This is a genomic window from Geomonas oryzisoli (assembly GCF_018986915.1).
Taxonomy (GTDB): Bacteria; Desulfobacterota; Desulfuromonadia; order Geobacterales; family Geobacteraceae; genus Geomonas; species Geomonas oryzisoli.
Map to the genome: position 1 here is coordinate 4,744,413 of NZ_CP076723.1, position 57,025 is coordinate 4,801,437.

At 63.4% G+C, this 57,025-nt stretch carries 50 protein-coding genes (1 of these 50 running past the window's edge); 31 read left to right on the plus strand and 19 right to left on the minus strand.

The genetic code is table 11. The features are described from left to right. On the minus strand, window positions 1-759 hold the 5' portion of the coding sequence (locus KP004_RS20650) for a GGDEF domain-containing protein (RefSeq protein ID WP_239026882.1). Its footprint begins 528 nt before the window's first position; 759 of the gene's 1,287 nt are visible here — the first part of the coding sequence; the start codon lies at window positions 757-759; the stop codon falls past the left edge of the window. A 112-nt stretch (window positions 760-871) separates the two neighbouring features. Further along, window positions 872-1,375, minus strand: coding sequence for a shikimate kinase (locus tag KP004_RS20655; RefSeq protein WP_216800263.1), 504 nt, complete (start codon window positions 1,373-1,375; stop codon window positions 872-874). A gap of 414 nt (window positions 1,376-1,789) precedes the next feature. Between KP004_RS20655 and KP004_RS20660 the strand changes: the two genes are divergently transcribed. The 4 genes from KP004_RS20660 (at window position 1,790) to KP004_RS20675 (ending at window position 6,422) form a co-directional block, all read left to right on the plus strand. Then, window positions 1,790-2,305 (plus strand): DUF4402 domain-containing protein, encoded by a 516-nt coding sequence (locus KP004_RS20660; protein ID WP_216800264.1) that lies wholly within the window; start codon window positions 1,790-1,792, stop codon window positions 2,303-2,305. 82 nt (window positions 2,306-2,387) lie between these two features. Further along, on the plus strand, window positions 2,388-2,858 hold the full coding sequence (locus tag KP004_RS20665) for a DUF4402 domain-containing protein (protein ID WP_216800266.1): 471 nt from the start codon (window positions 2,388-2,390) through the stop codon (window positions 2,856-2,858). A 9-nt stretch (window positions 2,859-2,867) separates the two neighbouring features. Beyond that, a complete protein-coding gene (locus KP004_RS20670) occupies window positions 2,868-3,698 on the plus strand; it encodes a fimbrial biogenesis chaperone (protein WP_216800267.1) in 831 nt (276 codons plus the stop codon). A gap of 3 nt (window positions 3,699-3,701) precedes the next feature. Next, on the plus strand, window positions 3,702-6,422 hold the full coding sequence (locus KP004_RS20675) for a carboxypeptidase-like regulatory domain-containing protein (RefSeq protein WP_216800268.1): 2,721 nt from the start codon (window positions 3,702-3,704) through the stop codon (window positions 6,420-6,422). A gap of 18 nt (window positions 6,423-6,440) precedes the next feature. Here KP004_RS20675 and KP004_RS20680 read toward each other — a convergent pair whose 3' ends face one another. From KP004_RS20680 to KP004_RS20690, 3 genes are read right to left on the minus strand one after another with little or no spacing between them, the layout of a single operon-like run. Continuing rightward, window positions 6,441-6,749 carry a hypothetical protein gene (locus KP004_RS20680; RefSeq protein WP_216800269.1) on the minus strand — a complete coding sequence of 103 codons (309 nt, stop codon included), beginning with the start codon at window positions 6,747-6,749 and terminating at the stop codon, window positions 6,441-6,443. Window positions 6,750-6,795: 46 nt separating this feature from the next. Further along, the gene (locus KP004_RS20685; protein ID WP_216800271.1) at window positions 6,796-7,581 is read right to left on the minus strand and encodes a rhomboid family intramembrane serine protease; all 786 of its coding nucleotides are present in this window, start codon (window positions 7,579-7,581) and stop codon (window positions 6,796-6,798) included. Further along, window positions 7,568-8,293, minus strand: a complete 726-nt coding sequence (locus tag KP004_RS20690) for a SprT family zinc-dependent metalloprotease (RefSeq protein WP_216800272.1) — start codon at window positions 8,291-8,293, stop codon at window positions 7,568-7,570. The genes KP004_RS20685 and KP004_RS20690 overlap by 14 nt, the downstream gene beginning before the upstream one ends. Before the next feature lie 178 nt (window positions 8,294-8,471). On the opposite strand from KP004_RS20690, the gene KP004_RS20695 reads away from it, so the two are divergent. Next, window positions 8,472-10,031 carry a hypothetical protein gene (locus KP004_RS20695; protein ID WP_216800274.1) on the plus strand — a complete coding sequence of 520 codons (1,560 nt, stop codon included), beginning with the start codon at window positions 8,472-8,474 and terminating at the stop codon, window positions 10,029-10,031. 12 nt (window positions 10,032-10,043) lie between these two features. After that, a complete protein-coding gene (locus KP004_RS20700) occupies window positions 10,044-11,306 on the plus strand; it encodes a LysM peptidoglycan-binding domain-containing protein (RefSeq protein ID WP_216800275.1) in 1,263 nt (420 codons plus the stop codon). A gap of 9 nt (window positions 11,307-11,315) precedes the next feature. On the opposite strand, the gene KP004_RS20705 is transcribed toward KP004_RS20700, so the two are convergent. After that, window positions 11,316-12,035: a lytic transglycosylase domain-containing protein gene (locus tag KP004_RS20705; RefSeq protein ID WP_216800276.1), complete on the minus strand. Its 720-nt coding sequence runs from the start codon at window positions 12,033-12,035 to the stop codon at window positions 11,316-11,318. Window positions 12,036-12,251: 216 nt separating this feature from the next. Between KP004_RS20705 and KP004_RS20710 the strand changes: the two genes are divergently transcribed. Continuing rightward, window positions 12,252-12,911, plus strand: a complete 660-nt coding sequence (locus tag KP004_RS20710) for a YceH family protein (protein WP_216800278.1) — start codon at window positions 12,252-12,254, stop codon at window positions 12,909-12,911. Between the two features lie 224 nt (window positions 12,912-13,135). Here the strand turns inward: KP004_RS20710 and gdhA are convergent, their stop codons facing one another. The 4 genes from gdhA to KP004_RS20730 all read right to left on the minus strand — a co-directional run bounded on the left by gdhA (window position 13,136) and on the right by KP004_RS20730 (window position 18,650). Beyond that, on the minus strand, window positions 13,136-14,485 hold the full coding sequence (gene gdhA, locus KP004_RS20715) for an NADP-specific glutamate dehydrogenase (RefSeq protein ID WP_216800279.1): 1,350 nt from the start codon (window positions 14,483-14,485) through the stop codon (window positions 13,136-13,138). 354 nt (window positions 14,486-14,839) lie between these two features. Beyond that, a complete protein-coding gene (locus KP004_RS20720; protein WP_216800280.1) occupies window positions 14,840-15,910 on the minus strand; it encodes a type IV pilus twitching motility protein PilT in 1,071 nt (356 codons plus the stop codon). Between the two features lie 93 nt (window positions 15,911-16,003). Beyond that, window positions 16,004-17,683, minus strand: a complete 1,680-nt coding sequence (locus KP004_RS20725) for a DUF4388 domain-containing protein (protein ID WP_239026883.1) — start codon at window positions 17,681-17,683, stop codon at window positions 16,004-16,006. Window positions 17,684-17,843: 160 nt separating this feature from the next. Next, window positions 17,844-18,650, minus strand: a complete 807-nt coding sequence (locus tag KP004_RS20730) for a triphosphoribosyl-dephospho-CoA synthase (RefSeq protein ID WP_216800283.1) — start codon at window positions 18,648-18,650, stop codon at window positions 17,844-17,846. Window positions 18,651-19,062: 412 nt separating this feature from the next. Between KP004_RS20730 and KP004_RS20735 the strand changes: the two genes are divergently transcribed. Then, on the plus strand, window positions 19,063-21,558 hold the full coding sequence (locus tag KP004_RS20735) for a penicillin-binding protein 1A (protein ID WP_216800285.1): 2,496 nt from the start codon (window positions 19,063-19,065) through the stop codon (window positions 21,556-21,558). A 218-nt stretch (window positions 21,559-21,776) separates the two neighbouring features. Beyond that, window positions 21,777-22,061 carry an HU family DNA-binding protein gene (locus tag KP004_RS20740; RefSeq protein WP_015718556.1) on the plus strand — a complete coding sequence of 95 codons (285 nt, stop codon included), beginning with the start codon at window positions 21,777-21,779 and terminating at the stop codon, window positions 22,059-22,061. Between the two features lie 39 nt (window positions 22,062-22,100). Here KP004_RS20740 and KP004_RS20745 read toward each other — a convergent pair whose 3' ends face one another. After that, window positions 22,101-22,343, minus strand: coding sequence for a hypothetical protein (locus KP004_RS20745; protein ID WP_216800287.1), 243 nt, complete (start codon window positions 22,341-22,343; stop codon window positions 22,101-22,103). A 171-nt stretch (window positions 22,344-22,514) separates the two neighbouring features. Here KP004_RS20745 and KP004_RS20750 point away from each other — a divergent pair, with 171 nt between their 5' ends. The 3 genes from KP004_RS20750 to priA all read left to right on the plus strand — a co-directional run bounded on the left by KP004_RS20750 (window position 22,515) and on the right by priA (window position 27,603). Next, on the plus strand, window positions 22,515-23,855 hold the full coding sequence (locus tag KP004_RS20750; protein WP_216800288.1) for a DEAD/DEAH box helicase: 1,341 nt from the start codon (window positions 22,515-22,517) through the stop codon (window positions 23,853-23,855). Window positions 23,856-23,999: 144 nt separating this feature from the next. Beyond that, a complete protein-coding gene (locus KP004_RS20755) occupies window positions 24,000-25,187 on the plus strand; it encodes an FprA family A-type flavoprotein (protein WP_216800289.1) in 1,188 nt (395 codons plus the stop codon). Window positions 25,188-25,344: 157 nt separating this feature from the next. Continuing rightward, a complete protein-coding gene (priA, locus tag KP004_RS20760) occupies window positions 25,345-27,603 on the plus strand; it encodes a replication restart helicase PriA (RefSeq protein ID WP_216800291.1) in 2,259 nt (752 codons plus the stop codon). A gap of 201 nt (window positions 27,604-27,804) precedes the next feature. Here priA and KP004_RS20765 read toward each other — a convergent pair whose 3' ends face one another. The 3 genes from KP004_RS20765 to KP004_RS20775 all read right to left on the minus strand — a co-directional run bounded on the left by KP004_RS20765 (window position 27,805) and on the right by KP004_RS20775 (window position 32,460). Beyond that, the gene (locus KP004_RS20765; protein ID WP_216800292.1) at window positions 27,805-29,655 is read right to left on the minus strand and encodes a cytochrome c3 family protein; all 1,851 of its coding nucleotides are present in this window, start codon (window positions 29,653-29,655) and stop codon (window positions 27,805-27,807) included. Window positions 29,656-30,049: 394 nt separating this feature from the next. Further along, window positions 30,050-31,909 carry a B12-binding domain-containing radical SAM protein gene (locus KP004_RS20770; RefSeq protein WP_216800294.1) on the minus strand — a complete coding sequence of 620 codons (1,860 nt, stop codon included), beginning with the start codon at window positions 31,907-31,909 and terminating at the stop codon, window positions 30,050-30,052. Further along, window positions 31,906-32,460: an MXAN_5187 C-terminal domain-containing protein gene (locus KP004_RS20775; protein ID WP_216800295.1), complete on the minus strand. Its 555-nt coding sequence runs from the start codon at window positions 32,458-32,460 to the stop codon at window positions 31,906-31,908. The genes KP004_RS20770 and KP004_RS20775 overlap by 4 nt, the downstream gene beginning before the upstream one ends. Before the next feature lie 152 nt (window positions 32,461-32,612). On the opposite strand from KP004_RS20775, the gene glmU reads away from it, so the two are divergent. The 3 genes from glmU (at window position 32,613) to dcd (ending at window position 36,608) form a co-directional block, all read left to right on the plus strand. Continuing rightward, window positions 32,613-33,986: a bifunctional UDP-N-acetylglucosamine diphosphorylase/glucosamine-1-phosphate N-acetyltransferase GlmU gene (gene glmU / locus KP004_RS20780; RefSeq protein WP_216800296.1), complete on the plus strand. Its 1,374-nt coding sequence runs from the start codon at window positions 32,613-32,615 to the stop codon at window positions 33,984-33,986. A gap of 86 nt (window positions 33,987-34,072) precedes the next feature. Beyond that, window positions 34,073-35,902 (plus strand): glutamine--fructose-6-phosphate transaminase (isomerizing), encoded by a 1,830-nt coding sequence (gene glmS, locus KP004_RS20785; RefSeq protein WP_216800298.1) that lies wholly within the window; start codon window positions 34,073-34,075, stop codon window positions 35,900-35,902. Window positions 35,903-36,089: 187 nt separating this feature from the next. Next, window positions 36,090-36,608 carry a dCTP deaminase gene (gene dcd, locus KP004_RS20790; RefSeq protein WP_216800300.1) on the plus strand — a complete coding sequence of 173 codons (519 nt, stop codon included), beginning with the start codon at window positions 36,090-36,092 and terminating at the stop codon, window positions 36,606-36,608. A gap of 17 nt (window positions 36,609-36,625) precedes the next feature. Here the strand turns inward: dcd and KP004_RS20795 are convergent, their stop codons facing one another. Beyond that, window positions 36,626-37,720 (minus strand): DUF6944 family repetitive protein, encoded by a 1,095-nt coding sequence (locus tag KP004_RS20795; RefSeq protein WP_216800302.1) that lies wholly within the window; start codon window positions 37,718-37,720, stop codon window positions 36,626-36,628. Window positions 37,721-38,157: 437 nt separating this feature from the next. Between KP004_RS20795 and KP004_RS20800 the strand changes: the two genes are divergently transcribed. From KP004_RS20800 to KP004_RS20810, 3 genes are all read left to right on the plus strand, one after another. Continuing rightward, a complete protein-coding gene (locus tag KP004_RS20800) occupies window positions 38,158-38,547 on the plus strand; it encodes a hypothetical protein (RefSeq protein WP_216800303.1) in 390 nt (129 codons plus the stop codon). 75 nt (window positions 38,548-38,622) lie between these two features. Next, window positions 38,623-39,195, plus strand: a complete 573-nt coding sequence (locus tag KP004_RS20805; protein ID WP_216800304.1) for a DUF4926 domain-containing protein — start codon at window positions 38,623-38,625, stop codon at window positions 39,193-39,195. Window positions 39,196-39,287: 92 nt separating this feature from the next. After that, on the plus strand, window positions 39,288-39,920 hold the full coding sequence (locus KP004_RS20810; RefSeq protein WP_216800306.1) for a hypothetical protein: 633 nt from the start codon (window positions 39,288-39,290) through the stop codon (window positions 39,918-39,920). A 148-nt stretch (window positions 39,921-40,068) separates the two neighbouring features. On the opposite strand, the gene KP004_RS20815 is transcribed toward KP004_RS20810, so the two are convergent. The 4 genes from KP004_RS20815 to KP004_RS20830 all read right to left on the minus strand — a co-directional run bounded on the left by KP004_RS20815 (window position 40,069) and on the right by KP004_RS20830 (window position 42,881). Then, entirely contained in the window at window positions 40,069-40,512 is a 444-nt protein-coding gene (locus tag KP004_RS20815) for a DUF2442 domain-containing protein (RefSeq protein WP_216800307.1), read from the minus strand. Further along, entirely contained in the window at window positions 40,509-40,742 is a 234-nt protein-coding gene (locus tag KP004_RS21525; protein ID WP_216800308.1) for a DUF4160 domain-containing protein, read from the minus strand. Before KP004_RS21525 ends, KP004_RS20815 begins: the two co-directional genes overlap by 4 nt. Window positions 40,743-40,925: 183 nt before the next feature. Continuing rightward, window positions 40,926-41,027 (minus strand): toxin-antitoxin system HicB family antitoxin, encoded by a 102-nt coding sequence (locus KP004_RS21530; RefSeq protein ID WP_367620744.1) that lies wholly within the window; start codon window positions 41,025-41,027, stop codon window positions 40,926-40,928. 120 nt (window positions 41,028-41,147) lie between these two features. Next, a complete protein-coding gene (locus tag KP004_RS20830; RefSeq protein WP_216800309.1) occupies window positions 41,148-42,881 on the minus strand; it encodes a response regulator in 1,734 nt (577 codons plus the stop codon). A gap of 388 nt (window positions 42,882-43,269) precedes the next feature. Between KP004_RS20830 and KP004_RS20835 the strand changes: the two genes are divergently transcribed. The 13 genes from KP004_RS20835 (at window position 43,270) to KP004_RS20895 (ending at window position 56,882) form a co-directional block, all read left to right on the plus strand. Then, window positions 43,270-43,425 carry a hypothetical protein gene (locus tag KP004_RS20835; RefSeq protein ID WP_216800310.1) on the plus strand — a complete coding sequence of 52 codons (156 nt, stop codon included), beginning with the start codon at window positions 43,270-43,272 and terminating at the stop codon, window positions 43,423-43,425. Window positions 43,426-43,769: 344 nt separating this feature from the next. After that, window positions 43,770-44,429, plus strand: coding sequence for a Crp/Fnr family transcriptional regulator (locus KP004_RS20840; RefSeq protein WP_216800312.1), 660 nt, complete (start codon window positions 43,770-43,772; stop codon window positions 44,427-44,429). 433 nt (window positions 44,430-44,862) lie between these two features. Continuing rightward, window positions 44,863-45,765 carry an NADH-quinone oxidoreductase subunit B family protein gene (locus KP004_RS21625; protein WP_216800313.1) on the plus strand — a complete coding sequence of 301 codons (903 nt, stop codon included), beginning with the start codon at window positions 44,863-44,865 and terminating at the stop codon, window positions 45,763-45,765. After that, a complete protein-coding gene (locus KP004_RS20850; RefSeq protein WP_216800314.1) occupies window positions 45,762-46,289 on the plus strand; it encodes an NADH-quinone oxidoreductase subunit C in 528 nt (175 codons plus the stop codon). The genes KP004_RS21625 and KP004_RS20850 overlap by 4 nt, the downstream gene beginning before the upstream one ends. Further along, window positions 46,286-47,368: a hydrogenase large subunit gene (locus KP004_RS20855; RefSeq protein WP_216800316.1), complete on the plus strand. Its 1,083-nt coding sequence runs from the start codon at window positions 46,286-46,288 to the stop codon at window positions 47,366-47,368. Before KP004_RS20850 ends, KP004_RS20855 begins: the two co-directional genes overlap by 4 nt. Before the next feature lie 8 nt (window positions 47,369-47,376). Continuing rightward, the gene (gene hypA, locus KP004_RS20860) at window positions 47,377-47,730 is read left to right on the plus strand and encodes a hydrogenase maturation nickel metallochaperone HypA (protein WP_216800318.1); all 354 of its coding nucleotides are present in this window, start codon (window positions 47,377-47,379) and stop codon (window positions 47,728-47,730) included. A gap of 229 nt (window positions 47,731-47,959) precedes the next feature. Further along, window positions 47,960-48,526 carry a 4Fe-4S dicluster domain-containing protein gene (locus KP004_RS20865; protein WP_216800319.1) on the plus strand — a complete coding sequence of 189 codons (567 nt, stop codon included), beginning with the start codon at window positions 47,960-47,962 and terminating at the stop codon, window positions 48,524-48,526. Further along, entirely contained in the window at window positions 48,523-50,430 is a 1,908-nt protein-coding gene (gene cooS, locus KP004_RS20870) for an anaerobic carbon-monoxide dehydrogenase catalytic subunit (RefSeq protein WP_216800321.1), read from the plus strand. Before KP004_RS20865 ends, cooS begins: the two co-directional genes overlap by 4 nt. Window positions 50,431-50,599: 169 nt before the next feature. Next, complete coding sequence (locus tag KP004_RS20875; protein WP_239026884.1) at window positions 50,600-51,514, plus strand: ATP-binding protein; 915 nt, start codon at window positions 50,600-50,602, stop codon at window positions 51,512-51,514. Between the two features lie 173 nt (window positions 51,515-51,687). Then, window positions 51,688-52,365 carry a response regulator gene (locus KP004_RS20880; RefSeq protein WP_216800323.1) on the plus strand — a complete coding sequence of 226 codons (678 nt, stop codon included), beginning with the start codon at window positions 51,688-51,690 and terminating at the stop codon, window positions 52,363-52,365. A gap of 253 nt (window positions 52,366-52,618) precedes the next feature. After that, on the plus strand, window positions 52,619-54,826 hold the full coding sequence (locus KP004_RS20885; protein ID WP_216800324.1) for an ATP-dependent helicase: 2,208 nt from the start codon (window positions 52,619-52,621) through the stop codon (window positions 54,824-54,826). 67 nt (window positions 54,827-54,893) lie between these two features. Then, on the plus strand, window positions 54,894-55,874 hold the full coding sequence (gene pdxA / locus KP004_RS20890; RefSeq protein ID WP_216802744.1) for a 4-hydroxythreonine-4-phosphate dehydrogenase PdxA: 981 nt from the start codon (window positions 54,894-54,896) through the stop codon (window positions 55,872-55,874). A 36-nt stretch (window positions 55,875-55,910) separates the two neighbouring features. Beyond that, window positions 55,911-56,882, plus strand: a complete 972-nt coding sequence (locus tag KP004_RS20895) for a transglycosylase domain-containing protein (protein WP_216800325.1) — start codon at window positions 55,911-55,913, stop codon at window positions 56,880-56,882. Window positions 56,883-57,025 lie beyond the last annotated feature (143 nt).

Genomic DNA, 57,025 nt, shown 5'->3' on the forward strand with positions numbered 1-57,025 from the left:
GCCGGGAAGGCGGGTGAGCGGGCTCGCGTCCAGGCTCATCTGCTCGAGGACTTTCAGCCGTGCCGCCATTTTGGTGAAGTCGCGGGCCAGCTCGCTGATCTCGTCGCCGGAGGGGACATCCGGGTTGTAGTCGAAGTCGCCCGCCGCGATGCGGTGGGTCGCGCTTTGCAGCTCCCGGATCGCCCCGAAGGTGCGGTAGGTGACGAAGGGGGCGACGCCGATGGCGAGGAGGAATCCGGTGCAGGAGATGGCGACGGTCCACCAGATGGTCTGTTTCTGCTGCTCGTCGGCGCGGGAGAGCACCAGCTTCAGCATGTCCTTGCGTTTCAGGTAGGAGGCGTCCACCGCGTTGAGCAGCTTGAGCGCGGATGACCGCATCGGACCGGTGCTGCCGGTCCTGCCGGCGAAGAGGTCTTCCGCGGCCTTTTGGTAGGCGAGGTACAGCCCGTTCAACTGTTTCAGGTCGGCGGTGGGGTTGCCCTTGCCGAGCAGGTCGAGGCTCGCCAACGCCTCCGCCTGCCGCTGGTGGAAGAGATCGATGAAGGCCGGGTCCTTAAGTATGGCGTACTTGCCGGCGAAGCTCTCCTGGCTCAAAAGCGAGGTGCGCAGTTCGATGAGGGCGCTGATGACGGGGAGTTCGTTGTTGGCTATGTTGCGGGTGATGTTGGTGCTGCGGTAGATGTTGTACGAGGAGAAGACCAGCGCGGCCGCGGTGAAAAGGGCCATGGCCGCGTAACCCGCGCTTATCTTCTGTATCAAGGAGAGACCCGACAGGCTTACTCTCGAAGACTTATTTGTCTCGATGGCTTCAGGCATGAGGTAGATATTAGGGGACAGTGTAAACAAAGTCAACGCGATTGGCGTCGCTTCATCAAGACACGCCGCATTGAGTGATGACCCTGGTGGCTGCTTCCTGCAGGTTTTCGCCGTGGAGCAGCACGATGCTGTGGGCGTACTTGTGATACAGCTCGAACCGGTTCTGGTACAGCTCCTCCAGCCCCCCTGCGCCCATCCCGACGATGCCGCGCGGTGCCGCCCGTGCGATGCGGCCGTGCAGCCTCTGTATCGGTACGTCGAGAAATACGACGGTGGAGATGGCGGCGAGGTGACTCATGGCGGCATCGGAGTAGACCACGCTGCCGCCGGTGGAGATGACCATGGGACCTTCGGCCGGCAGGGCCAGCACGGTTTCCTCCTCGATGCGGGCAAATTCCTCCGCCCCTACCTGGTCCACCACCGCCTGAAGTTTCTTGCCGAACCTCTTCTCGATGCAGTGGTCGGTGTCGATGAAATCCCACCCGAGGCGGGTGGCGATGACCCTTCCTATGGCACTCTTGCCCGATCCGGGCATTCCTATCAGCGTCAACCTGTTCATTTCCCTTCCTTTCGCGGGCCCCGTCTCGAGTGCGACTACAACATCTTACCAGCTCGGGCGCGTCGTGAAACATGACACCATTAAATTAGTAGAAAAGTTTTTGAGGTTAGATATATTTAATCGTCGTGAAAAATGCCGAGTGTTTGCGGCGCTTAGGCGACATGCTGACGCCCCGCAACACGCACCTGTACCTGCCAGAAAGGCACCTCGTTTGGCGAGCGGGACCCCGGCACAGAACAGCCGGCCGATCCGTTCGGAGGACCAAATGGAAAGGCAACCATGGGACCGTAACAGTGGCAGCGGCCTCCAACTCCACCATGGCCGGGGGAGGCCGCCGCCGGGAAGTCGCCCTCAGTGTTGGGATTGAGCTACTTACCCAAGACCGTGCGGACATGTACTAAAGGAGATACCCCTATGAAAACGTTAGCGAAGGTTGTAGTCATGGCAGGTTGCACCGCCCTGGCGTGGGCTGCCGGCGCAGGCGTCAGCCAGGCGGCGACGGCAACGGCCGCCACCAGCGCCACTGTCGTCCTGCCCGTCACCATTACCAAGACCATCGACCTGAACTTCGGCAGGTTCATGTCGGGTGGCACCGGCGGCACCGTCGTCGTCAGCACAGCCGGCGCCCAGAGCGTTACCGGTGGGGTTACCACCACCGCGGCCCTTGGCGGCACCGCGACCGCTGCCGCCTTCACCATCTCCGGTGAGCCGGCCAGCACCTACGCGATCACCTTCCCGAACACGACCAACCTGATCAACGGCGCCAACAACATGACCATCGGCACCTTCACCACCGCCAGCACCGGCACCTTGAACACCTTCGGTGCCGCCGCCGAGACCCTTACAGTCGGTGCAACCCTCGCCGTCGGCGCCAACCAGGCCTCGGGCACCTACATCGGCACCATCGACGTAGCCGTCAACTACAACTAGCTTCCCGAGTCAGTCTGCTGCAAGGGGGGCGCATCTGCGCTCCCCTTGCTTATTGAGCACTCGGAAGGCAGCGGGGTAGAGCATGATGCGCGCTAAGGGGATGCCTGCCAAGCTCGGGGTGACCATTCTGGTGCTGCGGCTGTTAACGGCAGGCAGCGCTTTTGCCGCGCCGACCTCAGTGAACAAGACCCAGGACTTAAACTTCGGCAGGGTTGTCGGCGGCGCGGGGTACTCGGGCACAGTCACCATCACTTCCGCAGGAAGCAGGACCTCCACGGGGAGCGTGATCCCTCTGGGAACCACCTTCTCGCCCGCACGCTTCACCATCACCGGGACCGCAGGGAAAAGCTATACCATCACCTTGCCTCCGAGCATGGCCATCAATGCAGGTGCGGACCAGATGACGGTAACGGCAATAACTTCTTCCATAGCACTGACCGGGGTGATTCCAGCCGGGGGGACTGTGGCTTTTTGGGTGGGGGGGACCTTGAACGTGGGCGCGACCCAGCGCAACGCCCTCTACAGCAGCAACATGAACGTTTCAGTGAAATGAGGAGGGGCCGTGAAGCTACTGCTGATCAAATCGATGATTTCGATGGTGACTGCCGCGCAGGTCATCCTGGGAATACCCACCATGACGGTAGTGGCGGCCGATCTCATGGTGTACCCGACGCGGGTGGTCTTGACCGACCGGCAACGGACTGCACAGGTGGATATCATAAACTCCGGAGCCGCTCAGGCCACCTACAAGATCGCTATGGTGCGGAAGCGGATGACCGAGGCCGGGGACTTTCAGGAAGTCACCACTCCTGAAAAGGGAGAGAAGTTCGCCAACGAGGTGGTGAAGTTTTCCCCGCGCCAGGTGACGCTGCTGCCCGGTGGTGGCCAGACCATACGCATCATGTTCAAGATTCCCCCCGAACTGGAGCCCGGTGAATACCGGTCCCACCTGCTGTTCACCCGTGCCGCCCCAGCCGTCGTCAACCTCCCCGAGAAAGAGGACGAGGAGCCCGGTGTCATCAGGATGAACATCGTGGCCAACGTCGGCATCTCCATTCCCATCATCGCCCGCCACGGCCAGCTGCAGGCGGGTGCGACCATAGACCCCGCATCGGTCACGCTCAGGCAGCCCGGGGAAAAACAGCAGGTGCTCTCGTTCACCATGCTCCGGACCGGTACCAGGTCGGTCTACGGCGACGTGGCGGCCTACCGCGGTCAGGACAAAGTCGCGGAGGGAAGGGGCTTTGCCATCTACACCCCGAACACGGTGCGCAAGGTGGCCATAGTGGTGCCGGAGCACTCGCGTCTCAGAAGCGGCGACAACGTACGCCTGGTTTTCACAGAGCGTGACGAAAAAAAGCCACTGGCTGAGACCAGCGTCGTCCTTCCCTAGCCTATGGTGCCCCGCGCAGGCGCCCATACCCGCCGGGTGTGTGCCTGTGCAGCCCTCGTGCTGCTCGCCCATCTCCGCTTTTCAGCCGCGCTGTCCTTTGCCGCTCCCGCTGCACCGGGGGAGCCGGTGCCCGACCAGGAGCTGGTGGTCGCACTGGAACTGGACAAGCAAACCCTCACCGATAGCTTCCTGCTCACCGAACGCAACGGAGAGATCTACATCCCGGTCTGCTCCCTCGCCGAAACCCTCGCGCTGGCGATTGTCTGCGACAAGGACAGGGCATTCGGCTTCGCACTGGACCAGGCGCGCCCCTTCGTCATAGACCTCGATGAAGGCTACACCGTCCACGGCAGGGAATCCTTCTCCATCAACGGCGCGGCATTCGTGCAAAAAGGGGAGATCCTGGTGCATTCGGGCGCGCTGTCGCGGTGGCTACCGGTCGATTTCAACCTGCGCCGGGAAAGCTCGACGCTGGAGCTCAGGGCGCGGGAGCCGCTGCCGCTGCAGGAGGCCAGAAAGCGCCGTGCCTTCGTGACGCCGAAAGCTGCGGACCAGACCCGGCAGTATCCCGATACCACGGCGCCCAGGCGTGCGGCCGCCGTCCCGACGGCGGACCTTGCCGCGGAGTTCCTGCAATCATCTGACGGCAACAAGGGCAACCGCAGCAGGATGCTGACCTCGATGAACCTCTCCGGCGACCTCCTCTACATGACTGGGGAGGCGCACATCCTAACCGAAAACGAAGACCTCAAGCGGCTGGACCTGACCCTGTCCCGGCGCAGTGCTGCCGGTCATCGCATGGGGCCTTTGCGGTTCAACCAGGTAGCCCTGGGCTCGAACCAGGCGCCCTACGTGGACGGCATCGGTGTATCGACCAGGCCGATGTACGGCCTCTACCTCTCCAACCGCCCCCTGCTGGGTGGCGGGAATTTCCTTACCCACGACATACACGGCCAGCTCCCGTCCGGCTGGGACGCCGAGCTCTTTCACAACGGCACGCAGATCCGCTACCAGCCCCCCACCGCAGAAGGGATGTACCATTTCGTGAACCTGCGCGTCTATTACGGCGTCAACAGCTTCAAGGTGGTGCTGCACGGTCCGTTCGGGGAGCGGCAGGAGTCGGAGGAGGTATTCGTGTCCGATGCCACCACTCCGAAGGGAGAGTGGCTGTACACCCTTTCGGCGGGGTGGCAGACGGGGCTGACGCAGCACGATGTCCAGGATGCAGCCGCTGGAGACTCCAACCTTACCTTCACCTCGGATTTCGGCCTGAGCAGCAACCTGACCGGCTCCCTGTTGGCGGTACGGCATGCGGACCGCCACGGATCGTCGCTGGAATACCTTGGCGCAGGGGTGCGCACGGCCTGGCGCGCCACCCTGCTGTCGCTGGAGGTGATCCAGATGCTGGCGTCGGGGCGGGGACTGGAGGGGCAGCTGGTCAGCGTGAAGTCCAGCAGCCGTGACTTCTTCGGCTTGAACCTGGAACTGGTGCAGCGCCTTTTCCACAACTACTACTCGCCACAGTTCTACTACCGTGATGACCCCCTGCGCACCCTGACCACCGTCAAGGGAAACGCCTCATTCACTCTGCTGGACGACATCCGTGTACCGTACTCGGTAGAGGTGGGCTTTGGCACCAGGAAATCGGGGGCGCAGGAGACGACGTCGCAGTGGCGCGTGTCCGGTGGTTGGAACGGTTGGAACACCACGCTGCAGGCTGATCTGTCCCGGCTGCAGGGTAACACCTACGCCACAGGGAAGGCCCAGGTCAGCACCAGGCTGAGCGACTTCAGCGTGAGGGGGGAGGCCGGCTACTTTTTCCTCCCGGTCGCCAAGGCATCCGGTATCGACGTCAGCGCCGACCTGGAGATTGCCCCGGGGCTGCAGCTGAACTCGGCCTTGTCCCATGCGCCGGCGGACCGGTTGACCGGGGTGCGGCTCGGGGTGTCCAAGCGTTTGGGGCGGGTGGGATACTCGGTCGCCGGCCATGTAAGCACCGACGGTGCCTACGGCTTCGACGTCGGCGTGCGCTCTTCGGTGGCGGAGGTTCCCGCCGGTCGGCTCTTGGCCTCGGCCGAGCCGCTGACCCCCTACGGCATGATCGCTGTTTCCGCAACGGTGGCCGAATCTGACGGCAAAAGGACGCCGCTGTCGCGGGCGGATTTCCTCTTGAACGGCAGCCGGGTCCGGGCCATCCCGGACGGCACCGGCGGCCAGGTCATCGCTTTCCTGCAGCCGGACATTCCCGTCGATGTGACGGTGGACCTGGCATCGATCGAAGACCCCTTCATGGTCCCTGCCGAAGAAGGGTGTCGCATCGTGCCCAGGGCCGGCGTGGTGGCCCGGTGCGATTTCACGATGACCACCGGCGGCGAAGTCGACGGGACCGTGACGGTACGCCTGCAGCGAGGAGGAGAGGCCCCTATCAAGGGGGTGAGGGTGGAACTGGTCGGGGAAGGGGAGCAGCGGGATAGGGCGCAGGCGACGACGCTGTCGGAGGAAAGCGGGTACTACCTTTTCAAGACGGTGAGGCCCGGCAGGTACCTGGTGCGTATAGCCGCCGACGAGTTGCAGCGGTTGAAGGCGGCCGCCTCGCCCTCACGCGGCGTGACGGTGCCGCCGGGAGGGGACATGGTCTCAGGCGTCGACTTCATGCTCACACCGGTCGAAGCGGCGCCGGGGAAGATCATCAACGGATCGGGGCCGGTACTGGATAAGGAGTAGTCCCGGGAGTCGGGCGACTCAGTTCCTGGCTGGCAGAAGGGTCGCTTCCAGCAGTTCGCGCAGCGCCTTGTCCGACCCGGCTTCCCGGTTCACGATGGTCTTTCTCTCGCGGCGGGAGATCAGGATGGCGAGGTGCTCGGCGGCTTCGGCGGTGCCCCCGGCGATGGAGGCGGAGAGCTGGCAGAGGATCTGGACCGGCAGGCCGTTTCTGAAGCCCTGCACCAGCTTGGCGATCTCGTCGTGGCGCTGCTCGTAGCTCCAGGTCTGATAGACTTCGTCGCCGATGTTGTTCAACTTCCCCTGTATGCCGGCCAGCTTGTTCAGCATCTGCTTCTCCTGTAACGCAGCGGTGCGTGTCCCGCGTGCGGCGTGATCATTTCTTGTGTTCGTGGCTGAAGATGTGGTCCCTGCAGTAGCCGTACTGGCCGTTGCATTTCGGGCAGTAGCGGAAGTCCATGTCGGGATGGGTCTTCTCGGTGATGCCGCAGGTGGTGCACTTGTGTACCAGTTCCTTCTCGCGGAACTGGAGTCCGCCGACCTTCTTGGTGATCTGCCTCTTGCCGTGGCGCAGGTTGAGGTAGATGTCGTTGGCGAAGAAGATCAGGTAGTTGGCGATTGCCGCCAGCACCATGATCCGGGAGGGCCAGCCGCCGACGATGATCTGGTAGGCGTAGCCGAGCCAGGTCAGAAGGGCCAGCCACTTGATGCGCACCGGGATCACGAAGAAGAGCAGGATCTGGAATTCCGGGAACAGGGTGGCGAAGGCGAGGAAGACCGAGCCGGCGAGAAACGCGTTGCTGACCGGGTACGCCGGCACCAGGAAGGAAGCGGCGAAGGTGATCAGGCAGCCGAGCACCAGGTAGGCGTTATAGCGGAAGGCGCCCCAGTGCTCCTCGAGCGTCGAGCCGAGCATGTAGAAGAAATACCAGGCGATCAGGGTGAAGAGAAGGCTGGACTGGGGCGGGTCGAAGGGGATGGTGAAGATGCGCCACCACTCCCCGGACAGGAACAGACCGGCGGAGAAGTAGGTCGCCATCCGGTCGAGCTTCCCCGTCATGTACATCAGGTAGAAGAACGACTGTCCCGCGATGAGGTAGATGGTGAGGTTCGGGATGGCGTAACGGCCGATCTTTCTTTCCAAACGGTCAATAAATTTCATGCTGCGGGGCCTGGTCCTTTTGGTCCGTGGTGCTCTTCGGTGGGGTAACCTGGGGTGCATCCACATCGTCGTAGGCGGGATGAGGACCTTCGGCGGTACGGACCAGCGGTTTCCCTGTGGAGGGAGCAGCGTTCTCAGGGAACTTCGCCTTCATGATCCGGTCGCGCTCCTCGACGGTGATGATCTTGAGCTGGACCAACTCCTCGATGTCGCGCGGACGGGCGAACTCCACCGCATAGGCGAAGTCTTCGCTGTCGAAATCGGATCCCGGCTTGTAGGTGCTGCGGACCATCGACTGCATCGGGGTCGGGTTGGCGGTCAGGTACTGGCGCCACTCCTCATGCTGCTGCGGGGTCATGCCGTTATGCCACACATGGTGCGCCAACTCGTGCAGTATCACCGAGCGCAGTTGTTCATCGCTGTATTGCTGGAACAGGTTACGATAGATGAGCTTGGTGTCCGGGCGGTAGGCGCCAAGGTGGAACTTGACTTCGGCCGGCATCATGACCTCCTCGAAGGAGGCCCCGGAAACGCGCAGGGTGCTGCGATCAGGGTCGTAGCGGTTGAAAAGAGCTGACAGGAAAAGGTCCTCTTTGGACAGTTTCTTGACGGTGTCGCCCTTACCCCAGCTGATGGGGACGTAGGTAGTGGCACAGCCGCCCAGTATCAGCGCCATGATCACGAAAGACAGGTGTTTCAAAAAGCGGTGCATTACAATCCCTCCGGGTACGACTGTCAAAGCCGGCCCGGCAGCAATCTAACATAATTAGAGGCTGCGACGCAACCCAATAGCACGATTTCGGCTGCTCTAATTTTCTCACATGAGCTGAATAATATTGATTATTCGTCTCCTCTAACCTAGAATGTGCCACTAAAAACCAAGGGAACCCATGACGCGCGTCCTCCTCATCGCAGACACCCAACGGGTGCAACGAATCTTCCACCGCATGGCCGAACAGGGACTGCTGCAACTGCAGACGGCGTCGACCCTCGCCCTCGGTGAATTCGAACTCTCCGATTTTTCCCCTGATATCACCTTCGTGCAAAGCCGCATCTCCGGATTTTCCGGGGATATCCTGCTGCGCCACCTGGACAAGATGCTCCCTTCCGGGGGGCGCCTGGTGCTGCTCGCCGGCGACAGCGAAGACGCCGCCCAGGCGGAAAGGCATGGCAGAACCTCACTCGACCTCACCATGGACGATGCGCTGCTGGAACGTTGCGCGGCGGCGCTGCTGACGGGGGAGCCCCTGCCTGACGTACCGCTCCGGGAGGAGCCGCAGCCGGTCAAAGTGGCTCCGGCCAAAGTGAGAAAAGCCGCTCCCGCCGTCGCGGCACAGGAAGAGCCCCCGCAAAGCGTGGTGCGGCCCGAACCGGAACCGGCAGAACTCGAGCAGGCGGCCGCAGCAGAGACCACCCCGGCTGCGGTCGTTGCGTCTCAGCCGCTGCCTGAGGAACCGGCAGGAGCGGGCGAGTATCCCCCCCTGCGCGTCAGTGGCAAGAGCGCCGCCTCCGCCTTCGAGGAGGTCATGCAGCAGGCAGAGGCCAAGAGCGCCCCCATGGACGCGGCACTTGCGGAAGTAGAAGACCGCATCGAGGTCAGAGCGGGAGCGCCGAGGCAGGAGTTTTTCGAAGAGACCTTGCCGGCCCCCCCCGCGCTGGACGGGGCTGCCAAGGGAGCCGGAGGCTACTACGCCGGCGAGACGGTCGCGGAAGCGCTGCGCCGGGCCGAGCAGAAGAAGCGGCGCAGCCCCTGGCTGTTCATCGTGCCGGTCCTGGTGGTGGTCGCCATTCCGGTGGCATCGTACCTCGCCGGCCGGCGCTCCGCCCCCGAACAGGCAACCATGCCGGCCGCAAAGCCGGCCGTGAAACCGGCGCCTGCCCCGGCCGCTCCGAGTGCACCTGCTCCCGCCGCCCCTCAGCATGCTCCCGGTACTTCTCCCGGCGCTGCTCCGGCACCCTCACAGGCGCTGCCGTCCGCGGCAACGCCCGCCGCGAAGGCCCCCGCTGCCCCTCAGGTTCCGGCTGCGACGCCGCTGACGCCTCCGGCCGGCAGAGCACAAGGCGCGGCCCCGGCCAAGAGCGCGCCCCGGCGCGGTATGGAGAACCTCCCCGCCATGCTGGAAGGTACCAAGCTCGATGCCGAGTACGGCAAGAAGCATCCCGGCTGGGTGAGATACCTCGGCATCCGGGCAGAGTACAAGCTGTTCAAGGAGAACAACCTGTACCGCGCGATTCAGGTCATTCCCGTCCCCGGCGGCACCGTTTCAGACGACCTGTTCAAGAGGGTGCTGCGCCAGTTCGGCGGTGCGGACAGCTATCGCGTCGAGTCGAGCGCCGCCAAAGGCGATTACCTCGTGGAGCAATGCGCGACGCACGGCCCGGCTGCGCTCACCATCTACCGCAACAAGACCAACAACAAGGTGAAGGCCCTGGTGGTCTACTACCCCTAAAAGAGGCGACCGATGATCCCTGCCAACAAGGCGACGCTGCTGCTCGCGCTTTTGTTGATCCCCGCCCGGCTCCACGCCGCGCCCCCGGAATTCCAGATCGACATCAAGGAGTTGGATCGGCAAAAGCCGGCCGTGGCGCCGAAGCCCGTCCAGAAACCCGCCTCCAAGGAGCACAAGCCGGTGCCCAAAAAGAAAGAGCCGGCGGCGAAGGCCAAGCCTGAGACCAAAAAGGAGCAGGTCTCTTCCGGCGGGGAGTACGTGCGCTACACCATCAAGCCGGGAGACCACATCTTCAAAATCCTGGTCGGGCATTTCGGCATGTCCAACGAGGCTGCCGAGCGGCTCGTTCCCGAGATCATCGAACTCAACGACATCAAGAACATCAAGACGCTCGAGGTGGGGCGGACCCTGCTGATCCCGGCTGCGGCCCTGCATGGGGCTGAGGCGAAGGCGGCCAGGAAGGAAAAAAAACCTGCTCCGGCACCGGCAGAGAAGCCTGCACCTGTGCCGCAACCGGCTCCGACGACGAAGGCCGAACCGGCGCCGAAACTGGCACCGGCACCAGCTCCAGCTCCGCAACCGGCACCGAACCCGGCACCTGTTCCTGCTCCGGCTCCTGCTCCGCAACCGGCACCGAAGGCTGAACCGGCACCTGTTCCTGCTCCTGCTCCTGCTCCACAACCGGCACCGGCACCGGCACCGAAAGCTGAACCGGCACCGGCACCCGCGCATGAATCCCCTCACGCTCCGGCGGCGACGCCGTCAAAGGCGGCACCGTCCGTTCCGGCCATCCCCGAGGCGACCACGTGGGTCTGCCATGTGAGCCGGCATGATGCCGGCAGCGTCGTCGACTCGGTGCTCAACGCTGTCTCCGCCGCCTGGAGCCGCAACAAGATCATCCAGTCTCCCGCCGGGGCCGCCATACCCTTTAGCATCAGGGTGGACCGCTACTTCGAGTACAAGGGGAACCGCTACATCGTGAGCATCGGGGAGAACGACCCTTATAACTACACGCTGATCAGGATCCTGGAGACCGCCGGGTATCGGGTGCTCATGTTGACCGGGAAGGAAGATTTTCAGACGGTGACGGAGAGGTTGTTCAAGCTGGTGGGAATCGCGCCCGATTTCGGGACGCATCCTCTGCAGGAGGGGAAGCAGGCGAAGGGGTTCCTGGTCCGGCAGGACGACGCTGCCGGGAAGCGTGTCCTGATCACCGATACGGCACCGCCTCCGGGGCACAAGTGGGTGATGCCGGCCGGATGCGGCGCCAAGTAAGCACGGAGACTAGGGGATGGGGATTGCCGAGTGCTCCCCGTCCTCGGTGTAGTAACCGATGTTTTCCGGGGACATGGCGTTGCTCTGCGGGGTGGTGGTCGGGGGGAGTGCGCTCTTCGCGGTGGTTTCGACGGGGGCCGCTTTTTGCTGCAGCACTTCCTTGGGAGTCGGCACCGCTCCCTTCACCTTCTCTTTGAACTCGTCGGTCTTGCCTTTCGACGCTTCATCCACCCAGCCTTCCACTTTCTGACGCACCAAGGCCTCGAGGTTGTCCTTGAGGGGCCTGTAGTCAGCCTCCTGCCGCAACGGCTTCACCCGCTGCAACTGATCAAAGACCTTTTTCGAGTAACGGTCACGCTTGTCCGGGGTCTGGCTGTTGTAGCAGCCGATCGCCTTCCAGGTGTAGCCGTACTTTTCCATACACATGGACAGGATCCAGGCACCGGTCTTCACGCTGTTGCACGGGTCGCCGAGGGAGTTCCAGCGCTGTTTGCCGATGGTGGGAGCCCAGCTCGAGTTGATCTGCATCAGCCCGAAATCGTAGGTGCCGTTGCTGTTGTGATTGACGGCGGCGGGGTTGAAGTTGGATTCGACTTTGGCGATCGCCCGCAGGATCTGCGGGTTGATGCCGTATTCTTCACCGGCTTCTTCGAAGCAGAAGGCGGACGCATTAGTTGCCGCTGCGAGCATCAGGGCCGCGGCCGCGTAAAGCAGTCTGGCTTTACCCATTACGGGTTCCTCATCAGGGGGTGTGGGGTCATCCGCCGAAGGAGAGGGTGGCGCGGGCGGATGCCGGCGGGCGGGTACGGCTGCCGGCCGGAGCGCAATTCCGGTCCATAATACATTTTCCGAAAGGGCATGTCATCTGATAAAGTACCGTTGCCGTCCGAGACGCCCGCAACGGCGGTCGTGCCTGCCGCGATTTATCATGCAAAGGAGCAGCCGATGAGAATGAATCTGACCGAGCTGGAGATCAGGATCCTGGGGTGCCTGATGGAGAAAGAACTCACCACGCCGGAATACTATCCGCTCACCCTGAACGCGCTCGCCGCGGCCTGCAACCAGAAGTCGAACCGGGACCCGGTCATGAGCCTCGCCGAAGCCGACCTGCAGCGCGGCCTCGAGGCGCTGGGAGCGCGCGGGCTGGCGCGACTGACCACCACCGGGGGGCGGGTCGACAAGTACGTTCACTCCATGGGGGACAAGCTGGGGCTTGCTGTTCCGGCGCGCGCGGTGCTCGCCGAGCTGATGCTGCGCGGCCCGCAGACGGCGGCGGAGCTGCGCAGCCGCGGCGAACGTATGGCCGAGGCGGGTGACCTGGCGGCGGTGGAGGACATACTGCTCGCGCTGCAGCAGCACGGCCCGCCGCTGGTGGTGAGATTGCCGCGCCAGCCGGGCCGCAAGGAGGCGCGCTACGCCCAGGTCTTTGCGGGGATGCCGGAACTGCCGGAGGAGGAGCCGGAGCAGCCGACAACAACTCCGGTGCCGAGGACCCGGCCGGGGAACGAGCGGCTGGAGCAGCTGGAACAGGAGGTGGGGGGCTTGCGTCAGGAGATCGGGGAGCTGCGCCGGGAGGTGGAGGAGTTGCTGGCGGCGTTCTCGTAAGGGGGCAGAGGGTGGGCCAAGGCAAATCCCCCCTGTCCGAAGGAGGGGACTGGCTCCGTCAGGTGCCTGTCCCCTTAGTGCTTGGGGAAGCTGGCTGAGCGGAAAGCGGCGTTCCGCTAGAGGGACAGGCACCTGACGGAGCCAGTCCCTTTTGCCAAAAACGAAGAAGGCTCGACCATGCGGTCGAGCCTTCTTCGTTTTTGCAGATGCTGCGGTGAGTCCGATTAGATCAGGCCGTGGGCCACCATGGCCTTGGCGACTTTGATGAAGCCGGCGATGTTGGCGCCGTTCACGTAGTTGCCCGGGGTGCCGTACTCGGCGGCGGTCTCGTAGCAGGTGTCATGGATGTTCTTCATGATCTGGGCCAGACGCTGTTCGGTGTACTCGAAGGTCCAGGCGTCGCGGCACGCGTTCTGCTGCATCTCCAGCGCGGAGGTGGCAACCCCGCCGGCGTTGGCCGCCTTACCCGGGCCGTAGGCGATTCCCGCCTCCAGGAAAACCTTGACCCCCTCCGGCGTGGTCGGCATGTTGGCCCCTTCGCCCACTGCGATGCAGCCGTTTTTGACCAGGGTGGCGGCGTCCTTGCCGTTGATCTCGTTCTGGGTCGCGGAAGGCATGGCCACCTGGCAGGGGACGTTCCAGATGTTGCCGTTGGCGATGTACTTCGCGTCCTTGTGGTAGGTGGCGTAGTCCTCGATGCGGCGACGCTCCACTTCCTTCAACTGCTTGACCAGCTCGAGGTCGATCCCCTTTTCGTGGAAGATGACGCCGTTGGAGTCGGAGCAGGTGACGCACTTGCCGCCGAGCTGGTGGATCTTCTCGATGGTGTAGATGGCCACGTTGCCCGAGCCGGAGACGGAGCAGGTCTTTCCTTCGAAAGATTCCTTGCGCACCTTCAGCATTGCGTCGACGAAGAAGGTGGCGCCGTAGCCGGTCGCCTCGGTGCGCACCAGGGAGCCGCCCCAGTCGAGCCCCTTGCCGGTCAGGACGCCCGGCTCGAACCGGTTGGTGATCCGCTTGTACTGGCCGAACATGTAGCCGATCTCGCGTCCGCCCACCCCGATGTCGCCGGCGGGCACGTCGGTGTGCTCGCCCAGGTGGCGGTACAGTTCGGTGATGAAGCTCTGGCAGAAACGCATGATCTCGTTATCGGATTTTCCCTTGGGGTCGAAGTCGGAACCACCCTTGCCGCCGCCGATGGGGAGGCCGGTGAGGGAGTTCTTGAAGATCTGCTCGAAGCCGAGGAACTTGATGATGCCGAGGTAGACGGAGGGGTGGAAACGCAGGCCGCCCTTGTAGGGGCCGAGGGCACTGTTGAATTCGACGCGGAAGCCGCGGTTGATGTGAACGTTGCCGGCGTCATCCTGCCAGGGTACCCGGAAGATGATCTGGCGCTCCGGCTCGCAGATCCTCTCGATGATCTTACGCTCCGCGAACTCTGGGTGCTTCACCAGCACCGGCCCCAGCGATTCCAGAACCTCGCGGACCGCCTGGTGGAACTCGACCTCGCCCGGGTTTCTCTTCAGCACTTCCTGGAAAATGGGTTCTACTTTCTCGTCAATCTGTGGCGACATACATCCTCCTTGAGCATTGTAGGAGCGGTTTTTGCCCGCTCTTTCATCAGCCGCGTCGGGGTTGGGAGCCCGGCATGCTGAAATATGACGCAGGAGTATGCACACGGTGAACCATTTTTGGGCATTGCTGCGTAATAAATATGCAGGCAATGGGGATTGTGCCGTTTTTGTTGGCAAAACTGCGCTGCGGGAGAGGTGGTGTGGTGCTGAGAAATTAATCAGCGGCGGGTGGGTGAACTACTTTTTGTACTCTCTTTAATCTTGGTGAGTACACAGATGGGCTGGAGAGAGGCGGACGCAAAAAAAGGGACCACGGTTCGAACCGTGATCCCTCGCGCTGGCGGAGCCGTGCCTCTAGTTGGTGAACATGAGCTTGCGCTCCAGGTCCATGGAGTGGGACAGGCGCTTGGCCTCCTCCATGGTGATCTGCTCCTGCTCGTGCAGCTGGATCAGGTGCTGGTCGAGGGTCTGCATCTGGTACTGGCTGCGGCCGTTCTCCATGTGCGCCTCGATCTCGTCCAGGCGTCCCTCCCGGATGCAGCTCTGGATGGTCGTGGTGGCGCGCATGATCTCCAGCACCGGGATGATGTTCTCGCCGGTCTTGTTCATGACCAGGCGGATCGAGACGGTGGCCACCAGTATGTCGGCGAGCCTTTGTCTCACGATCTCCTGCGCGTCGGGGGGGAAGTGGCCGACGATCCTGTTGATGGTGGAGACGGCCCCCTGGGTGTGCAGGGTGGACATGACCAGGTGCCCGGTCTCGGCGGCCATGAGGCAGGACTCGATGGTATCGGTGTCGCGCATCTCTCCCACCATGATCAGGTCCGGGTCCATGCGCAGCGCGGCCTTCAGTGCGGAGCTGAAGCTGTCGGTGTCGATGCCGACTTCGCGCTGGATGATGCAGCTCTTCTCGGAGTGGAACAGGAATTCGATGGGGTCTTCGATGGTGATGCAGTTGTAGCTGAAGTGCTCGTTGATGTAGCGCAGCATCGAGGCGAGCGTGGTCGACTTGCCGTTGCCGGTCGGGCCGGTCACCAGGATCAACCCGTTGGGGGCCTTGACGATCTCACCAAGGACCGGCGGCAGGCGCAGTTCGTCGAAGGTGCCGATGTGGGCGGGGATCACCCTCATGATGATGCCGAAGTGCCCGCGCTGCTTGAAGATGCTGACCCGGAAGCGCGCGCCGCTGGGGAGGGAGAAGGAGGTGTCGAACTCCTTCTGGTCGGGCTCCCAGCGCCGGCCGTGGTGGGTCAGGATCTGGGCCGCGATGAATTCCGTGTCTTCCGCGGTGAGGTCGGGGAGCTTCGATCGGATGATCTGCCCCTTGCCGCGGAAAAAGGGAGGGTTGTCCACCTCGAAATGCACGTCGGAAACCTTCTTGCTGAAGGCTATTTCCAGAATCTGGACGAAAATCTTGGCATCCATGGCGGTCCCTCTCTTGCTGCGGCAGATTGAAATGAATGGCAGACGGGTCTTCTTTTCGGCGCACCCGGTGACCGGCTTGAGCGGCCGGCGCCGTTATTTCTGGGCGCAGCGCTTGCGGTACAGGATGTTGTCGATCACGAGGCCGGCGTGCTGGGACAAAAGCTCCAGCAGCGGCACCTGCGGGTCGGTTCCGGTCCCCGGGCCGAAATCCGCGTAGATGATGGCGATGACGCGGCCGAAGCTCTTCACCGGGAGGAGCAGCGCCTTGCCGGTCAACGGGGAGCCGATGGCCCCGTACATGGTGTCGCGCAGCGCCTGGTCGGCATCGCCATAGCAGATCTCGCCGCTGAGGGCGCGCTGGTACAGCGACCCCTCGGATGGGGAAAGGCGCAGCTTTACCGAAGTGACGGCTCCGGCCGCATCCACCCCGATCGCCCGCTCGGCGATCAGTTCCGAGCGTACCACCACCAGGGTGACGCCGCGGCGGAAAACGCTGCAGGCCGCCTGCAGCAGTGCGAAGGTGACCTCGGGTGGGTCGTGCTGTTCGGCGAGGGCGAGAAACCGGTTGCGGAACTTGCCGGATAGGTCCTGCTCGGGCTTGCCGTGGTCCCGGTCCAGGTAGGCTGCCAGAGCCCGGCAGCTGTCGATGGTGTCGGTTATGAAGGTGTCGGGGCGCTGCTCGCGGCAGGGGCGCGGCAGCAGCGCCGACACGCCGTTTTCCTGTGCGGCAGCGCAGAGCGCGTAGTCGCCCGGGGCGGCCAGGAGCACGATGGCGAGGTCGGCGAAGCGCTCCCGGGTTTTCTTGAGCAAGCCGGCCAGGTCGCGTCCGTTTCTGCCGGAAGGCTCCCCCGCGTCCAGCAGCAATAGCGGGGTCTTCTCCCGGGACAGGGCCTGGTCGATGACGGGGTCGAGCTGCTCGGCGTCGTCGGTGGCGCAGATGAAGCGCGGGCCGCAGACCGTGGCGCAGCACTCGCGCATGAGTTTCGCGGAGGTCAGCAGGATGACGCCGAGGCTGCTGCCGGATTCCGGGGCGCGCGCCGAGAGCTGCTCCAGGTAACGGAATAGTTGCTGTTGATCGCTTGCCGGGATTCCCGCCAGTTCACCCTGCAGCCGCGTGGCCGGGGTGTCGGGGACCTCCTCCTGGAGCGCCGAAAAAAAGGTCGGGATGTGCCGCTCCAGCCCTTCCAACTCCTCCAGCCCCAGGTCGGCGGCGGAGAGCTCGGCGGCGGAGGGTTCGGCTGAGCTGCGCTGCGCTTCGGGGGCGGCGATATTGCCGAAGATGGATTCGGGGGTGAGGGTGCCGTCGCGCTTGCGTTCGTCGTAGATGCGCAGGGCGTCCATGAGGATGCTCTGCGTGTTCATGTTGATCTGCTCGGGGAAGTAGCGGTACTCGTCGGAGACCACGATCTTGTCCACCTCGAGGCAGAAGGTCCCACGCGACCAGGTGAGCACGTCGACGATGGTCATCTCGATGAGGGCTTCCAACCCCTGGTAGGCGGCTTGGGTCGGGACGACGTTGCCCTCGATCAGCATCTGGATGATCGGCTTGCGGTTTTCCCCCGCGTCCCGCTGCTCACGCAGGGCCGTTTCCAGCGCCTCGCGGCTCAGTAGACCCATGTCCAGCATGACCTGGCCGATGCGGATGGAGTTGTTGACGTGGTTTGCGCTGACGATGAAACCGTCCCGGAAGACGAGCTGGCTATCCCCCTTGACGCCTTTCAGCGTGAGGGTGCCGGTCTTGCCGGTCTGGTGCAGCAACTGGATGACATCCACTAAGGGAAGGTGTTCTAAATCGCCTTCAAAGGACATGCCGATACCCTTGTCTGCCTGTGGTGGGTGAGGTGGAGCGGGTCAAGCGGAGGAGATTCTAACATGCGACCGGGGGTAAGTAAACCGGAATTGCTGGGGAATTGGAGGAAAGGATGGCGGGGGGCTAGGCGGCCTCGAGTTCTCCGGTGTGGCTGAGCCACGCGAGGGCGAGGGCGAGCAGGCCGGCGACGCCGCCCATGGTGAGGCTGCGGCTTACGTAGTGGGCGTTACGCTGTGCGAGGAAGGTAAGGAAATCGTCTCGTTGTACCACCATCCGCTCCAGCAGCCGGCCGTCTTCGCGCACCGTTTTCAGGCCGCTGCGGCCGCCGCTGCGCAGGGTGGTGCTGTCCTCAACGGTCTGCATCAGCCGCCCCATCATGGCGAAGACGGCGCTGCCGCGGTTGCCGCCGTCGGCGAGCTCGCGCCGGAACACCGGCAGGGCTTCGTCGAAGAGGCTGGGGAGTCCGGCCAGCGCCTCCTCGCGGATACCCCCTCCCTGGAAGCGGTTGCGCACCCGGTGCGCCGAACCCGGTTCCCCGTGTTCGAAGAAAAGCTCGGCAAGGCCGGCGATCGACGAGCGCAGGCTCTCCTCGTCCCGGCCGGGAGCGCAGGCGCCGGCACACAGGACCAGCCCCCCCAGGAAGATGTATCCCTTGTGGCAGCTGGTCCCAACGGCACGCTGCACCGCGCGTTCGGCAGCGACCCCCAGGCGCACCCGGGCCGCCAGGTCCTCGCCGGACAGGACCGCATCGCAAAGATCCATGAGGTACAGGGAGACGATCTTCAACGACGCCTCCATGCGGGGCACGGAAAGGTCCGGGTGGGCGCCGCAGTCGCAGAGGTCGACGAGACCCGGCTTGGGGGTCAGGTAGAGCTCCATGAAGGCTCCGCGCACCAGGTTCTTGGCGAGTTTGGGGAGATAGCTGGTCATCTCTGGGATCAGGCTCCGGGTCCGGCTTGGATAATTGAGATCCGTATAGTAGCATTTTTTCGCCGCAGAAGAGAATGTGTATACATTATAAAGGGATAAGCCGCCCGGACCCCGTGCTTCGAGGGGCGCGGAGTTCCCCGCTGCGGACCGGCGATCGCGCTCTTCCGGACGGAGCGCGCCGGGAGAGGGAAGCATAATAACCTTGAATTACTACGGCAATCTGGGATACTCTTCAGTCTTGGTGCCCGGCTCCCGGGCCCGGCATAACCTGGATGCACCCGCAGATTCCCGACCAGCTCTACCCTTGCCGCAGGGGGCCAAGGAGCTTCCCGCCTCCCCGACCATCGGCCTTCCGGGTACGCCAGGCCCATGATCCAGCGCACGCATCGACCCGATTGGAGACCCTCTCGACATGGAAATCTACAAGGCGCAGCCGCGACAGCCGCAGCGCAGGTTGAAAAAAGCACCAGCACCCACCCTGAAGTACCTGCTCTGGGGCGCCGCCGGCGGCTCCACCATCATGCTGCTCGCCTTTCTCGGTTACTTCTTCTACCTCCTGGGGGCGCTCCCCAAGGTGGACCGTCTCGCCGACTACCGCCCCCCGATCCTCTCGCAGGTCTACGGCCAGGACGGCACCCTGGTCGGCGAGTTCTATCTGGAGCGGCGCACCGTGGTGCCGGTGGACAAGATGCCCAAACGGCTGATCCAGGCCTTCGTCGCCGCCGAGGATTCCAACTTCTACCAGCACAAGGGGATCGACTACCTCGGTGTCGCCCGCGCGGCGGTGAAAAACCTGATCTCCATGCGCAAGAAGGAAGGGGCCTCCACCATCACGCAGCAGGTGGCCAAGTCCATGCTGCTCACGCCGGAAAAGAAATTCTCCAGGAAACTGAAGGAAGCCATCCTCGCCAAGAGGATGGAGGAGCGGCTCACCAAGGACGAGATCCTCTACATCTACCTGAACCAGATCTATCTCGGCGCCGGCGCCTACGGTGTGCAGCTTGCGGCTGAGACCTACTTCGGCAAGGAAGTGGACAAGCTGAACCTGGCCGAGATGGCGATGCTGGCGGGGCTCCCCAAGGCGCCCAACAGCTACTCCCCGATCAAGCACCTGGAGCGGGCCAAGGAGCGCCAGGGGTACGTCCTGGAGCGGATGGTGAAGGAAGGGTACATCACCCAGGTCGAGGCGGACTATGCCAAGGCCACCCCCATCGTGATCCAGCCCCTCAAGAAGGTGAACGCGGAGCAGTCCGCCTACTTCCTGGAGCAGGTAAGGCAGCAGCTCGTCGAGAAGTACGGCGAGGAGCGGCTCTACAAGGACGGCCTGAAGATCTACACCACCATGAACGCCGAGATGCAGAAGGCGGCCTACGACTCCGTGGTCAACGGCCTGAAGGCGGTGGACAAGCGCCAGGGCTTCCGCGGCGCCGCGAAGTACCTCGCCGAGGCCGAGGTGGAGCCCTTCTGCAAGAAGGTCGAGGACGACATCGACGATCTCTCCCTGAAGCAGGGGGTGGTGTACCAGGGCGTGGTGACCGGGGTCGACGCGGCCAAACGCGAGCTGGCGGTCCGGGTCGGCGACCGCACCGGCACGCTCCCCAGAAAGAACATGGATTGGGCCGGCAAGGTGGAACTGGTCAACAGCTACGGCAAGCCCCAGGCCAAGCGGGCCATCGGGCTGGGAGCCGTGCTCGAACTGCAGGTCAAGGAGCCGGACAAGAACAAGGCGGGGGCGGTGTTCGCCCTGGACCAGACCCCCGAGGCGCAGGCTGCGCTGGTCGCCATCGACCCGATGACCGGGGGCGTGCGCGCCATGGTGGGGGGCTACGATTACAAGAAGAGCCAGTTCAACCGGGCCATGCAGGCCAAGAGAAACCCCGGTTCAGCCTTCAAGCCGGTCATCTACGCGGCGGCCCTTGAGCACGGCATGACCACCGCCAGCATCATCGACGACTCCCAGGTGGAGTACGACAGCGGCGGCGACAAGGCGTGGAAGCCGAAGAACTACGACAACGTCTACCGCGGCCCGGTCACCATGCGCGAGGCCCTCACCAACTCCATCAACGTGGTCAGCGTGAAGATCCTGGAGCAGATCGGGGTCGGCACCGCCATCGACTACGCCAAGAAGCTGGGGATCACCTCGCCCCTGGCCAGTAACCTCACCCTGGCCCTGGGTTCGTCCAGCGTCACCCCGATGGAGCTCACCAGCGCCTACTCCGTATTCGCCTCCGGCGGCTACCGCACCACGCCCTACTTCGTCACCAAGGTGCTCGACCGCGACGGCAACGTGCTGGAAGAGATCCAGGAGCCGAAAGTGCCGGTGTTCGGCAAGATGTCCAGCGCCCAGGCCGACGCGTCCGCCGAAGACGAGGGGGAGGAAGGGAAGGTCCCGCCGGCCGTGCCGCAGCCGGGACAGCCGGTGCTCACCGAGGCGACCGGCGGCGTGATACCGGTCATCCCCCCCGAGACCGCCTTCATCATGACCAACCTGATGGAAAGCGTCGTCACCAGCGGCACCGGGGGACGGGCGCGCGCCCTCGGGCGTCCCGTGGCAGGCAAAACCGGCACCACCAACGACATGAAGGACGCCTGGTTCGTGGGGTACGTGCCGCAGCTGGTGGCCGGGGTCTGGGTCGGCTACGACCAGGAGCGCAGCCTCGGCGCCGGCGGTTCCGGCGGGCAGGCGGCGGCGCCGATCTGGACCGAGTTCATGCAGCGGGCCATGGCCGGTGTCCCGGTGAAGTCGTTCCCCACCCCGGGCAACGTCACCTTCGCGCTCATCGACCCGCGCAACGGGCGCCTGGCCAAGGACGGGACGCCGGGAGCGGTGCAGGAGTGCTTCGTATCGGGGACCGAGCCGACGAGCTACAGTGCGGAACCCCCGGCCGACGCCGTCTCTGCGCAGTAAGTTGCCGGAATAGCGATGGTTGTGCGCGGCGGGGGCGGTTGTTTAACGGCGCCGAACGGATCCCCGTAAAGCCTTGCCAGGAGCGGATCGAGGCCTCAAAAACGGGCTAGATCCGCTCCTGTCGCGGAGAAAATGGAAGCAGGCACAAGAAAACCCTTGCAAATTACGAATATATGATTATAGTGGCGTTAATTTAATCCAGCCAAGGAGGGTTTCACATGACTAAAGCAGAACTGGTCGAAGCAGTGGCGAAGTCCGCTAACATCCCCAAGGCCGCAGCCGAGAAGGCCGTCGGTGCATTCATCTCCACCGTGAGCGGTGCGCTGAAGAAGGGCGACAGGGTAACCCTGGTAGGTTTCGGCAGCTTTGAAGTTGCCAGCCGTCAGGCCCGTACCGGCAGGAACCCGCAGACCGGCAAGGAGATCAAGATCGCCGAAGCCAAGGTGCCCAAGTTCCGCCCCGGCAAGGCCCTGAAGGACGCCATCGCTGCCAAGAAGAAGTAGTCTCGGACCAGCCAGCGACGTGCCCCTCCACGACTGTTGCTACGTCACCGGCACGCAAGAAGACCCCGCCCACAAAGCGGGGTTTTCTCTTGTAAACGTATACAAAAAAAGAAAAACTTGCCTTTGTCGGGCACCTGTAGTAAAGCTGTTCGCCTGACTGACATCAGTTCCACCGGGGTAATACCCCTCCCATCGATCCAACCCCTTCGCATTCAGGTTAATCCCCACGAGAAATGCGGCAGCAGCTAATTGGTTGGCAACGATGTACGGTTTGCCGGTCATATGGCGTGTTGCCGAGTAATATTCAGCTAAGCCTGCGACAATCGTTGTCGCGGCGGGTTTGGCACGCCCCACATTTCACCGCCTTCCGGCGCAGCAGCCGCTTTCGTCCCGTGGGGATTCCCGGGATGCAGCGTGGCCCTGCTTTGCCGCGAGGGTACGTAAAGGAAACGCATGTCTTTTGAATCACTGAACCTCTCCGCCCCTCTCCTCAAAGCAATCAACGCCTGCGGCTACACCGAGCCGACCCCGATCCAGGCCGAGTCGATCCCGCTGGCCCTCTCCGGCCGCGACCTGATCGGCAGCGCCCAGACCGGCACCGGGAAGACGGCGTCCTTCGTCCTCCCCGCCCTGGAGCGTCTCCTGGTCCCGTCGCCGGTACGCGGCAAGGGGCCGCGCATCCTGGTGCTGACCCCGACCCGCGAGTTGGCCATCCAGGTGGTGGACGCGGTGAGGACCTACGGCAAGTTCATGCGGGTGCGCTGCGGCTCCATCCTGGGGGGCATGCCCTACCGCGACCAGATGATGCTGCTGTCCAGCCCGGTCGACATCATCGTTGCCACCCCGGGGCGCCTGATCGATCACCTGGACCGCCGCACCATCAACTTCTCGCGCCTGGAGATGCTGGTCCTGGACGAGGCCGACCGCATGCTGGACATGGGCTTCTCCGAGGACGTGGACAGGATCGCCGCCGCGGCCCCGACCGAGCGCCAGACCCTTTTGTTCACCGCCACCATGGACGACGCCATGGCGAAGCTGGCCCAGCGCCTCTTGAAGGACCCGGTCCGCGTCGCGGTGGACGTGAAGCAGGTCACCAACCTTTCCATCGAGCAGCGCCTGCACGTGGCCGACGACATGCGCCACAAGAACCGCCTGCTGCAGCACCTGGTCTCCGACGCCAGCGTGACCAAGGCGATCATCTTCTCGGCTACCAAGAAGGACGCCGACCAGCTCGCCTTCGAGCTCTACTCGCAGGGGCATGCGGCCGCGGCGCTGCACGGCGACATGTCCCAGGGTGCTCGTAACAAGACCATCTCCAACATGCGTCGCGGCAAGGTGCGCCTTCTGGTCGCCACCGACGTCGCTGCCCGCGGTCTGGACGTCTCCGGCATCAGCCACGTGATCAACTACGACCTCCCCAAGTTCGCCGAGGACTACGTGCACAGGATCGGCCGGACCGGCCGCGCCGGCGCCACCGGGATCGCCATCTCGTTTTGCTCCATGAACGAGGTTGCCTACCTGGACCGCATCGAGCGTCTGACCGGCAAGCCGCTCCCCCAGCACGTGATCGAGGGGCTCGAGCCGACCCGTCCGCTGAGAAGGAACAACGGCGGCCCCGGCGCACGCAAGGGACGCCCCGGATTCGACCCGCGCAAGAAGGGTTTCGCTCCCAAGGGACGCCCGTCCCAGGGTGGGCGCCCCGGCCAGAGCGCGCGCCCGGGACAGGGCGCCGGCCGTCGCGATGCCCAGCCGGTGGTCGAGTACCGCCGCGGCAGGGGCGGGGCGGGAAACTAGCCTTTTCCTTGCTTTAAGTCGTTGGTTTTGGTATCGTTTGCAACTGTGTATACGGCCCCCCGGCGTCCCGCCGCGGGGGCCGCTTGCGACTGAGCGTCGGTCGGCAGCGTCGACCGCCATGAGAGATACGACAGGGGGTAGCAGATGTCCGCAGCAGTTGAACTTGGAAAGGGTCTCCACTGGATCGGGGTCAAGGACCCCAGCCTCACCGTCTTCGACGATCTCTTTCCCACCCAGTACGGCACCACCTACAACTCCTACCTGGTGCAGGGCCAGTCCCACATCGCCATCATCGATACCGTGAAGGCCAAGCGCTTCGACGAATACCTGGAGAAGATCCGTTCCATCGTCGATCCGGCCGAGGTCGACTACATCGTCGTGAACCACTCCGAGCCGGACCACTCCGGTTCCCTGTCCCAGCTCCTGAAACACTGCCCGAAGGCGACGGTGGTCTCCAGCCAGGCCGCGCGCACCTTCCTGGGGAACCAGATCCACCTTCCCTTCGAGTCCCGCATCGTCAAGGACAACGACCAGATCGACCTGGGCGGACGCACGCTGCGCTTCATCGCCGCGCCGTTTCTGCACTGGCCGGATACCATGTTCACCCTGCTCGAAGAGGACCAGGTGCTTTTCTCCTGCGACGCCTTCGGCTCGCACTATTCCCCGGAAGGGCTCTTCGCCGACGAGTGCCCCGATTTCTCCGGTGAAACCCGCTTCTACTTCGACTGCATCATGCGTCCCTTCAAGGAGCGCATCCTGCAGGCGGTGGCGAAGCTGGACGGCATCGAGCTGAAGATGCTCTGCCCGAGCCACGGCCCGGTGTATCGCAGCGACGCCAGGAAGGCGGTGGAGCTGTACCAGAAGTGGTCCCAGCCCAAAGCCGCCGGGCGCCGCGTCGCCATCTTCTACATCTCCCCGCACGGCAACACCGAGCAGATGGCCGAGGCGGTGGCCAAGGGCGCCGGCGAGGCCGGTGTCCACGTCACTCTTTGCCACATCAACCACGCCTCGGTGGCGGATATCCGCGACCTCATGGAGGAGTGCGACGGTCTCATCTTCGGCACCCCGACCATCAACCGCGACATCCCCAAGCCGATGTGGGACGTCCTTGCCTACCTCTCCACCGTGAGCCTGAAAGGGAACATCGGCGGCGTCTTCGGCAGCTACGGCTGGTCCGGTGAGGCGTGCCGCATGGCCGAGGAGAGGCTGAAGAGCATGAACTTCAAACTCCCGGTGGCGCTGGTCCGCTCTCCCTTCATGCCCAAGCCCGAAATCCTCGCCGAGTGCGAGGCCCTGGGGCGCGCCGTGGCCGAAGAGGTTCTCAAAAAGTAGAAGGATCGTCTCAGGACGCGGCAGCAGGCAGAACTCTCCCGTAGCGTTCCCACCCCCGGAGGGGGAGGGACAGGGAGGGGGCGCGCAGCGTCCTGATACCCTTCTTCCCCCCTCCCGACCTCCCCCCTCCGGGGGGAGGGGTACCACTCCCAATCCCATGCAGACAACCAGCCAGCACATCGTAGAGGTCGCCATCCCGCTCCCCCTGGAGGGAAGCTTCCACTACCTGGTGCCCGAGCGTCTGTCATCCGCGGTCCAGGCCGGCAAGCGCGTCCTCGTCCCGTTCGGGAGGCGCAAGGTCACCGGCTACCTTTTGGGCGATGCCGACGCGCCCGGCGCGGGCGAGTTGAAGGAAGTGCTCGAGATCCTCGACGAGGAGCCCCTGTTCACCGCGGCCGAGCTCGATTTCTACCGCTGGATCGCCGGCTATTACCTGCACCCGTTGGGCGAGGTGATCAAGATGGCGCTCCCGGCCGGGATCAACCTGGTGAGCCGCTACCGCTGCGAGCAGTCCGAGGACGGCACCCCGGTGCTCAAGGAGTACCTGGCCGGCGGCAAGAGCGTGCGCACCGAGCGGGTCTACACCGCGGACCCCGACTGTACGGCGCGCCCCCGGGGCAAGGGGCTGGAGATCCTTGAGTACCTGCTGGAGGTCGGCGAGTGTTCCGGCCCGAAGCTCAGGGAGCGCTTCGGCCCCTGCACCGCCCAATTGGGGCGCCTGGTGGAACTGGGTGCTGCACGTCTTTCCCAGCGCGAGGTGTACCGCGACCCCTTCAAGGCGAAGGAGTACGGCCACGACGGTCCACTCCCTTTGAACCCCGCCCAGGCCGAGGCCCTGTGCAAGGTGTCGGCCGCGCTCGCTGCCGGCGAGTTCGCGCCCTTTCTGCTGCACGGCGTCACCGGCAGCGGCAAGACCGAGGTGTACCTGCAGTCCATCGCGGTGGCGCTCGACGCCGGCAGGAGCGCACTGGTACTGGTCCCCGAGATCGCCCTCACCCCTCAGCTGGTGGGACGCTTCAAGCGTCGCTTCGACTGCGGCATCGCCGTTTTGCACTCCGGGCTCTCCGACGGGGAGCGCTTCGACGAATGGCGCCGCATCCGGCGCGGCGAGGCAACCATCGTCATCGGCGCCCGCTCCGCCCTGTTCGCGCCGCTGGAAGGAATCGGGGTGATCGTGGTCGACGAGGAGCACGAGGGGAGCTACAAGCAGTCCGAGGGGGTGCGCTACAACGCACGCGACCTGGCGCTGGTCCGCGGCAAGCTCGCCAAGGCCTTGGTGCTCCTGGGCTCGGCGACGCCGCTGGTAACGAGCTACCACGCCGCCCAGACCGGCCGGCTCGGATACCTGAGCCTCCCGGACCGGGTGCGCGACCTCCCCATGCCGGAGACGAGGATGCTGGACGCGCGCAACCACAAGGGGGAGATCTTCCTCCCCGAACTGGTCGAGGCCATGGGGGAGAACCTGGACGCCGGCGGCCAGACTCTGCTCTTTTTGAACCGGCGCGGCTTCGCCACCTACCTCGTCTGCGAGACCTGCGGACACGTGCTGCGCTGCCCCAACTGCGCCGTGACCCTCACCTACCACCGCATCAAGGGGAAGCACGTCTGTCACTACTGCGACTTCACCATGCTCCCGCCGAGCACCTGTCCCGACTGCCAAAGCGGCGCCATCACGCTTCTGGGGCGCGGCACCGAGCGGGTCGAGGACCAGGTGCAGAAGCTTCTTCCCGACGCGCGGGTGTCCCGCATGGATCGCGATTCCACCCGGGGCAAGGGGGGGCACGCCCGGGTCCTGAAGGAGCTGGAGGAAGGGACGGTCGACATCCTGATCGGCACCCAGATGATCGCCAAGGGACACGACTTCCCGGGGGTGACCCTGGTCGGCGTGCTCTCGGCCGACGCCTCGTTGAATCTTCCCGACTTCCGCAGTGCCGAGCGCACCTTCCAGCTGGTGACCCAGGTGATGGGGCGGGCCGGGCGCGGCGACAAGCCGGGGCGGGTGCTGGTGCAGACGCTGGCGCCGGAGCACTACGCGCTCACCCATGCCGTGGCGCACGACTACCTGGGCTTTTACCGGGAGGAGATCGCCTTCCGTGAGGAGGTCGGCTACCCTCCCTTTGCGCACCTGGCGGCGCTGACCTTTTCGGCGGTGGCGGCGGGGCAGGGGGAGCACGCGGCCGATGAGGCGGCGGCGGTCCTGCGCAGGATCAAGCGCGAGGCGCGGCTCCGGGTGGAAGTGCTGGGTCCGGTCACGGCTCCCTTGGGCAAGGTGCGGGGGCGGTTTCGCTGGCAGATACTGTTGAAGGGGGTGGAGCGGGCCGACCTGCACCGGCTCCTCTTTCATTTCCGGAGCCGCTTCAGCCACCCCTCCACCGTCCGCCTCACCATCGACGTGGACCCGGTGGATATGCTGTAACTCTCCTCCCTCTCCCCCTCCCTTGACGGGAGGGGGCAGGGTGGTGGGTGAAGCCGCAAGTAGTATGGCAATGGTGGCACCTTCCCCCACCCCCTAACCCCCTCCCGCAAGGGGAGGGGGAGAGCATTTTAAACGACAGCTTGAACAAAAAAAGGGCCTCCCGAATCGGGAGGCCCTTTTTGTTGCTGGTTCAGCAGCCGCCTAGTGGTGCGGGTGCATGAAGGCGTAGATCATCAGCATCAGCAGCGAGATGCCGATGAACAGCGCGGTGAAGCCGAAGGTCTTCAGGCAGAAGTCGTAGAAGATGCCGGAAGATTTCTTGGCCGCGAACTTCTCGGTGATCCCTTCCTTCTCGTAACGGGCCCACTGATCGCCACGCTCTTCGACGAACTCGTGCTTGGACATCTGGCCGTTGAAGATGACGAAGTCCATCGGGAACTTCTCCGGACGCCCGTGGGTGTTGAAGAAGTGGACCGAGAAGATGAAGCCGGTCGCCAAGAGCGCCTCGTCAGAGTGGATGATGGTGGCCACGTTGAAGGCCCAGCCCGGCAGGAACATGCCGAAGAACTCGGGGAACCAGAGCATCAGGCCGGAGCCGCCGATGGCGAACATACCCCAGAAGACCGCGATGAAGTCGAATTTCTCCCAGTAGGTCCATCTCTCGAAGGCCGGCTTCGGCCCTTTGAAGAAGAACCAGCGTACCATGCCGATCACGTCGGTGATGTCGCGCAGGTTCGGGCAGAGGGAGTCGGGTCCGAAGAGCCTCTGGAAGAAGTTGCCCTTGATGTCCTTCCTGATGAGCAGGAAGTGTACGCTCATGAACAGCGCCATGGCGAAGTAGACGAAGGTGATGCCTGCGCAGACCCTGTGGAAGAAGCCTGCGTTGGGTGCCCCGCCGTAGAGATCCATCAGGAACTTGGCCCAGACCTGGTCGCTGAACTTAAGCGGCAGACCGGTGAGGGAGAGGCCGAGGAAGCTGATGATGACCAGCAGGTGCATGAACACGTGGACCCTTCTGAAGCGGCGGTACTGCTTGTGCCCGTCGGGTACGTGGTGCAGGATGATGCCCTCTTCCAGAGCTGCAGCCTTCTCACGGTTCTCCACGAAGCCGCGGATCATCCAGAGCAGGGTGTGAATCCAGAACACGGTGAAGGTACCGACCAGCAGGCCGGTCATCGCGATGAAGGTGTAGAACAGGATGGGATACTTCTCGCGGTCGTTGTGCTCGCCGTGGGCGTAGAACTTGGTGAAGAGCTGGCTCCCCTTGCTGTGGCACTTGGAGCAGGTCTGGACCAGGTTAGCCGGGTTGACCGAGGACTTCGGGTCCTTGGAAGGCAGGATGGCGTGCGCGGTGTGGCAGTCGGCGCAGCCGGCGACCTTTTCCGGGTAGCCCAGGCGGTAGTTCTTGCCGTGGTAGCTCTCCATGTAGCTCTTGACGGCGACTTCGGAGATGTGGTTGCGCTCGACAAGTTTCTCGTCGGCGTGGCAGCGCAGGCAGACCTTGGTGTGGAACTCGCGGTTGGAGTGCGAGTTGGGATCGCCCAGCGCTTTGATCTCGTGCAGGTTGTGGCAGTCGTTGCAAGCCGCCGAATCCTGGTTCCCGGCGAGTACGCCCTTGCCGTGTACCGACTGGGTGAAGCCGCGCTCGTCCTTGTGGCACTGGGTGCACTTGACGAGGACCCTACGTTTGTCCTTGTTCCAGTAGGTGTGGCTGTGCATGTCGGTGTGGCACTGTGCGCACCCGATGCCCTTCTCGCTGTGGATACTCTTGGCGTGCTCGGCCGCTTCCTTCTTGTGGCAGCGAACGCACTGGACTTTGCCAACCTTGATCTCGCCCTTCATGTGCTTGGCGAGTTCGACGATCTCGATGTGGCAGCTGGTGCAACCGTTTTTGCCGTGTACGGAGTTGGCCATTGCCTCGGCGGAAATCTTGTTGCCGTGGCAGCCCAGGCAGGTTGCCGGGTCGATGGCCAGGCCCTGAGCGGCGAAACCGGGCCGGGCTAGTGCTAGCAGCAGTAGCAGCGGGATGAGGCGTGTGAAGACTTGAACCATTGTAATCTCCTGTATTTAGGATCGTTTTAGAACGCTTTAATCTATTGGGGCGCTCGCAACGGCGCCTACTTTAATACGCGCGGCTTCATAAATCAACTGAAAAAGCGCCAATTAATAAGCAGGATACAACCTGTCCGTCTCCCTTTTTCGCTGTCGCAGTCAGTCCTTTTAGCACAGATGAAAAAGTGTAAATAGGCTAACCAAAACGGCGCAACTGTTTGACTTACCGCAAAATTTATGTCTGGTTCAAAAAGTTACTGACAGTGCATTTATGAAGTAAACACAATATCTGCCATTGCGCGGTCACAAGTAAAAATGAGTGAGGGTAGTGTATACGGATCGTGCGAGGGCGGGAGATGCTACGGTAGCGGCCAATGGGAGTAAAGAGATCCCATTAAACGTGAAGGCGCGCGACGGGCTCAACTATCCCTTCGGCGAGGGCGAAGCTCAGGAATTCGCGGGCCTCTTCTTCCGAGAGCCCGGTGCTGCGGCAGAGGGTTCTGGCGCTTTGTTTCCCGTCCAGTGCCAGCAGTAGCTCGAAATAGGGAGGGGAAACCGACTCGGTGCAGACCTCGCCGTGCGCAGGGTAGATGAGGGCGCAGGAGCCGGTCGCATTGAAACAGGCACAGAACTCGGCCAGGTCGGGTTCGCCTGCGTCCAGGATCTCCAGAACCTCGTAGCTGAAGCGCGCCAGTGTGGTGCTGGCGGCGAGCGCCAGCGGCAGCTGCAGCGGGTCGAGGCGGCGCAGCTGTTTCGGCGTGGGGGGCGTCGGCGGGGCAGCCATCAGCGCCGAGGCGTAGTGGTGATGGTAGTCGGCGAGGTCGAGCGCCAAGGGGAGGAGCTTCGCTTTCTTCCTTTCCCTGAATATCTGCTCCAGGAACCTTCTCTGCAGCCCCCAGATCTCCTCCTCGGCGATGTCCGCTTCCCCGCGCTCCCCAAGGAAATCGGCGAAGGCGGCGAGGAATGCGCTCGGCGTCAGCCTCAGGGCCTCGACCACCGAGTTGAACCACGCGACGGCCTTGCCCCGGCTGTAGAAGACGTCACAGGCGGCGGCGAGTCTGCCGGCCCGGCTCAACTGCTCCGGGGTATAGCCGGGGGTGGCGACCACCGTGTACGGGGGGGCCTCCAGGTGCTGCACCCCCAGCGCCTGCGCCTTGCCGTACAGCCTCGTTCCGGGCAGAACGGCCAGGGGGAAGATGTCCAGGTGGTTCGGGTAGAGCGAAAGGGCGAAGTCGAGCGAGGACCGGAACAGTTCGGGCGTGTCGCCCGGGAGACCGTAGATCAGGTCGAAGCCGAAGATGGCGCCGCTCTGGTTCAGGAGGAACGCGCGATTGACGAAGTCGTCCCGGTCGAAGCCGCGCCCCACGGCGCGCAGGACGGCGGCGTCGGCGCTTTGCAGGCCGATCTGCAGCGAGCAGGTGATCGAGGCGAACAGCTCCGCCATCTCGGCGTCGATGAACTCGCTGCGCACCTCGAAGTGGAAGTGGATACCCGGGGCCACCTTCCGGATCAGGCGCAGGATTTCCTTGGCCCGCCTGGCGTCCTTATTGAAGGTGGAGTCGAGCACGAAGACCTGGGGGACCTGGAGCCGCGCGAACAGGCGCAGTTCGGCCTCGACGCGCTCCATGGCGAAGCGGCGCACCCCTCCGCTGCCCTTGTGGTCGAAACAGAAGGAGCAGGCGAAGTCGCAGCCGCGCGAGAGTTGCCAGAGCGCGCCCCCGGGGACGGTCGGGTCGAGCCGCCCGGACAGGTACGGCGACGGTAGGGAATCGAGGTCGAGCGGGGAGGGGAGAGGCGCCGCAGCATCCCCGGGGAGCACGATACCGGCAATACCCGCCGGCGCGCCGCCGGCTGCGATCCGGCGGACCGCCTGCACCAGGGTCCCTTCGCCCTCACCGCGGACGATGAAGTCGAACACCCCCTCGTCCAGCAGGCCGGCGGGGTTGGCGGTAGGTTCCGCGCCGCCGGCGCACAGGATCGCGTCGGGCAAAAGCATGCGCAACTCCCGGGCCACGGCCACGGCATGGTCGCGGCTCCAGACGTAGACGGAGAAGGCGACCAGCTCGGGTGTGGTCCGGGCTATCTCGCGGGCGCAGCGGGCGGCATCGTCCTGCAGGAAGAACTCGGCGATGGCGGTCTGGAGCGACCCCTGCAGCGCCTGGTCCGCGAGGAGCGCTTCCTGCAAAAACGCGCAGGCCAGCGGTACCGCTTGCGGGGACGGGTGGGGATGGATAGCGACAAGTGTTATTTTCATGAAGTCTTCGGGCGGGCCTTCAGGGAGGGCTTGCCCCCCTCGATCACCACGACGAAATCGACGTCGCGGCAACCGTACTTCTGCATCAGGGCGGGCTTTTGCCGGTTGATCGCCTCGGCGACCTTTTCCTTGGTGATGTTGTCCACCGGGAGGTTGCAGGCCAGGCGCGCGTTGACGTACTGCTGGAACACGGAATCGATCTGTGTTTCGTGGGAAGCGGCAGCGGGCTGGGGCTTCTTGTCCTGGGCCTTTTGGGCCTGGTGCAGCGACATCCTGAAGCGGTCTCTCTGGAACTTCCCCTCCTCGATGAGGCGGTTGGTGCGGGTCCACTTCTGCTTGTGCACGCTCAGCGTGGCCACCAGGGAATCATATTTGAACCGCTGGCTGGTGTTGGGGATGCTCACGTTCTGGTAGCGCCTGACCGCCCGCTCCACGGCGTCGAGCAGACGCAGCGGCTCCCTCTTCTCGATTCCGAAGAAGTACTGCTCGTACTTGATCACCAGTTCGCGCAGGTCAAGCTCAAGCTTGGCTATGTCCTCGGCGACGCCCATGAAACCTCCACTGCAGGACTATAACGGTAAGTTGCGGTTTAGTAAACGATAAAAAGCGCATGGGCGGCGCGCGGGGCGGGAGTGAAACAGCTTGACCTGACCAGGCATTATTGTTAAAAAAGAGCAATTTGCTCAGCGCAAGGGGGACTACGATGAAGAAGATATCCGCAATAGTGCTGGCAGCCGGCATGGGAACCAGGATGAAGTCGAACCTGGTCAAGGTGATGCACCAGGTGGCCGGCCCACCGATGATAGAATGGCCCGTTGCCGCCGCATTCGCCGCGGGGGTTAAGCGTTGCGTCCTGGTGGTGGGGCACCAGCAGGAGAAAGTGCGCGAATATTTCGCCGGGCGTGCCGAGATAGGCTTCGCGCTGCAGGCCGAGCAGCTCGGCACCGGGCACGCCGTGCGCTGCGCCATGCCCGAGATCGAAGCCGATGCCGAAACCGTGCTCATCCTCTGCGGAGACACTCCGCTGCTCACCGCCGACAGTCTGCGCGGCATGCTCGACGCCCACGAACGGAGCAAGGCCTGCGTGACCGTCATGACCGCCACCCTGGATGACCCCTTCGGCTACGGCCGTATCGTCAAGAGTTCGGACGGCAAGGTGGTCGCCATCACCGAGCAGAAGGATGCCAGCGAGGCGGAGCGCCTGATCCGGGAGGTCAATGCCGGCGTGTACTGCGTCGACCGCGCCTTCCTCGCCGAGGCGGTCGACAAGCTCGACAACGACAATGCCCAGAAGGAATACTACCTGACCGACGTGGTGCGCCAGGCCAACGCCCGCGGGCTCGACTGCCGCAGCTACCCGGTTGCCGACCCCCTGGAGATCTCCGGCGTGAACGACCGCGCCCAGATGGCCGACGCGGCGGCGGTGCTGCGTCGGCGCATCAACCGGGAGCTGATGCTCTCCGGCGTCACCATGATCGACCCCGCCGTGGTCTACATCGATCGTGGCGTCACGATCGGCCGCGACAGCGTGGTCTACCCAGGCGCCGTCATCAAGGGGAACACGGTGATCGGCGAGCGCTGCAAGATCGGCCAGAACGCGCTGATCGAGGACTGCCGGATCGCCGACGACGTGGCGGTCAAGGCGGGGAGCGTGCTGGAGGATTCCGTGGTCGGTCCGGAAGCAGCCATCGGCCCGATGGCGCACTTGCGTCCCGGCACCGAGCTCTCGGCGCAGGTGAAGATCGGCAACTTCGTCGAGACCAAGAAGGCCTTCATGGGGGAGGGCTCCAAGGCCTCCCACCTCACCTACCTCGGGGACGCGACCATCGGGCGCGACGTCAACATCGGCTGCGGCACCATCACCTGCAACTACGACGGCGTCAGAAAGCACAAGACCGTGATCGAGGACGGCGTCTTCGTGGGGAGCGACGTGCAACTGGTGGCCCCGGTGACGGTCGGGAAGAACTCCCTGATCGCGGCGGGCACCACCGTCACCAAGGACGTCCCCGCCGATTCCCTGGCTATCGCCCGCTCCCCCCAGGTGAACAAGGAAGGGTGGACCCTCAGGAAAAAATAACTGTTGCGGGCCCCGCCAAGATGGTATCCTGTACCGTCTTGGGTACGCCCATTGTTAATTAACAAATCGATTAAACGGAGTCATACATGTGCGGTATCGTTGGATTCACGGGGCGGCAGGAAGCCACCTCCATCATTATTGAAGGGCTGAGAAGGCTCGAATATCGTGGCTACGATTCGGCCGGCATCTGCACCATCAGCGATGGCAAGGCGAGCATCAGGCGTAGCGAAGGGAAGCTTTCCAACCTGGAGAAGCTCCTGGCGGCCAGCCCGGTCAACGGCACGGTCGGCATCGGCCACACCCGCTGGGCCACCCACGGCCGTCCCTCCGAGATCAACGCCCACCCGCACCAGGCCGGCCCGATCGTCGTGGTGCACAACGGCATCATCGAGAACTACCTGCAGTTGCGCGAAGAGCTGAAGGCGCAGGGGCACATCTTCAAGAGCGAGACCGACACCGAGGTCATCTCGCACCTGATCGACCAGCGCCTGAAAAGCTGCGGCTCTTTCGAACAGGCCGTGCGCGAGGCGCTGGCGCTGCTCAAGGGCGCCTACGCCGTCTGCATCGTCAGCGAAAACGATCCCGACCTGATGATCGCCGCCAAGCTCGGCTCCCCCATGGTGGTCGGCCTCGGCGAAGGTGAATTCTACGTCGCCTCCGACATCCCCGCCATCCTCTCCCATACCCGTTCCATGATCTTCATGGAAGACGGCGAGATGGTCGTCTTCAAAGGGGGCTCCGCCAGCTTCAGCAAGGTCGACGGGACACCGATCGAGAAGACCCCGCGTCACATCGACTGGTCCGCCCACATGGCCGAGAAGGGGGGCTACAAGCACTTCATGCTCAAGGAGATCTTCGAGCAGCCCCGCGCCGTGCGCGACACCATCGCCGGGCGCCTGCGCGAGGAGCAGGGCGACGTCTACCTCGAGGATCTGGCCCTCACCGATGCCGACCTGCAGGGGATCAGCCGCATCTGCATCATCGCCTGCGGGACCTCGTGGCACGCAGCGTTGGTGGGCAAGTTCCTGATCGAGGAGCACTGCCGCGTCCCGGTCGAGGTGGACATCGCTTCGGAGTTCCGCTATCGCAACCCGGTCGTCGACGAGAACACCCTGGTGATGCTGATCTCCCAGTCCGGCGAGACCGCCGACACCCTGGCCGCCATGCGCGAGTCCAGGCGTCGCGGCGGCAAGTGCGTCGCCATCTGCAACGTGGTTGACTCCTCCATCGCCCGCGAGGCCGACGGCGTCATCTACACCCATGCCGGTCCGGAAATCGGCGTCGCCTCCACCAAGGCGTTCGTGACCCAGTTGATCGCCCTGTATCTCTTCACCATCCGGCTCGGGCGCTCCCGCGGCAGGATGGACCAGGAGCAGGGGAGAAAGCTCATCTCCGCCATCGTGCGCGTCCCGGCACTGATGGAAGAGGCCCTGAAACTGAACGAGCAGGTGGAAAAGGTGGCGAGGAATTATCTTACCGCCCGCGATTTCCTCTACCTTGGCCGCGGCATGAACTACCCGATCGCCCTGGAAGGCGCGCTCAAGCTGAAGGAGATCTCCTACATCCACGCCGAAGGGTACGCCGCCGGCGAGATGAAGCACGGTCCCATCGCCCTCATCGACGAGCACATGCCCGTCGTGGTCCTGGTGCCCAAGGGGGCGACCTACGAGAAGGTCTTCTCCAACATGGAAGAAGTCATCGCCCGTGGCGGCCGCGTCATCGCGGTCTGCTCCAAGGGGGATGCCGAGGTGGCCGACAAGGTCGAGGTCGCCCTGGAGATCCCGGAGGACGGCGAGGAAGTGATGCCGATCATCATCTCCATCCCGATGCAGCTCCTGGCCTATCACGTCGCCGTCCTGAAAGGGACCGACGTCGACCAGCCCAGGAACCTGGCCAAGAGCGTCACCGTCGAATAGGACTGTGCCGCAGTGAAAGCAAGAAGGGGAGACAGCTTAGGCTGTCTCCCCTTTTTTGTGCTCGGCGACGGAGATCCTGGGGGGCTGGCGGGTTATAACACTTGCTGACGACTCTCATGTGCTTTCGTCACGTTACCATGTACACTATACAGACGCTGAACATCCGATGAGCGCTGAGAGGTGGATTATGCCGGTATTGATAGGGCACGAGATAAGGGATGCGATTGCTCGCGGGGAAATAGGCATTGATCCGCTGGACGATTCCCAGATCGGACCGGGATCGATCGATCTGACTTTGGGCAACGACTTTCGGATCTTCAGAAAAGAGACCGGGGTCTGCCACGTGCACAACGAATCCGACTTTGCCGATGTGACTGAAGCGGTCACGGTGGCGGACGGAAGCTTCATAACCATCGCTCCCTGCGAGATGATCCTGGGCATCACCAGGGAGCGGATCACCCTTGCCGAGACCATGGCGGGGTGGCTGGAGGGGAGGAGCCGGTTCGCCCGTTTCGGGCTGGCGGTCCATGTCACCGCCGGATTCATGCAGCCGGGGATCTCCAACCAGCAGGTACTGGAAATCGTGAACCTGGGGCATAAGACCCTGGCGCTTTATCCGGGCACGCGCATCTGCCAGTTTGTCTTCGAACGATGCATCGGTTCGGCGAAATATGAAGGGAGGTTCGCCGATCAGGCCAAACCTTGACCCCTCCCCGCATCGACTCACCTTCTCTCCCCCGTTATTCCCCCTTTCGGTTCGGTCGTTTTTGTATCTGTGTAGTCACCGTACGCGTCGAGTGATTCACCTGACGCGTCGAGCGAGTCGCTGAACGCGATGAGCGAGTCACCGGACGCGATGAGCGAGTCACCGGACGCGTCGAGCGAGTCACCGGACGCGTCGAGCGAGTCACCGGACGCGTCGAGCGAGTCACCGGACGCGTCGAGCGAGTCACCGGACGCGTCGAGCGAGTCACCGGACGCGTCGAGCGAGTCACCGGACGCGTCGAGCGAGTCACCGGACGCGTCGAGCGAGTCACCGGACGCGTCGAGCGAGTCACCGGACGCGTCGAGCGAGTCACCGGACGCGTCGAGCGAGTCACCGGACGCGTCGAGCGAGTCACCGGACGCGTCGAGCGAGTCACCGGACGCGTCGAGCGAGTCACCGGACGCGTCGAGCGAGTCACCGGACGCGTCGAGCGAGTCACCGGACGCGTCGAGCGAGTCACCGGACGCGTCGAGCGAGTCACCGGACGCGTCGAGCGAGTCACCGGACGCGTCGAGCGAGTCACCGGACGCGTCGAGCGAGTCACCGGACGCGTCGAGCGAGTCACCGGACGCGTCGAGCGAGTCACCGGACGCGTCGAGCGAGTCACCGGACGCGTCGAGCGAGTCACCGGACGCGTCGAGCGAGTCACCGGACGCGTCGAGCGAGTCACCGGACGCGTCGAGCGAGTCACCGGACGCGTCGAGCGAGTCACCGGACGCGTCGAGCGAGTCACCGGACGCGTCGAGCGAGTCACCGGACGCGTCGAGCGAGTCACCGGACGCGTCGAGCGAGTCACCGGACGCGTCGAGCGAGTCACCGGACGCGTCGAGCGAGTCACCGGACGCGTCGAGCGAGTCACCGGACGCGATGAGCGAGTCACCGAACGCGTCGAGCGAGTCACCGGACGCGATGAGCGAGTCACCGAACGCGTCGAGCGAGTCACCGGACGCGATGAGCGAGTCACCGGACGCGATGAGCGACTCGCCGAACGCGATGAGCGAGTCACCGAACGCGATGAGCGACTCACCTTGCGCGTCAAGCGAGTCACCCAACGCGCCGGGATCATCAAAGAACGCATGGAGCGGGGCTCCCGCGCCCTTTCGTTTTGGATGGCAATGTAGGGGCGAATAATCATTCGCCCTCGTTGGCACCACCGTCCATCTCGCCATTGAGGATGGTCGGGCGTCCCGCGTGCCGCCTTCCTCACTTCGCCTTTGACATGTATGCAGCATCTCTATATATTGCGATTGATTTGTAGCGGCAAATGAGAGTCGCTACAGGTGTATCTTCCACCTCCGGGGGAGGGCGGGAGGATGACCAGTTTTCTGTCCATCCCCCCAAATGGCACGATTTCCAACCATGGCTATGTGTCACCTCAGCATGTTACGTCAGCAGGTCAGTTAGCTTAATCAATATATACGCGGCAATGTGGGAAGATGACGGCAATTCTGCCTAATAACTAGTTGGCCACAAGGAACTTGGTACTTCGATGAACCCTGCGACTATTTTTGTAATCTCCTTAGGAATTATCATCCTCTTTGGCCTACTTGCAGTATTACTTGGCCCGATGTTCGGGTGGCAAATTGCCGCGCGAAATGCAGTGTTCATTCCTTTTACCTCCCGAGTTGAAGCACGAGCCAATCTTAGAGAAGCATTTTCCGCCCAAGGATGGGAAGTTGAGCGTGATGAACCTGACGAGATGACAGCTCGGACCAAGCCAAGCTGGCGTTCGTGGGGAGAGGTTGTGAAGGTTAAGTTTGAAGATAGCGGTGCAACGGTGACATCAGAATGTGCACTCCCGACGCAGGCTGTAGATTACGGTAAGAATAAAATCAATCTTCGGAAGCTAGTAGAAAGTTTGTCGAAAAACAATGTCTGACAAGGCTTCCCCAACAAGGCAGTTGGACCGGGGCGGAGATCCGCCCGGTCAACTCCCGACCCGTTGGACAAGAGCATGAAGAAAAACAGGATAACTCAATACGACTACGTTCGGCTTACAAGGCTGCATCGTGCTTTCCACCAAGAGGAAGTTGTAGGGACACGTCAACCAACTGTCGGCGATATAGCCGCCGTAATTGAAATATACGAAAAACCGGAATTGGGATATGAACTGGAATCAGTGAATGAAGACGGCACTACGAATTGGTTGGTCACTGTGTCAGCGTCTGACGTTGAACTGGAGGTGATAAAACGTTCGCCTGTGGAGATAATGATGAAGCCTGTTACTTATTACAACACATCCACTAAAGTTCAAATAGGTGATTATGTTGAGCTAAAAGTGTGGCTGTTTTTCTGGAAAGGCTGGCAAAAAGGGCGAGTCTATTATGTGCCTGGAGTATCTCCTAAGAGTGACAGCCTCGAGTATGACGGTCTGTCTTGGGTGTCAATCCATGATAAGAACGGAAGTCCAGTAGGAGTTGTGGTTAACCCGGACACAGGACAGCTAAAGAAGACTGTGCGATTCATTAGGCGGTCAGATGATGCTTTGACTGAAACACCCGTAGATTACAGCTTCCCTGATGAATAAAGGGACGTCCAACACGCGGTTAGAACACGGCTAAGGCCGCCGGTCAAGGCCGGACCCGTTGGACAAAGCACTGTACACAAGGAGACTCGTGTATGAATTCAGCATCAATTACGTTCTGCCCCTCTTGTGGGGAAAGCGTCGAGAGGGCAGAAATCTTTGATGCTCATGCCGAAGGATTCCGATGTCAAAATGGGCACTATCTTCACAACTTGAGATCAGGCGTGTACACCAGCGAGACCATGGGCAGTTATTTGAATCTCACATCGGGAAAGGAGTCGCCTAAGGATATCCTGAAAGAGTGGCTTACAAACGCACGTCTTCGCGATCATCTTAACGACAACCTAGCCGGCATCCTGCGATTCCTTCTAGACCACGAGAATGGGAAAGCCGAGACAAAAGAACCACTAAAGTATACCTACTGTCCCTCCTGTGGTGAAAAGCTTGGAGATGTTACTCCAGAGGAAGAGCTGTATGAAACTGTTCTGAAATGCAAAAACTCCCATACCTTTTTAAGCAGGGGGGGGATGCATGCACCTGGTTCCGAAGAGCGATTCAGCTTTGACTACGATGAAAGGTACTTTCGTATGAGCTACTTATCGTGGATGGAAAACAAACACCTTGCCAATTATTTCCCACATGAACTGAGAAAAGCATTGAATTCGTATAGGAATAGCCCCATCTGTGACTGTTTAGGTGAAGGAAAAGGCCGAGACGAAATCAAGTGAGTAGCGACAGTGTCCAACCACGTCCTTAGACGCGGACGGCTGGCGCCGCCGATCACCTCACGCCGTTGGCCTCAACGGGCTCCGGGGGGGGAGAAGGTTCAGGCAGGGGGGAAAAGCAAAAGCAGATTGGTCGGCGCGAACAGCCGGTTCATGCAGCGTGTTTATGCTTGAGGATCTCCCACCCGATACATGCAAGCCAGATATTTCGTGGAATCCGCTTGCTGCCAGTGCGGTAGTGAGTGATCATCCTACGGGTCATACCAAGCGCCTCCGCAGCAGTCGACAAAGAAAGATCGTTGCGCTTCATCCATTCGTTGAATTCTTCAGGGGAGGGTTCACCTGCCTGTGCTTTACAACGGGTGTACAATTGGTCGGCTCCAAGCTCAATGTCTTCGCTCCATTCTACGCTGTGACCATACCAGCCGACACGAGCCTTTTTAAAGACCTCTGAATCTTTGAGCGGTTCTAGTAGTGCAAAACGCAACATCCAGTCTCCAATGTCGGCTTGCATGGTTTCACCCGTCGTCCAACGGATAACCAGACCGGCAGGCTCCGTTACAGTGACTTCTTCAATTCGCGGGGGTTTGTTCATCTTGTAATCTCCTCCCATTTGGCACGCAGAAGTGACTGGTTTGCGGCGGCCCATTCCATTGCTTCGGCAGCCTTCTTTACCGGAATTATTGTGCCAGCCCGTATCGTCAATGTCTCAATTTCCACGGAGCAGCGATCACCGTCGGTAAACTCCAGATGGAAATGCGGGGTTCCATGTTCGTTGGGATAGATGGTGAGGCGGCACGTGCGGAAACGCATTAGCGTGGGCATAGCCTAAATGGTAGCGAAATAATTTCACCAAGTCAAGGTGAGCCACGTATCACGGCTCTTGATAGAGGGACAACATGAGGGGACGCATGATACAGGGACAACATGAGGCCGAGCCGTTGGTACGTGGCTGGGAAAGGGCGTAAGGAAAGGAGCTATGTCAAGAGCCAGGGAGAGATCGGACAATTAATGATGATGCGTGGCACACTCAGAAAGAAGTTCTACAATCCATGCATTAATGCTCTTGCCATGAGCGGCAGCCTGGGTGGCTAATCGCTGGTGCAGCACTGGGGGAACCCCCAAATTGAACTTGCCGGAGCCGTACTACCACAATGTAGTACCACGGGCAAGGCTGAAGGGGGCGGCATAGCGATGGACTGGTGGGAGGGGGGGCGGCGAAATGCCCTGTTATTGCTCCCGCGACGCCCACCTTTCGATCAGTTCCTGGAGCTGCCCCAGGTTGAAGGGCTTGCTGAGGAAGTCATCCATGCCGGCGCTCAGGCAGCATTCACGGGAACCGGCCATGGCATGGGCGGTCAGCGCGATGATCGGGGTGTGCCTGCCGGAACCACGCTCCTGCTCCCTGATGGCGCGGGTCGCCTCGTAGCCGTCCAGTTCCGGCATCTGGCAATCCATGAAGACCAGGTCGTACGCCTTACGCGCCACTGCCGATACGGCCTGGCTCCCGTTCTGGGCCACGTCCACCTGACACCCCAGTGCCGTTATCATGGCGTGGGCCACTTCACAGTTCACCGGGTTGTCCTCGGCCAGGAGCACGCGTGCGTTGAAACGCGCCTGGACGGGGGGATCCTCCAGCGGGTTTTCCAGTTCTATGGGGACGTCCTCGATATAGGTCGCCTCCTCCGGGGCGTCGTGCAGGTACACGATGAAGGTGAACACGGAACCACGCCCCGGCTCACTCTCCACTCCGATTTCTCCCCCCATCAATTCAACCAGTTGCTTGGCGATGGCCAGCCCGAGGCCGGTCCCCCCATACTTGCGGGTGGTGGACCCGTCGACCTGGGTGAACAGCTCGAAGATGGTCGGCATCGCCTCGGGGGGAATGCCGATGCCGGTGTCCCTCACCTCGAAGCCGATGTAGTGACCGTCGCCGCTTTTCTCGACCAGTGAGACCCGGACCTGCACGTACCCCCGCTCGGTGAACTTAAGCCCGTTGTTGACGATGTTGAGCAGCACCTGGCGCAGGCGGTTCGGGTCCCCTAGCGCGCGGCGGGGGACGTCGGCGGCGATGTGCAGCTCCACCGCAACCCCCTTGCGGCGCCCTACCTCGCGGTACAACTCCACCGCCCCCCGCACCGTCTCGTGCAGGTCCAGGGGGATCAGTTCTACTTCCAGCTTTCCCGCCTCGATCTTGGAGATGTTGAGGATGTCGTTGATGATGCCCAATAGCGACTCTCCCGACTGGTGCAGCATCTCGACGTAGCCCCGCTGTTTCTGGTTCAGCTCGGTGTGCAGCAGCAGCTCCGCCATTCCCAGCACGCCGTTCATCGGGGTGCGGATCTCGTGGCTCATGTTGGCGAGAAACTGCGACTTCGCGCGGTTGGCGGCCTCGGCGGCTTCCTTGGCTTCCCTGAGCTCGGCGATGATCGCCTTTTGCTGCAGGTTTGCCTTGGATATCTCCGCGGTCCGCCGGGCGACCTTTTCCTCGAGGTCGCAGTTCGCCGAGCGCAGTTCGGCCATCATCCGGGTGTTTTCGATGGCGAGTTCGGTCAGGGTACGCATCAGTTGGTCGTGCGCCTCCTTCAGGCGGCGACGCTCCAGGGCCCTGTTCACCGTGGCCACCACCATCTCGAGGTCGTCGAACGGCTTGAACAGGTAGTCCTGGGCCCCCAGCCGCAGGGCCTGAACGGCGGTTTCCAGGGAGACGTGGCTGGTCATGATGATCACGTCCGTCCTGGGGTGGTCATCGCCGATCGCCCGCAGCACCTCGATGCCGCTGATCCCCGGGAGGCGCACGTCCAGCATGACGAGCTTATAGCCGACCCGGCGCAGCTCTTCCAGGCACTCCTCACCGCTGGCGACACCGGCGCAGTCATACCCTTCCTTGCGGAACAGGTCGACCAGGACGTCGGTCACCACCTCGTTGTCGTCGACGATCAATATGTCCCGTCCCGCTCCCATACTTTTCTCCCGGTCGACAAATCACATTGGTGGATATTAACAAAAATAGCGACTGCCACAAGTAACCCGATAGTGAGTCCCGTCCTCTTCTTCTGCCGACAGCGGCGGATTGGGTGCAAAATGTGGTTGCGGTTGAGGCGACAGTGCTTCTCGCACCGACCCCGGAGGGATTGTTTCAGCGCGGCGGCTGTTGCATATCCCGTGTCCGGTGCTTAACTTCTGCTGTTGTCCGGCAGGCACGTGAGCCTGCTGTAGGGGGGGACTCTGACAGCAATTCTGACTTCTTTGTCAGAACAACTTCAGTTGAGTGTGACACCGGATTTGGCCGATACTACAAACACTTCAAGAGGCGCATATGCACGTGTTGGTGATAGAGGACTAGAAGAAGGTGGCAGATGCCCTGAAGGCCGCGCTCGAGGGGGGGGCGGGGCTCGGCCTCGCCATCACCCGGCAGGCGGAGGAGTTGAACGGCGGCAGGATCGGCCTCTGGTCCAAAGCGGATTCCTACGTCTTCTTCAACAAGTTCACTATTTCTGAAAGATGACGGTGTAAGATCCCAGTCGTCGATGTTGCCCAATAGCGGCACATCCCTTACAATGATCCCTCATCACAAACGGGGGAGAGCATGCCATTGATACCTGGAAAAAGCTTGGAGAACCTCAACGCACCATTTAGTGCATGCAACCTTGCTTGTGCGATTAATGGTCGTTTTAAGAATCTTAACGTGGAATCTCTGCCGATACCGGTGCGACACGAGGTGCGCGACCCGCCTGAGTTTCCTGAGTGATGGGTGCCAAAGTGTATACGTCTTGTCGGCGCTGCCCGCCTTGCCTTTTGCGCGCCGCCTGCTTCATAATGCACCGGTAACTCTCATTGGAGGAGCTATCGATGCCGAACAAGATGAAGCTTTCCGACGCGGATCTCCTCGCACTCTTCCACGCCGATCCCGACTTCCAGGCCAACTTCACCCCGCGCCACTACGCCAAAAAGACCCTGGTCTACTCCCCCTTCGAAGAGAAGAACCTCGTCTTCGTGGTGCGCAGCGGCCGGCTGCGCATCTACCTCGCCTACGAGGACAAGGAGTTCACCCTTGCCCTGCTGGAAAAGGGTGACGTTTTCAGCACCCATACCCCCGCCTTCGTGCAGGCCCTGGAGGGGACCGAGATCCTGGTCTGCAGCACCGCGACCTTCGGGCAGGCGCTCGCCCGCCGCCCCGAGCTCTCCCTCACCATGGTGAAGGTGCTCGGCGAGTTGCTGCAGAGCTCCATCCAGACTATCGAAGGGCTGGCCTTCAAGGACGTCCGCCTGCGCCTGGTCGATTTCCTGCTCGGTGCGGCGGCCGACCGTGGCCGGGTTACCACGGAGGGGACCGTGGTGCAGCTTGGGCTGGGGACCGAAGACATCGCCCTCCTGGTCGGCACCACGCGACAGACCATCTCGCAGATCATCAACGACTTCATCAAGGCCGGCCTGCTGGTGAAGATCGACCGCAAGACCCTCCTCATAAAGGATCTCGCTGCGTTCCAGGAGATGAAGGAAGTTTCCTGATCGAGGGGGACTGGCTCCGCCAGGTGCCTGTCCCCTTGGTGTGGGGAAGCGGGCTGAGCGGAAAATGGCGTTCCGCTAAAGGGGCAGGCACCTGACGGAGCCTGTCCCTTCTGCAGTCCCCTTCCCTCGGCAATCAAGCAGCGGTGATGTGGCAGCAAAGGCACTCAGTCCTGTACTGCCTAAAAAGCAAAATCCCCCCTGACCCCCCTTTGACAAGGGGGGGACGTTGGGCGTCACCTTTTCCATCAAACTTTCCATCAAACTTTCCCTCAAGCTTTCCCTCAAGCTTTCCCTAAAGCAGCACAACGCTGCGCCTGAGTCATTCCCGATCTAAGCAAAAAAATAACAACTGTCGGCTGCCCGACAGACCGGCGCCGGTTTTTCGCCTACATTGCCGACCATGCTGCAAGTTGTCTGCAATGGGGAGAAGACGATGCATATCCAGGAGAAGGGGAGTTCGCCGGAACCGGTACGGCTGTTCCGCATCAACACCGGGTCCTGTAACGGCTGCGACGTGGAACTGGCGGTGACTTCCGCGGTGACGGAATTCGACGTGGAGCAACTGGGCTGCCGCTACACGGAATCGGCTCAGGAGGCCGACGTTGTCCTCATTACCGGCCCAGTTACCGTCCGGGCACGGGACGAGGTGATGCGGCTCTGCGCGGAGACGCCGCGGGACAAGGTCACCGTCGCCGTCGGTGTCTGCCCGGTGTCGGGAGGCGTATTCCGTGACAGCTACGCGGTGGACGGTCCGCTCGAGCGCCACCTGTCGGTGGACGTGAACGTGCCGGGGTGCCCGCCGCGGCCCCAGGCATTGCTCGCGGGGATCCGGGAGGCGTTGGCGATACGTGAGGCCCGGCGCGCCGGGGCGGAGCCGTCCCGGACGCCGGATCAAGGCAAGCGGCCCGCAGCCGACAACTTCCCCGCCCGGGGGAGGCTTAGCTTCGACGCGAGCGCCTGCGTCGACTGCCGCATGTGCCGCCATGTCTGCGCCGCCGGTGCCATCCGCTTCGAGGAGGGAGACAGCGGCGTCCGCCTGACCCTCTGGCACAACAGCTGCGTCTTCTGCGGCCTGTGCTGCCACTACTGCCCCACCGGCGCCCTCTCCGTCACCGGGGAGTGGCGACTCGACCATCCCACCGCCGACGGGTTCCGCCAGGTTGAGCGGGGCGAGGTCCCTTACACACCCTGCTCCGGATGCGGCGAGTCCGTCATCCCGGTCCCCGCGCAGCTGCTGCACGCCGCCTTCCGCCGTCCCACCCCCGAAATCGAAAAGCTGAACACCCTCTGCCCGGCCTGCCGGCAGCTGATGAGCATAGGAGTGCCGAGACGATGACCGATTTGACGACGAACGTTGCCGCCGCGCTGGTCTGCGCGGCGGGTGAGCAAACCGAGGTGGCGTGGCGCCGGGACCGCAAGGGCGTCCTCACCGGCTGGTGCCGGCTTCCCTCCGGCGAAGCGCTGCTCCCGGCGGCCCGCGCCGTGGCGGAATTGAAGGGACGCCTGGCCATGGTGACCCCCTACCTCCCGGAACGGGCCAAGGAGAGGGGTGAGCGCGAGATCGCCTACCACTTTGACCTGGACGGCGCCACCCTCACCCTCACCGTGGTGCTGCCGCTGGATTGGGCGCGGGTCCCATCCCTGACGCCGATCTTCCGCAACTGCGACTGGCAGGAGCGGGAGCTGATGGAACTCTACGACGTCCAGGTGGTGGGACACCCCGACCCCAGGCGCCTGTTCCTCGATCACTCTCTGCCCCACGCCCCCTTCGAGCGCCTGGTCCCGTATTCCACCTTCACCAACGCGGCGACCAGCAAGGCCCTCTGGGACAAGGTGCTGGGCGAACGGGAGGACGCATGACCACGAAAATCATCGAACTGGGGCCGCACCAGCTGGCCCTCGAGGAGCCGATGTACTTCCGGGTGCAACTGGAAGGGGATCGGGTGGCCGATCTGGACGTGATGCCGGGGCAGGTGCATCGCGGCATGGAGCACCTGGTGATGCGCCGCAACCTGTACCAGAACATCACCCTCCTGGAGCGCCTCTGCTCGCTCTGTTCCAACAGTCACCCGAGCACCTTTTGCGCCGCGGTCGAGGAGGTGGCCGGCATCGCCATCCCCGAGCGGGCCGAGTATCTGCGCGCGGTGGCGGACGAGATCAAGCGCATCGCCTCGCATCTCTTCTGCTGCGCGGTGCAGGCCAACGCCATCGGTGAGATCCCGCTTTTCCGCCGGGTGATGGAGGTCCGCGAGATCATGCAACGCGCGAAGGAGGCGATCTACGGCAACCGGATGGACCTCGCCGCCAACGTGATCGGCGGGGTGCGTTACGATCTTGCGCCCGAGGGGATCGCATACCTCTACCAGGCCATGGAGGATATGAAAAAGCCGCTGGACGAGCTCTACCTGCAGTTCGCCAACAACCCGGTGCTCATGGCCCGGATGGCGTGGGTGGGGGTGCTGCCGCGCGAGGCGGCGGTCGAGTGCGCCGTGGTGGGGCCGGTGGCCCGCGCCTGTGGTATCGACTACGACGTGCGCAAGAAGAGCCCCTACGGCGCCTACGACCGGTTGGAGTTCGAGGTGGCAACGCAGACGGCGGGAGACGTCCGGGCGCGCAACCTGGTGCGGCTCACCGAGGCGCGCCAGTCGGTGTCGCTCATCGAGCAGTGCCTGGCGCAACTCCCGTCCGGACCGCTCTGCGCGGACAACCTCCCGGAAATCCCGGCGGGCGAGGCCATCGCCAAGTCGGAGGCGCCGCGCGGCGAGCTGATGTACTACCTCAGGACCGACGGCTCGGACTTCCCGGTGCGCCTGAAGTGGCGCGTCCCCTCGTACATGAACTGGGACGCGCTCAAGGTGATGCTGAAGGGGGAGCCGGTGGCCAATATCCCGCTTATCGTGAACAGCATCGACCCCTGCATCGCCTGCACGGACCGCTAGGAGGCGCCATGCACGAGATCACCCTGGTGACGGGGCTTTTCGAGATCATCAACGAGCAGGTGGCGGCCCAGGGGATCGAATCCATCTCCAAGGTGCGCCTGAAGGTGGGGGAGCTGGCGGCGGTGGAGCCGATGACCCTGGCGGCCTGCTTCGAGGTGGTGGCGGAGGGGACCGTGGCCGAAGGGGCGCAGCTCGAGATCGAGGAGGTGCCGCTTACCGGCCGCTGCCGCGCCTGCGGGGAGCGTTTCAGGATTGAAAACTTCAGCTTCATTTGCCCCTCCTGTCAGGGAGGGGACGTGGAGTTGGTTGGCGGGCGCGAACTACACCTGGAGAGCCTGGAAGCAACGATGAAATCCCGTTAGAAATGCGAGTCGGGCAACGAGCAAGCGCTCCTCCCCCCGGAAGGGGGAGGCTGGGAGGGGGGAAAGAAATGATGCGTTCCCCCTCCCTGACCCTCCCCCTCCGGGGGGCGGGGACGAATCGGCGACTGATTCCTCTCTCTCCCTCCAGGAGAGGGTGCCCGGGGGGCGAGGGGATGTGGACGGGTGGGTGGAAGACATGAGTAATCTGGACATGCAAAGGAGACCACAAATGAAGCGACAACGTGAAAATGCCATCGTATTTGCCGATCCCGAGCGCTGTCTCGGCTGCCACGGCTGCGAACTGGCCTGTGCCGTGGCCCATTCGGGGACGGGGCTGCACCAGGCGGCGCTCTCGGGGCTGACCCTGAGGCCGCGCAACAAGGTGGTGGCTGCGGGAGGCGTGATGATGCCGGTGCAGTGCCGCCAGTGCGAGGACGCGCCTTGCGCCGCGGCCTGCCCCACCGGCGCCATGCTGCAGGAGAGCGGCCAGGTCGGGGTACGCGAGAAGAACTGCGTCGGGTGCAAGGTCTGCGTCATGGTCTGCCCCTTCGGCGCAATCAGCGTGAAGCACGAGGGGAGCGATCCGGAGAGCTGCCGCACCAACGGCGGCGTGGCGCGCAAGTGCGACCTCTGCGCCGGCACCGGCCGCGGCCTCCCGGCCTGCGTCGAGGCATGCCCCACCAAGGCGCTCTCGCTGGTCGACCTGGAAGAGTACCGTCAGACCCTTATCGAGGCGCGGGCCGCCGAATTGGCCCAATCCCTCCAACATCTCAAATCAAGGAAGGCAAGGATATGACCATGAAGCTCACTACCGATCCGTCCGCGGCAACCCTGTTGCCCATCGCGAAAAAAGAAGGCGTCTCCACCGTCTGGGACCGCCACCGCGCCATGCAGCCCCAGTGCGGCTTCGGCCAGTTGGGCGTCTGCTGCCGTATCTGCTGGAAAGGGCCCTGCCGCATCGATCCGTTCGGCGACGGCCCCCAGCGCGGCATCTGCGGCGCCGACGCCGACACCATCGTGGCCAGGAACGTGATCCGCATGATCGCGGCCGGTGCCGCCGGACATTCAGAGCACGGCCGCCACGTGGCGCTTGCCCTGCAGGGTGTGGCGGAGGGGAGGCTCCCCGCATATCAGATTCGCGACGAGGCGAAGCTCCGCGCCGTCGCGGCGAAGCTCGACATCTGCACGGAAGGACAGGACATCCCGGCCATCGCCGCCGCGGTCGCCAAGGCGACCCTGGAAGACTTCCAGAATCAAGACCACGATGCCCCCTGCAACTGGATCGAGGCGAGCCTCACCAAGAAGCGCCTGGAGCGCCTGCAGGCCCTGCACGTGCTGCCGCACAACATCGACGCCGTTATCACCCAGATCATGGGGCGCACCCTGGTGGGGTGCGACGCGGACCCGGTCAACCTGATCCTGGGCGGCATCAAGGGCGCGCTGGCAGATTTCGACGGCATGTGCCTCGCCACCGAGCTCTCCGACGCCCTCTTCGGCACGCCGAGCCCGGTAATCACCGCCGCCAACCTCGGCGTCATCAAGCCCGACGCGGTCAACATCGCGGTGCACGGCCACAACCCGCTTCTGAGCGAGGTGGTCTGCGAGGTCGCCGGGCAGATGGACGAGGAGGCGAGGAAGGCGGGGGCCAAGGACGGCATCAACATCGTCGGCATCTGCTGCACCGGCAACGAGGTCATGGTGCGCCACGGCATCCCGCTGGCGGCGAACTACCTCTCGCAGGAACTGGCGCTTATTACCGGCGCGGTGGATGCCATGGTGGTCGACGTGCAGTGCATCATGCCCTCGGTGAGCGAGATCGGCGCCTGCTTCCACACCGCCGTGATCACCACCATGGCGGAGAACAAGATCCCGGGGGCGACGCACGTGGACTTCAAGGAGGAGACCGCCCTGGAGAGTGCGCGCCGCATCGTGGCTACCGCCATCGACGCCTACAAGCGCCGCGACCCGCGCCGGGTCAACATCCCGGACTTCAAGCAGACCGCCATCGTCGGCTTCGGCGTCGAGTCCGTGGTGGGTGCGCTGGCGACCCTGAATGCGGAAGATCCGCTCCAGCCGCTGATCGAGAACATCGCCAACGGCAACATCCGCGGCATCGCCCTGTTCGCAGGCTGCAACTCGACCCAGGTGGCGCAGGACAGCAGCTTCGTCACCATGGCCAAGAAGCTCGCCGCCAACAACGTGCTCATGCTCGCCACCGGCTGCGGCGCGGGCTCCTTCGCCAAGCACGGTCTGATGACCCAGGAGGCGACGCTGGAGTACGCGGGCGATTCGCTGAAGGCGGTGTTGACCGCCATCGGCACCTCGGCCGGTCTGAACGGGCCGCTGCCGCTGGTCTTGCACATGGGCTCCTGCGTGGACAACAGCCGCGCCGTGCAGGTGGCCGTTGCCGTCGCCGACAAGTTGGGCGTCGACCTCGACCAGCTGCCGCTGGTCGCCTCCGCGCCGGAGGCGATGTCGGAGAAGGCCGTGGCCATCGGCACCTGGAGCGTTGCGCTCGGCATCCCGACCCATCTGGGGACCATGCCGCAGGTGACCGGTTCCGCCAAGGTGACCGAGCTGCTGACCCAGACCGCCAAGGACCTGCTGGGCGGCTACTTCCTCGTCGAGCTCGACCCGAACCTCGCAGCCGACAAGCTCCTGGAGGTGATCGAGGAGCGCAGGAAGGGATTGGGGATTTAGGCCTGAGCGAGAGGGGAGCGGCAGAAGGGACAGGCTCCGTCAGGTGCCTGTCCCTCTAGCGGAACGCACCTTTCAGCTCGGCAACTTCCCCAGGCACCAAGAAACACTAAGGGGACAGGCACCTGGCGGAGCCAGTCCCCTCCTGCGGAAAGATAAGGAGAAACATAGTATGTGCGAACATCACAACCACGCGCATCATCACGACCACAATCACCACCACGATCATGACCACGACCATGGTCATGATCATCACCACGATGACCACCACCATCCCCACCTGCACGTCGTCCCACAGCGCGGGGCGGGGCTGAAGATCGCCATCACCGGAAAAGGGGGGGTGGGCAAGACCACCTTCGCTAGCCTTCTCTGCCGCGCCTTCGCCAACGACGGCGCCCGGGTGCTGGCGGTGGACGCCGACCCCGACGCTAACCTGGCGGCGGCGCTCGGTATCCCGGCCGACCGCTCCGCGGACCTGCAGCCGGTGGCACGCATGAAGGAGCTCGCCGAGGAGCGTACCGGTGCCAGCGGCGGCTACGGCTCCTTCTTCAAGCTGAACCCCAAGGTGAACGACCTCCCGGAGCAGTTCTGCCTGGAACACGACGGCGTCCGCTTCCTCTGGATGGGAACCCTGGAGCAGGGCGGCAGCGGCTGCGCCTGTCCGGAAAGCACGCTGGTCAAGCGACTGATGGGGCACCTCCTCCTCGAGCGGGACGAGGTGGTGATCATGGACATGGAGGCGGGGCTCGAGCACCTGGGACGCCGCACCGCCGAATCGGTCGACGCCCTGGTGGTCGTGGTGGAACCGGGACAGCGCAGCCTGCAGACCGCCCGCCAGATCACCAAGCTGGCCGGCGACCTCGGCATCGAGGAGGTCTTCGTGGTGGGAAGCAAGGTGCGCGACGAGGAAGACCGGCGGCTGATCGAGGCGGAGATCCCGGCGCAGCAGCTGCTGGGAACGATCTCCTTCTGCGAGGAGGTGCGCCGCGCCGACCGCGACAATTGCGCACCGGACCGGCTGAGCCCCCAGGCGCTCAGGGAGGTGGGCGACATCAGGGCCCGCTTGCTCGCCAGGCGGTCCAAGTAGGCAAATGGGACGCAAAAAACGTCAGGGGCCGCACAGCGATGTGCGGCCCTTTTCAGTTTTGACCGCAACGTGCCGAAGAGTTGGTGGACAACCAGCGGCTTGACTTGCCCCGCCCTACAGCGTATTTTATGCGAATAATTCTATATTAGAGGCTGGAAGAAGGGAGACGCACCTTGCAACCCACCATACTGCTCGTAGACGACCTGCAGATGTTTCTCGAGATCGAGAAGGATTTCTTCAAACATACCGACGTGAACATCGTGACGGCGCGCGACGGCGTCGAGGCGCTCGAGGCGGTCAAGAGCAAGAAACCGGCCCTGGTCTTCATGGACCTGCAGATGCCCAACATGGACGGCGCGACCTGCTGCAAGGCCATCCGCTCCAACCCGGATCATGCCGACCTGCCGGTCGTGATCATCTCCTCGACCTCGGTTCCGCAGGACAAGGACGACTGCCTTGCCGCCGGCTGCAACTATTTCCTCACCAAGCCCGCGGGCCGCGACCGCTTCCTCGAGATCGCCCGGGAGTTCATTCCCGGTATCGACCGGCGCGAGAAGCGGCTTCCCTGCAACCTGACCGCAATCCTGCAACACAACGGCGTACCCTCTTCCTGCACCCTCTATGACCTCGGCGTGGAGGGGGCCTACGTCATCACCGATGTCCCCGCAAAAGCCGGCAACGTGGTCAATCTCTCCTTTACCCTTCCCGACGGCACCACGGTCGACTCTCTCTGCAAGGTGATCTGGACCGGTGCCAGCACCGCGATCCGCCCCAAGGGACTGGGGCTCAAGTTCGCCCTGCTCCCCAAGCCGGTTCGTTCCGCTTTGGCGCAGGCCTTGGAAAATCTCTAGCGACATTCCCATTCTTGATTGACGACGATCTTCCGCTACCTGCCACTCCCCCCCTTTGCGAAGGGGGCGGGGGGGATTTGCCGTTCTCGAACCTAAAGCAAATCCCCCTAAATCCCCCTTCGCAAAGGGGGACTTTTACCAGCGGAAGATTGTCACTAATCGGATTCCCTTTTGACCTCGTTGGGGCTAAGTGATATAAATAGGCGCTCGGCACACGGCGGCGCCTAAGCCCCGGCAGGCCTTAAGGAAAATCATGAAACTGCTCCACAATCTGAACCCTCCCCAGCAGGAGGCGGTGCTGCACGGCGAGGGGCCGATGCTGGTCCTGGCCGGCGCCGGTTCCGGCAAGACGCGCGTCATCGTGCACCGCATCGCCTACCTCATCCACGAACGGGGCGTCCCCCCCTGGCAGATCCTGGCGGTCACCTTCACCAACAAGGCCGCCGGCGAGATGCGCGAGCGCATCCAGCACATGCTGGGGGAGGGGGAAAGCCCGATCGTCTCCACCTTCCACTCCACCTGTGCCCGCATCCTCAGAAGCGACATCAAGAGCCTCGGTTACGACTCCAATTTCGCCATCTACGACGACAAGGACTGCGAGCGCCTGTTGAAGGATTGCGCGGCCGAAATGAACCTGGACGAGAAGCGCTACCCGGTGAAGCTGCTGGGGAGCTCGATCGACGAGTTCAAGAACCAGGGGATGAGCCCCTTCGACGTCCCCGCGGACTCCCCCTACCAGGCGACCCTGGCGCGGGTCTACCGCTGCTACCAGGAGCGCCTGAAGCGCTGCAACGCGGTCGATTTCGGCGACCTGCTCCTTTTGACCGTGCAGCTCTTCGAGGAGCACAAGGAGGTGCTGGACAAGTACCTGCAGCGCTGGCGCTGGCTCCTCGTTGACGAGTACCAGGACACCAACCCCGTGCAGTACCGCCTGGTGCAGCTTCTGGCCGGCGCCCGCCAGAACCTCTGCGTGGTCGGCGACGACGACCAGTCCATCTACGGCTGGCGCGGCGCGGATATCAGGAACATCCTGGAGTTCGAGAAGGATTTCCCCGGCGTCAAGGTGGTGAAGCTGGAGCAGAACTACCGTTCCACCAAGACCATCCTGGATGGCGCGTGGCACGTGGTGCAGAAGAACCGGGGGAGAAAGCCCAAGCGCCTGTGGACCGACAACCCCGACGGTGAGCGCATCGTGTACCGCACCCTCCCCAACGAGTGGGAGGAGGGGCGCACCGTCTGCCGCGAGATCGACCGCTTCCTGGCCGAGGGGGGCGACCTCTCCGAGGTGGCGGTGTTCTATCGCACCAACGCCCAGTCCCGCGTCATCGAGGAAGCCCTGGTGGGGGCGCAGATCGCGCACCACATGGTCGGCGGCGTCCGCTTCTACGCGAGGCTCGAGATAAAGGACATCCTCGCCTATCTCAAGGTGCTGGACAACCCGTCCGACGACGTGGCGGTGAAGAGGATCATCAACACCCCTCCGCGCGGCATCGGCAATACCACCGTGCAGAAGATCTCCGATTTCGCCAACGAAAAGGGGCTTCCCTTCTACGATGCGATGCTGGAAGGGGCCTACGGTCCGCTGCTTCCTGCCGCCGCGCGTGGCAAGGTGGCGGCGTTCGTCAACGAGTTGGAGGGGTACAAGACCCTGAGCGAAAAGCTTCCCTTGTCGGAGCTCACCGCCGCCGTCATCAACGATTCCGGCTACTACGCCCGCCTGAAGCTGCAGCGGACCGACGAGGCCCAGGAACGGATCGACAACCTCCAGGAGCTGGTCACCGCCATGCAGACCTACGAGGCCGGCCCGGGCGAGCACGGCTTGGCCGACTTCCTGGAGCGGGTGGCGCTGGTCTCCGACCTGGAGCACGAGGGGGAGGGGAAGAAGTCCTCAGCCACGCTGATGACCCTGCACTCGGCCAAGGGGCTGGAATTCCAGCTGGTCTTCATGATCGGCATGGAGGAGAAACTTTTCCCCCACGTGCGCGCCCTGGAGAACCCGGAGCAGATGGAGGAGGAGAGAAGGCTCTGCTACGTGGGGATGACCCGCGCCAAGAAGCGCCTGTTCCTCTTGAACGTGCGCCGGCGCCACATCTTCGGCCAGGAGCAGATGAATGCACCGGCCCGGTTCATCGCCGACATCCCGAGGGAGCTGTTGGACAGCGGCGACCTCTGGCAGCGCCCCGAGCCCTCCCGCGACTTCTCATCGTCCTCCCACAACCTCGCCTCGCTCTTCGAGGAGGAGATCGAGCCGGAATTCGAGGACAACGAGGTGCGCATGGTCCCCGACGACGAGGACGACGGCATCTGGGTGGGGATGAAGGTGCGCCACGCCCAGTTCGGCCCCGGCACCATCAGGAAGATCGAAGGGGAGGGGGACAACCAGAAGGTGATCGTCTGGTTCAACTCCCTGGGCGGACCCAAGAAGCTCCTGGTACGTTTCGCCGGTCTTGAGCGGGCCTGAACCATCCGAGAGCTTTATTGCAGCAGCTGAAGGAGTTCCCTTGGAAAAACCGATCATAGCCGTCACCATGGGTGATCCTTCCGGCATCGGGCCGGAGATCATCGCCGCGGCGCTGGCCGATTCCGCCGTCACCGAGGTTTGCCGGCCGCTGGTCCTGGGCGACCGGGGTGCCATCGAGCGCGGCATCGCCGTGGCGGGTGCCGGCCTCTCCATCGTCTCGGCGCCGGACCTCATCCCCCCCACCGACCCGGCTCGGGGAACCCTCTACCTGCGCGAGCTCTCCGCCCTCCAGCCCGAAGACATGGTCTACGGCAAACCGAGCCCGGCGGGAGGCGACGCCTGCTACCGCTACATCTGCGAGGCGGCGAGACTCTGCATGGAGGGGACCGCGGCTGCCATGGCCACCGCCCCTATCAACAAGGAGTCGCTGAACAGCGCGGGACACCACTTCCCGGGGCACACGGAGCTCCTGGCCGAGCTGACCGGCGGGCACGAAGTGGTGATGATGCTGGCCGGAGACCGGCTCCGGGTCACCCTGGTCACCATCCACGAGGCGCTCGCCCGCGTCCCCGAACTGGTCACCTTCGACCGGGTCCTCTCCACCATCAGGATCACCAACGAGTCGCTGTCGCGCTGGTTCTGCAACTCGCCGCGCCTGGCCGTCCTGGCGCTCAACCCGCACTGCGGCGAGGGGGGGATGTTCGGCGACGAGGAGAGCCGCATCATCGCACCGGCCGTGGCCGCGGCGCGGGAAGAGGGGATCGACGCGGTGGGACCGCTCTCCGCCGACACCCTGTTCCACTTCGCGGCGCAGGGGGGCTACGATGCCGTGGTCTGCATGTACCACGACCAGGGGCTCATCCCGCTCAAGCTTTTGCACTTCGACGACGGGGTCAACGTCACCCTCGGCCTCCCCATCATCCGCACCTCCGTCGACCACGGCACGGCCTATGACCTCGCCGGGACCGGCAAGGCGAGCACCGCCAGCATGAAGGCCGCCCTGGTCATGGCGGCGCAGATGGCGCAGACGGGCTTGGTAAAAAAGTAAGTCAGGCGCAGGGAATGTACGAAAGGAAATGCTGATATGAAATGGAAGAAATACCTGCTCTGGGGCGCCGGCCTCTTTGCCATCTACGCGGTCTATGTCACCGTATCGCTCTTTTTCCTGCCGCCGGTCACCGCGCTCAAGGACAAAAAGACCAACATGACCATCCAGGTCAAGGACTGGCAGGGGAACTACCACCCGCTGGTGGTCGGTCCCAAGAACCGCTACTGGGCGCCTCTCTCCCAGATCCCGTCCGAGATGAAGTGGGCGGTGATCCTGGCCGAGGATGCCTCCTTCTACAAGCACGAGGGGATCGACGTGAAGGCGATCAAGGAGGCGATCAAGTACGACCTGGAGAAGCAGAGCTTCGCCCGCGGCGCCTCCACCATCACCCAGCAGGTGGCCAAGAACCTGTTCCTGTCCCGGGAGAAGACCCTGACCCGCAAGGCCAAGGAAGTCTACCTGGCCAAGCGGATGGAGCAGGAGCTGACCAAGGGGCGCATCATCGAGCTCTACCTGAACGTGATCGAACTGGGGCCCATGGTGCACGGCATCGGTCACGGGGCGCGCTACTACTTCGGCAAGTCGCCGGCCGCGCTCACCCCGCGCGAGTGCGCCTTCCTGGCCGCCATGCTGCCGGGGCCGCGGGTCGCCTACAACCCGTACAAGAACCTGGACAAGGTGCTCAAGCGCTCCAACATGATCCTGAGGCTTTTGGCGAACAAGGGGGTGCTCTCCTCCGGCGAGTACCAGGCGGCGCTGGCCGAGATGCCCAACATCGGGCGGATGCAGAGGAAGGTCGACGAGAGCATCAAGCAGGTCGAGGTCATGGCGAACCGCACCAGCGCCACGGTGCCGCAGGGGCTGGGCGCCCAGCCTGAGCAGGGCCCCGCCGCACCCGCCGCGGGAGCGCCGGTCGAGCAGCCCGCAGGCACCGAAGCGGCACCCGAGAAAGCGCCCGACAGCGGCGCCGCGCCCAAGGAAGCCCCCGCGCTGCAGGACAAGCCGTAGCAGCTCCTCCCCCCGGAGGGGGGAGGTCGGGAGGGGGGCAAGCGCAGGAGCAGGAACAAGAGCTTTCCCCCTCCCCATCCGGGGGAGGGGGCAGCACCTGCGCTCCCTGGACGAGGGGGACAGGCACCTGCGGAGCCAGTCCC

Bases quoted from the DNA above. Each gene is read 5' to 3' on its own strand.
- KP004_RS20665 (WP_216800266.1), top strand. From the start codon at position 2,388: ATGATGCGCGCTAAGGGGATGCCTGCCAAGCTCGGGGTGACCATTCTG.
- KP004_RS20800 (WP_216800303.1), top strand. From the start codon at position 38,158: ATGAACCCTGCGACTATTTTTGTAATCTCCTTAGGAATTATCATCCTC.
- hypA (WP_216800318.1), top strand. From the start codon at position 47,377: ATGCACGAGATCACCCTGGTGACGGGGCTTTTCGAGATCATCAACGAG.
- KP004_RS20830 (WP_216800309.1), bottom strand. From the start codon at position 42,881: ATGGGAGCGGGACGGGACATATTGATCGTCGACGACAACGAGGTGGTG.
- KP004_RS20755 (WP_216800289.1), top strand. From the start codon at position 24,000: ATGTCCGCAGCAGTTGAACTTGGAAAGGGTCTCCACTGGATCGGGGTC.
- cooS (WP_216800321.1), top strand. From the start codon at position 48,523: ATGACCATGAAGCTCACTACCGATCCGTCCGCGGCAACCCTGTTGCCC.
- KP004_RS20710 (WP_216800278.1), top strand. From the start codon at position 12,252: ATGAGAATGAATCTGACCGAGCTGGAGATCAGGATCCTGGGGTGCCTG.
- KP004_RS20850 (WP_216800314.1), top strand. From the start codon at position 45,762: ATGACCGATTTGACGACGAACGTTGCCGCCGCGCTGGTCTGCGCGGCG.
- KP004_RS20705 (WP_216800276.1), bottom strand. From the start codon at position 12,035: ATGGGTAAAGCCAGACTGCTTTACGCGGCCGCGGCCCTGATGCTCGCA.
- KP004_RS20660 (WP_216800264.1), top strand. From the start codon at position 1,790: ATGAAAACGTTAGCGAAGGTTGTAGTCATGGCAGGTTGCACCGCCCTG.
- KP004_RS20815 (WP_216800307.1), bottom strand. From the start codon at position 40,512: ATGAACAAACCCCCGCGAATTGAAGAAGTCACTGTAACGGAGCCTGCC.
- KP004_RS20720 (WP_216800280.1), bottom strand. From the start codon at position 15,910: ATGGATGCCAAGATTTTCGTCCAGATTCTGGAAATAGCCTTCAGCAAG.
- KP004_RS20740 (WP_015718556.1), top strand. From the start codon at position 21,777: ATGACTAAAGCAGAACTGGTCGAAGCAGTGGCGAAGTCCGCTAACATC.
- glmS (WP_216800298.1), top strand. From the start codon at position 34,073: ATGTGCGGTATCGTTGGATTCACGGGGCGGCAGGAAGCCACCTCCATC.
- KP004_RS20655 (WP_216800263.1), bottom strand. From the start codon at position 1,375: ATGAACAGGTTGACGCTGATAGGAATGCCCGGATCGGGCAAGAGTGCC.
- glmU (WP_216800296.1), top strand. From the start codon at position 32,613: ATGAAGAAGATATCCGCAATAGTGCTGGCAGCCGGCATGGGAACCAGG.
- KP004_RS20730 (WP_216800283.1), bottom strand. From the start codon at position 18,650: ATGACCAGCTATCTCCCCAAACTCGCCAAGAACCTGGTGCGCGGAGCC.
- pdxA (WP_216802744.1), top strand. From the start codon at position 54,894: ATGGGTGATCCTTCCGGCATCGGGCCGGAGATCATCGCCGCGGCGCTG.
- priA (WP_216800291.1), top strand. From the start codon at position 25,345: ATGCAGACAACCAGCCAGCACATCGTAGAGGTCGCCATCCCGCTCCCC.
- KP004_RS20680 (WP_216800269.1), bottom strand. From the start codon at position 6,749: ATGCTGAACAAGCTGGCCGGCATACAGGGGAAGTTGAACAACATCGGC.
- KP004_RS20805 (WP_216800304.1), top strand. From the start codon at position 38,623: ATGAAGAAAAACAGGATAACTCAATACGACTACGTTCGGCTTACAAGG.
- KP004_RS20765 (WP_216800292.1), bottom strand. From the start codon at position 29,655: ATGGTTCAAGTCTTCACACGCCTCATCCCGCTGCTACTGCTGCTAGCA.
- KP004_RS20690 (WP_216800272.1), bottom strand. From the start codon at position 8,293: ATGCACCGCTTTTTGAAACACCTGTCTTTCGTGATCATGGCGCTGATA.
- dcd (WP_216800300.1), top strand. From the start codon at position 36,090: ATGCCGGTATTGATAGGGCACGAGATAAGGGATGCGATTGCTCGCGGG.
- KP004_RS20865 (WP_216800319.1), top strand. From the start codon at position 47,960: ATGAAGCGACAACGTGAAAATGCCATCGTATTTGCCGATCCCGAGCGC.
- KP004_RS20695 (WP_216800274.1), top strand. From the start codon at position 8,472: ATGACGCGCGTCCTCCTCATCGCAGACACCCAACGGGTGCAACGAATC.
- KP004_RS20885 (WP_216800324.1), top strand. From the start codon at position 52,619: ATGAAACTGCTCCACAATCTGAACCCTCCCCAGCAGGAGGCGGTGCTG.
- KP004_RS21625 (WP_216800313.1), top strand. From the start codon at position 44,863: ATGCATATCCAGGAGAAGGGGAGTTCGCCGGAACCGGTACGGCTGTTC.
- KP004_RS20735 (WP_216800285.1), top strand. From the start codon at position 19,063: ATGGAAATCTACAAGGCGCAGCCGCGACAGCCGCAGCGCAGGTTGAAA.
- KP004_RS20855 (WP_216800316.1), top strand. From the start codon at position 46,286: ATGACCACGAAAATCATCGAACTGGGGCCGCACCAGCTGGCCCTCGAG.
- KP004_RS20840 (WP_216800312.1), top strand. From the start codon at position 43,770: ATGCCGAACAAGATGAAGCTTTCCGACGCGGATCTCCTCGCACTCTTC.
- KP004_RS21525 (WP_216800308.1), bottom strand. From the start codon at position 40,742: ATGCCCACGCTAATGCGTTTCCGCACGTGCCGCCTCACCATCTATCCC.
- KP004_RS20675 (WP_216800268.1), top strand. From the start codon at position 3,702: ATGGTGCCCCGCGCAGGCGCCCATACCCGCCGGGTGTGTGCCTGTGCA.
- KP004_RS20700 (WP_216800275.1), top strand. From the start codon at position 10,044: ATGATCCCTGCCAACAAGGCGACGCTGCTGCTCGCGCTTTTGTTGATC.
- KP004_RS20895 (WP_216800325.1), top strand. From the start codon at position 55,911: ATGAAATGGAAGAAATACCTGCTCTGGGGCGCCGGCCTCTTTGCCATC.
- KP004_RS20685 (WP_216800271.1), bottom strand. From the start codon at position 7,581: ATGAAATTTATTGACCGTTTGGAAAGAAAGATCGGCCGTTACGCCATC.
- KP004_RS20745 (WP_216800287.1), bottom strand. From the start codon at position 22,343: ATGACCGGCAAACCGTACATCGTTGCCAACCAATTAGCTGCTGCCGCA.
- gdhA (WP_216800279.1), bottom strand. From the start codon at position 14,485: ATGTCGCCACAGATTGACGAGAAAGTAGAACCCATTTTCCAGGAAGTG.
- KP004_RS20875 (WP_239026884.1), top strand. From the start codon at position 50,600: ATGTGCGAACATCACAACCACGCGCATCATCACGACCACAATCACCAC.
- KP004_RS20770 (WP_216800294.1), bottom strand. From the start codon at position 31,909: ATGAAAATAACACTTGTCGCTATCCATCCCCACCCGTCCCCGCAAGCG.
- KP004_RS20750 (WP_216800288.1), top strand. From the start codon at position 22,515: ATGTCTTTTGAATCACTGAACCTCTCCGCCCCTCTCCTCAAAGCAATC.
- KP004_RS20810 (WP_216800306.1), top strand. From the start codon at position 39,288: ATGAATTCAGCATCAATTACGTTCTGCCCCTCTTGTGGGGAAAGCGTC.
- KP004_RS20775 (WP_216800295.1), bottom strand. From the start codon at position 32,460: ATGGGCGTCGCCGAGGACATAGCCAAGCTTGAGCTTGACCTGCGCGAA.